This is a genomic window from Bradyrhizobium sp. AUGA SZCCT0431 (genome assembly GCF_018131065.1).
Classification (GTDB): domain Bacteria; phylum Pseudomonadota; class Alphaproteobacteria; order Rhizobiales; family Xanthobacteraceae; genus Bradyrhizobium.
Map to the genome: position 1 here is coordinate 1 of NZ_JAFCLR010000042.1, position 54,756 is coordinate 54,756.

Annotated in this window: 63 protein-coding genes; 25 read left to right on the forward strand and 38 right to left on the reverse strand. The window is 61.6% G+C overall.

Going from position 1 to position 54,756, the window contains the following annotated elements:
* The 4 genes from JQ567_RS30495 to JQ567_RS30510 all read right to left on the reverse strand — a co-directional run.
* Positions 1–812 (reverse strand): AraC family transcriptional regulator (locus JQ567_RS30495; RefSeq protein WP_212442259.1); only part of this gene is annotated, 812 nt, incomplete at its 3' end.
* 220 nt (positions 813–1,032) lie between these two features.
* The gene (locus tag JQ567_RS30500; RefSeq protein WP_249165827.1) at positions 1,033–2,775 is read right to left on the reverse strand and encodes an ATP-binding protein; all 1,743 of its coding nucleotides are present in this window, start codon (positions 2,773–2,775) and stop codon (positions 1,033–1,035) included.
* Positions 2,768–3,181 (reverse strand): response regulator transcription factor, encoded by a 414-nt coding sequence (locus tag JQ567_RS30505; RefSeq protein ID WP_212442260.1) that lies wholly within the window; start codon positions 3,179–3,181, stop codon positions 2,768–2,770. Before JQ567_RS30505 ends, JQ567_RS30500 begins: the two co-directional genes overlap by 8 nt.
* Before the next feature lie 81 nt (positions 3,182–3,262).
* On the reverse strand, positions 3,263–3,913 hold the full coding sequence (locus tag JQ567_RS30510) for a response regulator transcription factor (RefSeq protein ID WP_212442324.1): 651 nt from the start codon (positions 3,911–3,913) through the stop codon (positions 3,263–3,265).
* A gap of 441 nt (positions 3,914–4,354) precedes the next feature.
* On the opposite strand from JQ567_RS30510, the gene JQ567_RS30515 reads away from it, so the two are divergent.
* Positions 4,355–5,284 (forward strand): AraC family transcriptional regulator, encoded by a 930-nt coding sequence (locus JQ567_RS30515; RefSeq protein WP_212442261.1) that lies wholly within the window; start codon positions 4,355–4,357, stop codon positions 5,282–5,284.
* A gap of 26 nt (positions 5,285–5,310) precedes the next feature.
* On the opposite strand, the gene JQ567_RS30520 is transcribed toward JQ567_RS30515, so the two are convergent.
* The gene (locus tag JQ567_RS30520) at positions 5,311–6,246 is read right to left on the reverse strand and encodes a catalase (RefSeq protein WP_212442262.1); all 936 of its coding nucleotides are present in this window, start codon (positions 6,244–6,246) and stop codon (positions 5,311–5,313) included.
* Positions 6,247–6,637: 391 nt separating this feature from the next.
* Between JQ567_RS30520 and JQ567_RS30525 the strand changes: the two genes are divergently transcribed.
* Both JQ567_RS30525 and JQ567_RS30530 read left to right on the forward strand, forming a co-directional pair.
* Complete coding sequence (locus JQ567_RS30525; RefSeq protein WP_312017495.1) at positions 6,638–7,285, forward strand: sigma-70 family RNA polymerase sigma factor; 648 nt, start codon at positions 6,638–6,640, stop codon at positions 7,283–7,285.
* Positions 7,286–7,504: 219 nt separating this feature from the next.
* Positions 7,505–8,815 carry an ABC transporter substrate-binding protein gene (locus JQ567_RS30530; protein WP_212442264.1) on the forward strand — a complete coding sequence of 437 codons (1,311 nt, stop codon included), beginning with the start codon at positions 7,505–7,507 and terminating at the stop codon, positions 8,813–8,815.
* Positions 8,816–8,840: 25 nt separating this feature from the next.
* On the opposite strand, the gene JQ567_RS30535 is transcribed toward JQ567_RS30530, so the two are convergent.
* The 5 genes from JQ567_RS30535 to JQ567_RS30555 form a co-directional block, all read right to left on the reverse strand.
* Positions 8,841–9,302: a hypothetical protein gene (locus JQ567_RS30535; RefSeq protein ID WP_212442265.1), complete on the reverse strand. Its 462-nt coding sequence runs from the start codon at positions 9,300–9,302 to the stop codon at positions 8,841–8,843.
* Positions 9,303–9,348: 46 nt separating this feature from the next.
* The gene (locus JQ567_RS30540; protein WP_212442266.1) at positions 9,349–10,518 is read right to left on the reverse strand and encodes a Gfo/Idh/MocA family protein; all 1,170 of its coding nucleotides are present in this window, start codon (positions 10,516–10,518) and stop codon (positions 9,349–9,351) included.
* Positions 10,519–10,557: 39 nt separating this feature from the next.
* Complete coding sequence (locus JQ567_RS30545) at positions 10,558–11,064, reverse strand: hypothetical protein (protein WP_212442267.1); 507 nt, start codon at positions 11,062–11,064, stop codon at positions 10,558–10,560.
* Between the two features lie 86 nt (positions 11,065–11,150).
* Positions 11,151–14,330, reverse strand: a complete 3,180-nt coding sequence (locus tag JQ567_RS30550) for an AAA family ATPase (protein ID WP_283816596.1) — start codon at positions 14,328–14,330, stop codon at positions 11,151–11,153.
* A gap of 470 nt (positions 14,331–14,800) precedes the next feature.
* Positions 14,801–14,971 carry a hypothetical protein gene (locus JQ567_RS30555; RefSeq protein WP_212442269.1) on the reverse strand — a complete coding sequence of 57 codons (171 nt, stop codon included), beginning with the start codon at positions 14,969–14,971 and terminating at the stop codon, positions 14,801–14,803.
* Between the two features lie 396 nt (positions 14,972–15,367).
* Here JQ567_RS30555 and JQ567_RS30560 point away from each other — a divergent pair, with 396 nt between their 5' ends.
* The 6 genes from JQ567_RS30560 to JQ567_RS30585 all read left to right on the forward strand — a co-directional run bounded on the left by JQ567_RS30560 (position 15,368) and on the right by JQ567_RS30585 (position 21,569).
* Positions 15,368–16,624 (forward strand): amino acid ABC transporter substrate-binding protein, encoded by a 1,257-nt coding sequence (locus JQ567_RS30560; RefSeq protein ID WP_212442270.1) that lies wholly within the window; start codon positions 15,368–15,370, stop codon positions 16,622–16,624.
* A gap of 237 nt (positions 16,625–16,861) precedes the next feature.
* The gene (locus JQ567_RS30565; RefSeq protein WP_212442271.1) at positions 16,862–17,743 is read left to right on the forward strand and encodes a branched-chain amino acid ABC transporter permease; all 882 of its coding nucleotides are present in this window, start codon (positions 16,862–16,864) and stop codon (positions 17,741–17,743) included.
* Positions 17,740–18,699, forward strand: coding sequence for a branched-chain amino acid ABC transporter permease (locus JQ567_RS30570; RefSeq protein ID WP_212442272.1), 960 nt, complete (start codon positions 17,740–17,742; stop codon positions 18,697–18,699). The genes JQ567_RS30565 and JQ567_RS30570 overlap by 4 nt, the downstream gene beginning before the upstream one ends.
* The gene (locus JQ567_RS30575; RefSeq protein ID WP_212442273.1) at positions 18,696–19,442 is read left to right on the forward strand and encodes an ABC transporter ATP-binding protein; all 747 of its coding nucleotides are present in this window, start codon (positions 18,696–18,698) and stop codon (positions 19,440–19,442) included. The genes JQ567_RS30570 and JQ567_RS30575 overlap by 4 nt, the downstream gene beginning before the upstream one ends.
* Positions 19,432–20,169: an ABC transporter ATP-binding protein gene (locus JQ567_RS30580; protein WP_212442274.1), complete on the forward strand. Its 738-nt coding sequence runs from the start codon at positions 19,432–19,434 to the stop codon at positions 20,167–20,169. Before JQ567_RS30575 ends, JQ567_RS30580 begins: the two co-directional genes overlap by 11 nt.
* A 62-nt stretch (positions 20,170–20,231) precedes the next feature.
* The gene (locus JQ567_RS30585; RefSeq protein ID WP_212442275.1) at positions 20,232–21,569 is read left to right on the forward strand and encodes a cytochrome P450; all 1,338 of its coding nucleotides are present in this window, start codon (positions 20,232–20,234) and stop codon (positions 21,567–21,569) included.
* Here the strand turns inward: JQ567_RS30585 and JQ567_RS30590 are convergent.
* Complete coding sequence (locus tag JQ567_RS30590) at positions 21,547–23,250, reverse strand: NAD(P)/FAD-dependent oxidoreductase (RefSeq protein WP_212442276.1); 1,704 nt, start codon at positions 23,248–23,250, stop codon at positions 21,547–21,549. The two genes, JQ567_RS30585 and JQ567_RS30590, sit on opposite strands and share 23 nt — an antisense overlap.
* A 622-nt stretch (positions 23,251–23,872) precedes the next feature.
* On the opposite strand from JQ567_RS30590, the gene JQ567_RS30595 reads away from it, so the two are divergent.
* Complete coding sequence (locus tag JQ567_RS30595) at positions 23,873–25,462, forward strand: gamma-glutamyltransferase family protein (protein ID WP_212442277.1); 1,590 nt, start codon at positions 23,873–23,875, stop codon at positions 25,460–25,462.
* 125 nt (positions 25,463–25,587) lie between these two features.
* On the opposite strand, the gene JQ567_RS30600 is transcribed toward JQ567_RS30595, so the two are convergent.
* The 7 genes from JQ567_RS30600 to JQ567_RS30630 form a co-directional block, all read right to left on the reverse strand.
* A complete protein-coding gene (locus JQ567_RS30600; protein ID WP_212442278.1) occupies positions 25,588–26,361 on the reverse strand; it encodes a sensor histidine kinase in 774 nt (257 codons plus the stop codon).
* A gap of 109 nt (positions 26,362–26,470) precedes the next feature.
* The gene (locus JQ567_RS30605; protein ID WP_312017491.1) at positions 26,471–26,908 is read right to left on the reverse strand and encodes a response regulator; all 438 of its coding nucleotides are present in this window, start codon (positions 26,906–26,908) and stop codon (positions 26,471–26,473) included.
* Positions 26,865–27,116 carry a hypothetical protein gene (locus JQ567_RS30610; RefSeq protein ID WP_212442279.1) on the reverse strand — a complete coding sequence of 84 codons (252 nt, stop codon included), beginning with the start codon at positions 27,114–27,116 and terminating at the stop codon, positions 26,865–26,867. The genes JQ567_RS30605 and JQ567_RS30610 overlap by 44 nt, the downstream gene beginning before the upstream one ends.
* Before the next feature lie 189 nt (positions 27,117–27,305).
* Positions 27,306–27,584 carry a DUF1488 domain-containing protein gene (locus JQ567_RS30615; RefSeq protein ID WP_192740012.1) on the reverse strand — a complete coding sequence of 93 codons (279 nt, stop codon included), beginning with the start codon at positions 27,582–27,584 and terminating at the stop codon, positions 27,306–27,308.
* Positions 27,585–27,632: 48 nt separating this feature from the next.
* Positions 27,633–27,821, reverse strand: coding sequence for a hypothetical protein (locus JQ567_RS30620; RefSeq protein ID WP_212442280.1), 189 nt, complete (start codon positions 27,819–27,821; stop codon positions 27,633–27,635).
* Positions 27,822–27,906: 85 nt separating this feature from the next.
* On the reverse strand, positions 27,907–28,206 hold the full coding sequence (locus JQ567_RS30625) for a hypothetical protein (RefSeq protein ID WP_212442281.1): 300 nt from the start codon (positions 28,204–28,206) through the stop codon (positions 27,907–27,909).
* Positions 28,203–28,469, reverse strand: coding sequence for a hypothetical protein (locus JQ567_RS30630; RefSeq protein ID WP_192739933.1), 267 nt, complete (start codon positions 28,467–28,469; stop codon positions 28,203–28,205). The genes JQ567_RS30625 and JQ567_RS30630 overlap by 4 nt, the downstream gene beginning before the upstream one ends.
* A 191-nt stretch (positions 28,470–28,660) precedes the next feature.
* Between JQ567_RS30630 and JQ567_RS30635 the strand changes: the two genes are divergently transcribed.
* The 4 genes from JQ567_RS30635 to JQ567_RS30650 all read left to right on the forward strand — a co-directional run bounded on the left by JQ567_RS30635 (position 28,661) and on the right by JQ567_RS30650 (position 30,782).
* Entirely contained in the window at positions 28,661–29,470 is an 810-nt protein-coding gene (locus JQ567_RS30635) for a transglutaminase family protein (RefSeq protein ID WP_212442282.1), read from the forward strand.
* Complete coding sequence (locus tag JQ567_RS30640; protein ID WP_192739931.1) at positions 29,467–29,658, forward strand: hypothetical protein; 192 nt, start codon at positions 29,467–29,469, stop codon at positions 29,656–29,658. Before JQ567_RS30635 ends, JQ567_RS30640 begins: the two co-directional genes overlap by 4 nt.
* Positions 29,659–29,858: 200 nt before the next feature.
* Positions 29,859–30,263: a DUF4864 domain-containing protein gene (locus JQ567_RS30645; RefSeq protein ID WP_212442283.1), complete on the forward strand. Its 405-nt coding sequence runs from the start codon at positions 29,859–29,861 to the stop codon at positions 30,261–30,263.
* 141 nt (positions 30,264–30,404) lie between these two features.
* Positions 30,405–30,782 (forward strand): rhodanese-like domain-containing protein, encoded by a 378-nt coding sequence (locus JQ567_RS30650; protein ID WP_212442284.1) that lies wholly within the window; start codon positions 30,405–30,407, stop codon positions 30,780–30,782.
* Positions 30,783–30,934: 152 nt separating this feature from the next.
* Here JQ567_RS30650 and JQ567_RS30655 read toward each other — a convergent pair whose 3' ends face one another.
* Complete coding sequence (locus tag JQ567_RS30655; protein WP_312017492.1) at positions 30,935–32,170, reverse strand: MFS transporter; 1,236 nt, start codon at positions 32,168–32,170, stop codon at positions 30,935–30,937.
* A 210-nt stretch (positions 32,171–32,380) separates the two neighbouring features.
* Positions 32,381–33,964 carry an amidase family protein gene (locus tag JQ567_RS30660; RefSeq protein WP_212442285.1) on the reverse strand — a complete coding sequence of 528 codons (1,584 nt, stop codon included), beginning with the start codon at positions 33,962–33,964 and terminating at the stop codon, positions 32,381–32,383.
* Positions 33,965–34,013: 49 nt separating this feature from the next.
* Between JQ567_RS30660 and JQ567_RS30665 the strand changes: the two genes are divergently transcribed.
* Both JQ567_RS30665 and JQ567_RS30670 read left to right on the forward strand, forming a co-directional pair.
* Entirely contained in the window at positions 34,014–34,625 is a 612-nt protein-coding gene (locus tag JQ567_RS30665) for a hypothetical protein (protein ID WP_212442286.1), read from the forward strand.
* A gap of 224 nt (positions 34,626–34,849) precedes the next feature.
* Positions 34,850–36,076 (forward strand): SMP-30/gluconolactonase/LRE family protein, encoded by a 1,227-nt coding sequence (locus tag JQ567_RS30670; protein WP_212442287.1) that lies wholly within the window; start codon positions 34,850–34,852, stop codon positions 36,074–36,076.
* Between the two features lie 414 nt (positions 36,077–36,490).
* Here the strand turns inward: JQ567_RS30670 and JQ567_RS30675 are convergent, their stop codons facing one another.
* The 3 genes from JQ567_RS30675 to JQ567_RS30685 all read right to left on the reverse strand — a co-directional run bounded on the left by JQ567_RS30675 (position 36,491) and on the right by JQ567_RS30685 (position 37,323).
* A complete protein-coding gene (locus JQ567_RS30675; protein ID WP_212442288.1) occupies positions 36,491–36,748 on the reverse strand; it encodes a DUF3551 domain-containing protein in 258 nt (85 codons plus the stop codon).
* Between the two features lie 182 nt (positions 36,749–36,930).
* A complete protein-coding gene (locus JQ567_RS30680) occupies positions 36,931–37,113 on the reverse strand; it encodes a hypothetical protein (RefSeq protein WP_212442289.1) in 183 nt (60 codons plus the stop codon).
* A 42-nt stretch (positions 37,114–37,155) separates the two neighbouring features.
* A complete protein-coding gene (locus tag JQ567_RS30685; RefSeq protein WP_212442290.1) occupies positions 37,156–37,323 on the reverse strand; it encodes a hypothetical protein in 168 nt (55 codons plus the stop codon).
* A gap of 235 nt (positions 37,324–37,558) precedes the next feature.
* Here JQ567_RS30685 and JQ567_RS30690 point away from each other — a divergent pair, with 235 nt between their 5' ends.
* Positions 37,559–37,738 (forward strand): hypothetical protein, encoded by a 180-nt coding sequence (locus tag JQ567_RS30690; protein ID WP_212442291.1) that lies wholly within the window; start codon positions 37,559–37,561, stop codon positions 37,736–37,738.
* A gap of 234 nt (positions 37,739–37,972) precedes the next feature.
* On the opposite strand, the gene JQ567_RS30695 is transcribed toward JQ567_RS30690, so the two are convergent.
* Complete coding sequence (locus JQ567_RS30695) at positions 37,973–39,076, reverse strand: SecDF P1 head subdomain-containing protein (RefSeq protein ID WP_249165835.1); 1,104 nt, start codon at positions 39,074–39,076, stop codon at positions 37,973–37,975.
* A 138-nt stretch (positions 39,077–39,214) separates the two neighbouring features.
* Between JQ567_RS30695 and JQ567_RS30700 the strand changes: the two genes are divergently transcribed.
* Positions 39,215–40,432: an amidohydrolase family protein gene (locus JQ567_RS30700; protein ID WP_212442292.1), complete on the forward strand. Its 1,218-nt coding sequence runs from the start codon at positions 39,215–39,217 to the stop codon at positions 40,430–40,432.
* Positions 40,433–40,498: 66 nt separating this feature from the next.
* On the opposite strand, the gene tenA is transcribed toward JQ567_RS30700, so the two are convergent.
* Together tenA and JQ567_RS30710 are read right to left on the reverse strand one after the other, a co-directional pair.
* Entirely contained in the window at positions 40,499–41,167 is a 669-nt protein-coding gene (gene tenA / locus JQ567_RS30705) for a thiaminase II (RefSeq protein WP_212442293.1), read from the reverse strand.
* Positions 41,168–41,294: 127 nt separating this feature from the next.
* A complete protein-coding gene (locus JQ567_RS30710; RefSeq protein WP_212442294.1) occupies positions 41,295–42,329 on the reverse strand; it encodes a GlxA family transcriptional regulator in 1,035 nt (344 codons plus the stop codon).
* A 127-nt stretch (positions 42,330–42,456) separates the two neighbouring features.
* Between JQ567_RS30710 and JQ567_RS30715 the strand changes: the two genes are divergently transcribed.
* Entirely contained in the window at positions 42,457–43,503 is a 1,047-nt protein-coding gene (locus JQ567_RS30715) for a class I SAM-dependent methyltransferase (RefSeq protein ID WP_212442295.1), read from the forward strand.
* Positions 43,504–43,720: 217 nt separating this feature from the next.
* On the forward strand, positions 43,721–43,906 hold the full coding sequence (locus JQ567_RS30720) for a hypothetical protein (protein WP_212442296.1): 186 nt from the start codon (positions 43,721–43,723) through the stop codon (positions 43,904–43,906).
* Positions 43,907–44,087: 181 nt separating this feature from the next.
* Here the strand turns inward: JQ567_RS30720 and JQ567_RS30725 are convergent, their stop codons facing one another.
* Positions 44,088–44,273, reverse strand: coding sequence for a hypothetical protein (locus JQ567_RS30725; RefSeq protein ID WP_212266011.1), 186 nt, complete (start codon positions 44,271–44,273; stop codon positions 44,088–44,090).
* Between the two features lie 397 nt (positions 44,274–44,670).
* On the opposite strand from JQ567_RS30725, the gene JQ567_RS30730 reads away from it, so the two are divergent.
* Positions 44,671–45,981, forward strand: coding sequence for a TadE/TadG family type IV pilus assembly protein (locus JQ567_RS30730; protein ID WP_312017493.1), 1,311 nt, complete (start codon positions 44,671–44,673; stop codon positions 45,979–45,981).
* Between the two features lie 151 nt (positions 45,982–46,132).
* Here JQ567_RS30730 and JQ567_RS30735 read toward each other — a convergent pair whose 3' ends face one another.
* Positions 46,133–46,396 carry a DUF3551 domain-containing protein gene (locus tag JQ567_RS30735; RefSeq protein WP_212442298.1) on the reverse strand — a complete coding sequence of 88 codons (264 nt, stop codon included), beginning with the start codon at positions 46,394–46,396 and terminating at the stop codon, positions 46,133–46,135.
* Positions 46,397–46,715: 319 nt separating this feature from the next.
* On the opposite strand from JQ567_RS30735, the gene JQ567_RS30740 reads away from it, so the two are divergent.
* Positions 46,716–46,982 carry a DUF3551 domain-containing protein gene (locus JQ567_RS30740; protein WP_212442299.1) on the forward strand — a complete coding sequence of 89 codons (267 nt, stop codon included), beginning with the start codon at positions 46,716–46,718 and terminating at the stop codon, positions 46,980–46,982.
* Between the two features lie 31 nt (positions 46,983–47,013).
* On the opposite strand, the gene JQ567_RS30745 is transcribed toward JQ567_RS30740, so the two are convergent.
* The 5 genes from JQ567_RS30745 to JQ567_RS30765 all read right to left on the reverse strand — a co-directional run bounded on the left by JQ567_RS30745 (position 47,014) and on the right by JQ567_RS30765 (position 50,129).
* Complete coding sequence (locus JQ567_RS30745) at positions 47,014–47,193, reverse strand: hypothetical protein (RefSeq protein WP_212266008.1); 180 nt, start codon at positions 47,191–47,193, stop codon at positions 47,014–47,016.
* 260 nt (positions 47,194–47,453) lie between these two features.
* Entirely contained in the window at positions 47,454–47,693 is a 240-nt protein-coding gene (locus JQ567_RS30750) for a DUF6894 family protein (protein ID WP_212442300.1), read from the reverse strand.
* A 474-nt stretch (positions 47,694–48,167) separates the two neighbouring features.
* Positions 48,168–48,374 carry a hypothetical protein gene (locus JQ567_RS30755; RefSeq protein ID WP_212442301.1) on the reverse strand — a complete coding sequence of 69 codons (207 nt, stop codon included), beginning with the start codon at positions 48,372–48,374 and terminating at the stop codon, positions 48,168–48,170.
* 163 nt (positions 48,375–48,537) lie between these two features.
* A complete protein-coding gene (locus tag JQ567_RS30760) occupies positions 48,538–49,233 on the reverse strand; it encodes a Crp/Fnr family transcriptional regulator (RefSeq protein WP_212442302.1) in 696 nt (231 codons plus the stop codon).
* 689 nt (positions 49,234–49,922) lie between these two features.
* A complete protein-coding gene (locus JQ567_RS30765; protein ID WP_212442303.1) occupies positions 49,923–50,129 on the reverse strand; it encodes a hypothetical protein in 207 nt (68 codons plus the stop codon).
* A 109-nt stretch (positions 50,130–50,238) separates the two neighbouring features.
* On the opposite strand from JQ567_RS30765, the gene JQ567_RS30770 reads away from it, so the two are divergent.
* Both JQ567_RS30770 and JQ567_RS30775 read left to right on the forward strand, forming a co-directional pair.
* Positions 50,239–50,592 carry a hypothetical protein gene (locus JQ567_RS30770; RefSeq protein ID WP_212442304.1) on the forward strand — a complete coding sequence of 118 codons (354 nt, stop codon included), beginning with the start codon at positions 50,239–50,241 and terminating at the stop codon, positions 50,590–50,592.
* Positions 50,593–50,687: 95 nt separating this feature from the next.
* Positions 50,688–50,876, forward strand: coding sequence for a hypothetical protein (locus JQ567_RS30775; RefSeq protein ID WP_212002287.1), 189 nt, complete (start codon positions 50,688–50,690; stop codon positions 50,874–50,876).
* A 182-nt stretch (positions 50,877–51,058) separates the two neighbouring features.
* Here the strand turns inward: JQ567_RS30775 and JQ567_RS30780 are convergent, their stop codons facing one another.
* Both JQ567_RS30780 and JQ567_RS30785 read right to left on the reverse strand, forming a co-directional pair.
* On the reverse strand, positions 51,059–51,445 hold the full coding sequence (locus JQ567_RS30780) for a response regulator (protein ID WP_212442305.1): 387 nt from the start codon (positions 51,443–51,445) through the stop codon (positions 51,059–51,061).
* A 175-nt stretch (positions 51,446–51,620) separates the two neighbouring features.
* A complete protein-coding gene (locus tag JQ567_RS30785; protein WP_212442306.1) occupies positions 51,621–51,818 on the reverse strand; it encodes a hypothetical protein in 198 nt (65 codons plus the stop codon).
* A gap of 942 nt (positions 51,819–52,760) precedes the next feature.
* Here JQ567_RS30785 and JQ567_RS30790 point away from each other — a divergent pair.
* Positions 52,761–52,997, forward strand: a complete 237-nt coding sequence (locus tag JQ567_RS30790) for a DUF6894 family protein (RefSeq protein ID WP_212442307.1) — start codon at positions 52,761–52,763, stop codon at positions 52,995–52,997.
* A gap of 224 nt (positions 52,998–53,221) precedes the next feature.
* Here JQ567_RS30790 and JQ567_RS30795 read toward each other — a convergent pair whose 3' ends face one another.
* The 3 genes from JQ567_RS30795 to JQ567_RS30805 all read right to left on the reverse strand — a co-directional run bounded on the left by JQ567_RS30795 (position 53,222) and on the right by JQ567_RS30805 (position 54,327).
* Positions 53,222–53,431: a hypothetical protein gene (locus tag JQ567_RS30795; RefSeq protein WP_212442308.1), complete on the reverse strand. Its 210-nt coding sequence runs from the start codon at positions 53,429–53,431 to the stop codon at positions 53,222–53,224.
* The gene (locus JQ567_RS30800) at positions 53,431–53,631 is read right to left on the reverse strand and encodes a hypothetical protein (protein WP_212442309.1); all 201 of its coding nucleotides are present in this window, start codon (positions 53,629–53,631) and stop codon (positions 53,431–53,433) included. The genes JQ567_RS30795 and JQ567_RS30800 overlap by 1 nt, the downstream gene beginning before the upstream one ends.
* 546 nt (positions 53,632–54,177) lie before the next feature.
* Positions 54,178–54,327, reverse strand: a complete 150-nt coding sequence (locus tag JQ567_RS30805) for a hypothetical protein (protein WP_212442310.1) — start codon at positions 54,325–54,327, stop codon at positions 54,178–54,180.
* Between the last annotated feature and the right edge of the window lie 429 nt (positions 54,328–54,756).

The window sequence follows — 54,756 nt, forward strand, 5'->3', positions numbered from 1 at the left end:
ATGGCCTGCTCGAGCCGGTGCTGGCGCAGCCAGGCGTGAGGGGAAAGCCCGGTGCTTTCCTTGAAGGAACGGCAGAAGTGGAAGCGCGACAGCCCGGCATCCGAAGCCAGCGCCGCGAGCGAGACGTCCGTATCGCTGTCCGAGCGCAGGCGTTCGATGGCGCGGCGCAGCGCTGAGGGCGACAGCCCACCCAGGGTCGGCTGGAACGTGGTTGGCGAGCCGGTGTGCGCAGCCAACAGGCGCGTGGCCAGCAGGTCCGTCAGTTGATGCCTGAACAGCGTATCCAGGGGCCCATTGCCCTGCATGGCATCGGCCGCGGTCAGGAGCAATCGGGATGTAATGGGGTCGGGATGCGCCGTTCGCTCCAGCAGACCGGTTGGTGCGGCGGTGTCGGCTTCGCGGGCAACGCGCTCGAGCATTGTATGCGGAAGATAGAGCTGAACGACATCAACGGGTTTCGGAATATCCCATCGGGAGCTCGATCCTTCCGGAATGATGATCACGACCCCGGGACGAAACGTTCCAATCGCAACCGATCTTCCCGTCCGCCGCTCCATGCGCTGCATCATGCCGTTGTAAGCCATGATGACGTGATGGGTCATGGGCTCGACGACGTCGTGCAACGGTTCATGCTTCCAGTGGGCGATCCCGGCACCGGAGGAATCCAACGCCATGTGAAAGGGTGTGGTCCCGAGTACGCGTGCCATCTCCACATCGGCAGGACGCCCGTCGGCACTCGGCACGTCGCTCCGGTGCGCTTCAGACGCGGCCGGCAGATCATCCGAAGGTTCGCGCAAGATCGGCTTGCTCATGGTCTCGTGCTCACGTTAGCTATTGTCTCTTGTAGGCCTACAGGATGCTGGCAAACGCCGCGTGACGGTATCGTGCGGCGAGTCTGATCCCGCTGGCGCGGCGGATAGGTCAACCTGTACCTTGGGATAGGGTTGGCGGGACGTGTGTTAAGCCGCAGGCAATCGCGTCATGCGGCCGCCATGCGTGCTATTGATGAGGGTTTGGAGGCGCAATACGCGGTCAGTCCTCGCAATCCGAATTGATGGGAATTGTGAATTGAAACGCCGCACCTCTTGGGACGTTTGCTGCCGCCCACAACCGTCCTCCGTGATCCTCGACGATCGAACGGCAGATCGATAGTCCCATCCCCAGACCGCTCGACTTCGTCGTATAAAATGCCTCGAAGGCTCGTTCGATAGCCCCCTCTGACAGCCCCGGGCCAGAGTCTCGCACCGCAACGAGAATACCGTCAGCTTCAGCCTGGGTGCTGATCAGTAACTCCCGACGGTCGTCGCTCATCTGGCTCATCGCCTCGACTGCATTTACGATCAAGTTCAGCATCACCTGTTGAATCTGGACCCTACTGCCTTGAATGACAGGTAAACCCTCCGCAAATTGAGTCCGCAATTGAACGCTGTTTTTCGACACTTCACCGCGCGTCAATCCGATAACTTCCGAAATCGTTTCATTGATCTCCAAGCTGTCCTTTCGCGTCGGCTCCTTCCTGACCAACGCGTGCGTCCGGTCGACAACTTCAGTGACACGCATGCCGTTCAGCACGGCTCGGTCTATTGCCTTCTTCGCCCTCTCGACATCCGGCTGCTGGCGAGCGAGGAAGCGCTGGGCGGTTTGGGTATTCAACAGCGCTGCCGTGATCGGCTGCTTGACCTCATGCGTAATGGACGCCGTAAGCTGGCCCAGAGTTGCCAGCCGGTTCGCGTGGGCCAATTCCGTCTGCATATTGCGGAATCGCCGCTCGCTCTCACGCGCTTCCGCTTCTGCCCGTCGACGCTCGGTTAGATCGAGCACAAACGCGACACCCTGGCTGTCTGTCCCTTCAAGGGTCGCGATGCCGATCAACACTGGAATGCGGCGGCCATCCTTCCGGATATACTCCTTTTCAAAGGGCTGCACGGCTTTCTTGTTCTTTGCCTCGGACAGCATCAACGCATTCTGATCACGCCATTCGGGGGGCGTCATGTCGGCCCAGCTCACGCGACCGGACAGGAGATCGTGCTGATCATATCCAACGATGCGCAAAAACTCGCTATTGGCATCAAGAATCTGCCCCCCGTCATTCCAGATGACGATGCCGATGATGTTGGCATCGACGAGGCGGCGAATTTTCGCTTCACGTTGTTCAATCTCCCGCTGCGTGGTTGCAATGGATCTCAAATCCGCCTGCAGCACGTCGCGCCACTGCAACAGCAGTCTGAGATAGAGCTCGCTGTATCCGTTGCTTTTCCTGTCGAGAACACAAATCGTTCCAAATATCTCGCCATCGGGCCAACTGATCGGCACGCCGAGGTATGAAATCATGCCCAGTTTGATGTCAGGGTTTGATTTCCACGCCTCGTCCTGCAGGGCGTCCGGGACGATCAACGGTCGACGGGTGTTCATTACAGTCTCACAATAAAGCCCTGTATTGAGACACGCGGCCTCGTGCGGTTCGTAAGGATTCCCCTTGGACTCGCTGGAAACGAGGACTTTGATATTTGGCGGCTCTACCCTCATGATCAAGGCGGAGGGGACATTTACAATATCGGCCAGAAGATCTGCGATCTCCTGCCATTTTCGCATGATGTCCGCAGGTACCTGCATGTTGTGGAGCCTGTCCACCTCGACCCGCATGTTTGTTCCGCGCAAGTCCTCCGAACGCGATGCCACGCTTTCAGATGTGAAATCGGACAACGCCATCCCCGGCGGGGATGTGAATGATTGTTCGCGGCCACCCGCAACGGCCTTGTGGACAGGATTAACCATCAGAAGGCCCCTGCCCATCGCCGTCAGGGCCACAGCCGGCGTGCCTCAGGGCGGACTGCAGGTAACGAAAGAGGACATCGCTGCTTACCGGCTTGGTCAGGTATGCATAGGCCCCACCTCTCATGGCGCGAGATCGGGTCGCCGGATTGGTGTCAGCCGTGACGATGATGACCGGCATCGCGGAACGGAGACTCCGCAAATGCCGCAGCAGGTCAAGCCCGCTATGGCCCGGCATGCTCACGTCGGTAATCAGGCAATCGAACCGGTCAGGGACAAATTCCGCCATGAAGGCCTCCGCTCGATCGAAAGTGCGACACGATAGATCCAGCACCATAAGGAGGTCGGAAAGGGCCTCCCGAACAGCGTCGTCGTCATCTACGATTGCGACCAGGGGCGCTTTGGACAAGCCGATAACCTTCGCTAGCGTGGCCGGCTGACCACACCCTCGTCTCGCCCATTGCTGGCCGGGTCGTAACCATCCTTTGGTCTAGGGTGATTTTTGCTCCCGGATCTCCGCAGGCAGCAGTTCCCAGATGCGAATGAGCTGCCCGACGGACGCCGCCTGCATCTTCTTCGTCACGTTGCCACGGTGGAGCTTGACGGTGATCTCGCTGATGCCGAGATCGAACGCGATCTGTTTGTTGAGGCGGCCCCTTGCCACTTCGCGCATGACCTCGCGTTCGCGCGGCGTCAACTTGGCGTAGCGGTCGACGTGCAGCTTGACGTGCCGGGCGGCGGTCCGCAGCGAAATGTCCTTCTCGATTCCGGCTGTGACGGCGTCGAGCAGCGTCTGGTCTCGGACGGGCTTTGTAAGGAAGTCAATGGCTCCCGCCTTCATCGCCTGCACGGTCATCGCGATGTCGCCATGACCGGTGAGGAAAATGATCGGTCTCGTATGACCGTTCAAGGCGAGATGCTGCTGGAGATCGAGGCCGCTTGCGCCGGGCATGCGAACATCGAGGATCAGGCAGCCCGGCCGCTCCGGAAGATCGGCCTGCAACAATTCCTGTGTCGATCCGAAGCAACATGCGTCGATTCCCACCGACAGCAGAAGTTCTCGAATTGCGAACCGGACGTCCTCGTCATCGTCCACGATCAGGACGAGTGGGCGATCCGTATTGTCGGCAGCCATGCTCATGGGTAATCGGGGTAAGGTTGGTAGGGCGGATGAGCGGGCAAGTGCGGTGGTGGCAAGCATTGCTTAGTCTCCTAATCGCTACTGCCCCGTTGCCTGTCGCGGTCGTTCAACTTGAGTCGATCGTTCGGGGCGTGTTCTAAACTCCGTACAAGTACGGCGTCTTTCCTAAAGCCGCCGTACTTTGCCGGAACCTGCTCCAAGCGCGCAATCGTGATACTAATGGCTGAGACGCCGCGGACGCGTGACCAGGTGATCAAGCAGGAAAATCATTGAATTTGCTCTGAAAATCGCCTTCCCGCGATTGCGCCGGTTGATCTCGCAACAGCTTCGCGTTTTACGAGCAAGTCTAGACGATCGCTCGCTGATATCAGATAATCCGCCGCGACCTCGCGATACGATGATGACCTGCCTGGTCCAGTTCCGCGCATGAGACCGAACCAGATGATACAGACGGGCTTCGGGCAAAGGCTCGGGCAAATCCTGCATTTGAAGGATGCGCCGCCGTCGCTGATGACGCGGTCACTGCGCGGTGTGCAGCTCGCATTCACTGAAACCCGAAATGACAACCCCGTGCCGGGCCTTTCCGGCTCGTTCGCGCTCGAGGATGCTTTTCTCGTCAGCCTGAAACTTCACGATTTCCCGGACTGCGAACTCTGGGAGAATGGCAAGTGCGTGATGAAGGCGGATGTCCCGGCGGGGACGACATACCTGTACGATCTCAAGCGCGATCCCCGCTATGTGATCGACAAGCCATTCCACTCCCTGTTTTTCTACCTGCCGCGCTCCGCGCTCGACAGCCTCACCGAGCAGTCCCGCACGCCTCGCGTCGGTGAGCTCGCCTGTGATCTTGGTGTCGCCCATGATGACGCGGTCATCCGTCACATCGGCGCCTCGCTGCAGGAAGGCTTGCGCCGGCCGGGCGAGACCAATCAGCTTTTCGTCGATCACATGATGCTCGCCCTCGCCGCACACGTCGCGCAGGCGTATGGCGGACTGCGTCCCGACGCCAAACCGACCCGCGGCGGTCTGGCGCCGTGGCAGGCGAGGCGCGCCTGTGAAAGGATCGAGTCCGATCTTGGCGGGAAAATTTCATTGCAACAAATCGCGGCCGAGTTTGATCTGTCGGTCAGCCATTTTTCACGGGCTTTTCGCAGCTCCACCGGCCTGCCGCCGCACCAATGGCTGCTTCGCCAACGGGTGAAGGCCGCCAAGCAGTTGATGACCGTCCCCGACCTGTCGCTGTCCGAGATTGCGATATCGGCCGGGTTTGCCAATCAGAGCCACTTTACGCGGGTGTTTTCGGCCGCGGTCGGCGTCAGCCCGGGAGCGTGGCGCCGCGAAGCGCAAAATGCCCCGGAAAGCGAGAATTGATCCAGGCCAATGCCGGGCGCAGCGGATCAGCGACGCTTCCCCAGTGAGATGACGTAGGCGGCGCGGCGCGCCGCAAAGATCTCGTCGGGCGGATGAGCGATGCCTTCGGCGAGAGTTGCCGGATTGAAGATGGAGGCGTCGCACGCCTCGTTCGCTTCAACACCGGTGATGACGATCGTGCCCAGCCGCACCGTTTCGCGGGCATCCTCATCCGGCCATCGGCTGGTCACGTCCATGACGGGATCGCCGGGACGGTCGAGCAGCGCCATCACGTTGAGCCGGACATCGCCTTTGGCGATCCGGTTCTTGAGGTCGTCGTAAAGGAAATCGGCAGACTTCGCCCTCGCCTGATCCCCGGTCGGCGTGACGTCTGCGCCGACTGGCGCAACCTTGAACTTGATAAACCGCGTCTCGCCTTTCGAACTCGTCGCGGGAAAGGCGTGCACGCCCCAATAGGTCGTGCCGGCAAAACTCCCGGGCGGCGGAAGCGCGGCGATGTAGTTGGCCTGATGCAGCGTTTCGGGATTGGCGGCGGAGAATGCCTTGACTTTCTTCATGTTCGGCTTGCCGCTTGGTCCCGGCATGCGCGCCTTGACGTAAGCCAGCATCTGGTCGAGCGTCCTCGCAAAATGTACCGGAGCGCTTTGCAGGACCATGTCCGAGCGATGATCTTCGCCGCCGAGCCTGAAGCTGAAGCCGCGCAGCACGCCGCTGTCGATATCCACTACTTTGGGATCGCCGCCCACCGAGAATCGCGCCAGCACGCGTGATGGCTTCGTGAAGCTTTGCGATCTCGTTATTTCCGCCGCCCGGTCCGACGGAATATAGGTGCCGCGAACGCATCGGCCCTCGGCAAAGCTCGCGCGTACCCTTGAGCGTACCCTTGGAGGATGACCGGCTAGCGCGTTCAGGGCGTCGACGATGGACGCGGGTGTGGCCGCGCCGGCTGGGAACTGGACCACGGCGGGACCCTGGGTTCGAACACTCGGAGCGCATTTTAGGCACTGTGCAAATCGGGCGTCTTTCCTAAAGCGACCACGTATTGTCCGATCCTGCGCCCCATCCCTGCTGCACGGGCTAATTCACCCTAGACCAGGGGACTAGAAGCACGCACCCCTCGTAGGGTAGCGCAAACGACTCCATGCGACGCATCCTCAGCGCCATCGCGTCAAGAAAATGGAGAGGACGATGCAGGTGAGCGAGCGGCGGCAAGCAGCGGAGAAATTTGTTTCATTGCCGGATCGGTGTCGGGAAGAAGTCCCTTCTCACGGCTCGCTGCCGACTTCTCCGGCCGCGATCCTGCCTGACTTCATCGGCAAGAACCGTAAGTGCTTAGCCGGGCAGTCCGATGCGATCAGCGATGGCAAGCTGGCCTATGCCACCCGCCATGCGACGGAGGTGGAGGAAAGCATCTCCGACGAGATGCTTCTCAAGAGCGTTGCGGAGGGTAACAAGACCGCGATGCACATCATGTTCGCCCGTCACCGCGCCAGAGTCCTTCACTTCATCCAGCGGACGGTCCGTAATCCCGGCATTGCCGAGGATCTCGTCAGCCAGGTATTCCTCGATGTCTGGCGCTCCGCGAACAGGTTCGAATATCGCGCGCGGGTTTCCACATGGCTGCTCTCGATTGCCCGTTTCAAGGCGATCAACTCGCTGCGAGAGCGCATTCACGAGAGCATCGATCAGGATGATGTGCACGGAATCGCAGATGCCGGTGACACGCCGGAAATCGCGCTTGATCGAAAGGAAACCAACGGCATTTTGCGCGCATGCATCGCCAGGCTGTCTCCAGCCCATCGCGAAATCATCGACATGGTCTACGAGCGCGAGAATTCGCCCGCTGAAGTGAGCGAGATGCTGGATATTCCTCTTGCCACCGTGAAGAGCCGGATGTTTTACGCGCGCAAGCAACTTGCGAGCATGCTCGTGAACGCCGGTTTCGAGGTCCCAACATCAACACGGCGGGGAAAGCAAAGTCATCTCGCGGCTTGCATCTAACGTGCAGGCACAGCTATCGGCAATTGATGGGCCTTCCCCAGCCGGCCCCCATGCGACATGCTAAGGGCGGCAGCTTCGAGCGGCGAACATGACGCGGCGACGCAGCAATTGCGGCCGGGAACGCTGCTATCGCGATCAACCGCTCGGCAAGGCCGTTGACATTCCAGCGCATTGTCAAAATACTCGGCCATAACAAAGAAAAATCGATGGGAGGACACGATGCCCACTTCACGCAGAACACTGCTGAAGACTTCTGCGGCTGCGGCCGCCGCATTCAGCTTTGATTGGACACGTGCCCAGGCGCAGGCCGAAACGGTACGCATCGGCCTGATCTACGACTTGACCGGCCCCTTTGCTGCGGGCGGCTCGGTCGCCTCCTCGATCGGCGCGCAGATCGCCATGGATCTCGTCAACGAAAAAGGCGGCATCGGTGGCAAGTACAAGGTCGCCGCCGTCGCCGCCGATTCCCAGAGCAAGCCCGAGGTCGCGATCAATGAGGCGGTGCGCCTGATCGACCAGGAGAAGATCGACATCATCAACGGCGTCTATGCGAGCTCGCATGCGGTGCCGCTCGCGGCCAAGGTCGAGCAGCAGAAAAAGATCCTCTGGATCACGACCGCGGTCTCGACCGCCGTGTTCAAGGACAAGAACCTGCAATACGTCTTCCGCGCCCAGATTCACTCCGATCAGTACGGACAGGCCTTCGCCGGCTTCATCGCCGAGCATGCCAAGGCGAAACTCGGGATGGAGCCCAAGGACGTCAAGGTCGCGCTGATCCACGAGGATGGTCCCTATGGTGTCGGCGTCGCCGCCGCCGACGAGGCCTATTCCAAGGAAGCCGGCCTTCAGGTCGTGCTCCGCGAGGGTTATTCGGCGTCCGCACCCGACCTCTCGGTGCTGGTGACCAAGCTCAAGCGTGCGAGGCCCGACGTGATCTCTCACGCGGGATACAACCCTGATATCACGCTGTTCCTGCGTCAGGCGCGCGAGAACGGCCTCAAGTTCAAGATGCTGTTCGGCGCCGGTGCGGGCTACAGCCAGCTCGACAAGCTGCGCGCCACCTTCGCCGCGGACATCGACAATTTCTGCAATATCGATCCGGTGCCTGCGCAATTGCTCGATCCGACCAAACTGGCGCCCGGCATCGGCGATCTCACCAAGACAATGGTCACACGCTACAAGGAGAAGACCAACGCGACTGACGTGCCGCCGCACTGCTCGATGGGCTTCAACCAGACCTGGATCCTGCTCAACGCCGTGCTGCCCGTTGCCAAGGACAAATACGGCGGCTTCAATCCCGATGCCATTCGCAAGGCGGCGCTCGACGTCGACATCCCGCCGGGCGGCACGATCCAGGGCTACGGCGTCAAATTCTTTCCGCCGGGCACACCCATGGCCGGCCAGAACGAGCGCTCGACCCCGGTCGTCATGCAGAATGCCGGTGAGCACATCTCGGTGGTTTGGCCGACCAATATCAGGACGCAGGACCCGGTATTCCCGCTGCCGAAATCGTCGGTCTACGCGTCGTAGCGTATTCCATCGGGGGCTTGTCCGATCAAGGGCGCTCGGCGCGGGGTTGCTCTCCCGGGCCGTGCTCGCGAGCGATGAAATCCTCGAGCCATAGCGATTCACTGCCCTCGACGGGAACGCGCGTCGACTGCAGGGGTCTCGTCCAGTTGCAGGCTTGCGGGTGATAAAACACCTCTCGACCACCCTTCGCCAGGATGGCGAAGAAAACATAGCGCTGCCCAGGCTGAAAAAAGAACTCGCAGTCCAGCGTTGCGTAGACGTCCATCAACTTGATGGTGCGTGCGAGCCTTTCACCGCCTTTCCACGCGCGCTCGACCTCGATGAGCCATGCGTGCTGGTCTGCGCGGACGACCTTGCCGGCAAACACATATTGGGCGCGGTCAAAGCCGGCTTCGGGAGAGACGGGATCGCAGGAACATGCGTGCGCGGCACCTGCGCTCCACATCCAGCAGACAGCCAGGACCAGCAGCCTCGTCAGATTCGTCATCGGAACCTCCAGGCAGCCCGCAGGAAGCGGGGCGTAGGAGATCAGCTTACAGCGTGACGCGACGGCCCTCTTCGGCGGCCCAATAGCCGGCGTAGTTGACCTTGATCGTCTCAAAGGCCAGCGCGAGATCTGAGAGTGGCTGCCTCCCCGTCGCGACGCATTCCATGAAATCCTGGATTTCCTGCAAGTAGCCGCGCGTCCATTCTTCCTCGAGGCAGACATATTGCCAGCCGGTCTTGCGATCGACCTTTTCGGTGATGTAGACGCTCGCGAGTTTTTCCTCGCTGGTCTGGTAGCTCATCATGTGCGTGTTCGGCGTGATGTTGGCGAACAGCGCGCCACCGCTGGTGTAGGTTTCGATCAAATTGCGCACGCCGCCGGCGATCATGTCGCCGGAAAATATCGTCGCCTTGGTGCCGTCGGAGAAAGTAGTGGTGAGCGTACCCCAGTCTTCGACGTCGACCGGATTGGACTTGATGACGCCGCGCTCCTCCGGCCGCAGGCATGCCGCGACGTTACCGACGTCGCAGCTGACGCTGGCGACGCTGATCGCCTCACCCCGTGCTTTCGCCTCGACCTGCTTGAGATAAAGCACCGCCGAAAGCGGATGGCATCCCATCCGGATCAGCGAACCGCCGCCGGTCATCGCCCATTGCGCGGCATGCGCCGCATGCGAGCCGCTGTGGCTCTCCTCGCCTTTCATGAACAGGATCTTGTCTTTGGTGGCACGGAGGATCTCCACGGTCTTGGTCACCGCCGGCGCGTAGATCCAATCCTCCGCATACATGAACAGCTTGCCGGCCTTCTCGATCGCCGCGCGGGTGCGCTGCATTTCCTCCAATACGCGCTGGTACATCAGCGCCTTCGGCACCTGCTTGCCGATCGGCGCCTTGTCGCCGTCCTGCCCGAAATAGCCCGCGAACGGCTTTTCGCAGATTACGTGCTTGCCGGCCTGCATCGCCTCGACGATCATCGAGGCGTGCAGATTGGGCGGCGTGCAGATGTCGATGACATCGAGCTCACCATCGGTGATCAAATCGCGAAAACTGCGATACGCGTTCCGGATCTGGTGCCGGCGGGCAAAGTCGAGAACATGATCGCCGCGTGCCGCGACGGCCCTGACCTCGACATCCAGGCCGTAGACGCGCTTGTACGCATACATATGCAGCTCAGACACAAAGCCGCAGCCGGCCAGACCGACCCTGATCTTTGCCATGATACCTCCAGGAGTCTTGTCTAGCCGGCCGCAATTCGGCTAGCTACCCTTCTTTGGCTCTTCGAAAGGGCACACCATCGTAAATTTAAGGGTCGGCTCAGCGTTGAGTGTGGTCCATTCTATCTTGACGTCGTGGAGCGTCGGATCAAGATCAGCAGCCTTTTTCACCATCACATCGATGATGATTTGAATCGGTGGCTCCGAATTAAAGCACTTTCGAATCGCGGCATCGGCTAAGTCGCACTTTGTCGCGGGAACCGCGGCATCGCTCGGCGAAAGCGGCAGCTTGTTGGGTTGCTTCGAGAGACTGTCTCGGGCCGCCTGCATCGATTCCTGCCAAAGCTCGTGGGTTTTTCCGGGCCACTTATCTTTTGGCGTCAGGATAGGCTGATAGTCACCCCACTTCATGGTGGCCAGATTAAACCCTGCATGCTCTTTCAGTTTCTTGACGCTGTCCGGCATAGCCTTGGTCGTATAGTTGACGTTCATGGCGTAGATAAATTTCGGGTCCTGATAAAACCCGGCAAGAAAGCTCTGCTCACCCATTGTCACCTCCACTTTGTTTCACTGCCTCAAGAGGCCGTTTCACACCAGACGTAAATTGACGATGTATCAAAGTTGACGCGCAGCATTCAGTGCCGAACGGACTCGCCGTTCACCTTGACCAGTAACGCCTCAGCTCTTGCGACAAGAGGCTTATGCTCAAGCCGCTCGGCAATGGCGATACAGTTCCGCAAGCATTGGCCTATTTGTTCCGGATCGGCCTCCGGCCGCATCGCGAACATCCTCCCTTCCGACAACCATGTTTCCGCTTCAAGACCTTCATACCCTTGCTGGCGAGCTCCAGCGCGAACGGATCTGACATTTTCCAGCGCATCCGCAGACGTGTTCTGTGCAAGCGCCAGATAGTTGGGCGCCCGCAACATGACTGATGAATGACCGACCGCCTGTGCCTGGTCCCGTGCTTCCGTCAAAACGACTTTGGCCTCGTCGATCAGGCCGAGCTCCAGATTTGCCATACCGCAAAGGCAGGCAAGAATTGGGACGTATAGTTTTGTTTCGTGTTCCTTGGCCAGCTTCAGCGCCTTCTCAAGCTCGACTTTTGCGCCCGCGAAATCGCCGCGATTGAGCAGGATCGAGCCCGAGCAATAACCAACCGACACGCGATCGATGGGTCGGCCGGTGCGATCGGCAATCGCGCGCGCATGACCCTGAATGGCCTCTGCCTGGTCCCAGTCACCCCGCATACTCAGCACGACAGCCCACATCATGTAGCAAAGGATAGCCAAACCTTGCGGCGTGTTACCGAGCGGAGCCCTGGGATCCGGTCCCGTCAGTTGCTGGCACGCGCGTGCAAACATTTTCTCTGCGTCACGGCACCGGCCCGCAACAAAGTACGCCTGACCCAAGCCAAACTCCGCGTAGCTCAGCCATCCACGATCGCCGAGTTGCTCGGCCCTCCCGACAGCCTCCTCCCCCGCCTCGATCGCTTCGACGGGCGCGCCATAAAAATTGAGCGCCGCTGCGCGCACCGCCATAGTCGCGACCTTGCGCGCATGGTCCCCGATCGCCGCTGCGCGCGCATCGGCCTCCTTCGCCAGGCTCAGCCACTTGTCGACGACGCCGAAGGAAGAAAACGCCACGCGCGACTCAATCCGCAGATCGATGGCAAGTGCCTCGCGCTCGGCCGATAGCGGCGCCTTGTCGAGCGCATCGATCGCAATCCCGAAATATTGCGCGCCCTCGGCCAGTGCCGAACGATCAATGCATTTCCTGGCAATGTTGCGGGCGAACAGGGCGCTCTTTCGCCAGTCCTTTGCGCCTGTTGCGTGGTAGAGAAGAACGTCGGACTGGTCGTCCAGACGACCCGACGCTCCAGCCTCGATGCTGGCGAGAATTCGCCGATGCAGTTTTTCACGCGCCGCTTCCAGCATGGATTCGTACGCTTCCTGGCGGATCAGTTCGTGCGGAAATTCGTAGACGTGGCTCGGCAACAGGCTGACTTCGATCAGGAGTTCGGCGCGATCGAGCGCGGCCAGTTGAGACTGCAGCTGCTCGTCAGGCAGACCCGTCACCTCCTGCAAAATGCGGGCGGTTGCCTGTGTTCCGACCGCAGCCGCTGTTCGAAGCAGAATCTTTTCATCCCAACTCAAACGATCAATGCGCGCGGCAATCATGCCTTGAATGGTCGCGGGCATGCCCAATCTATCCGGAGAGATGTCAACGCTGGCGCTATCGTGGTGCCCGCCGAGAACGACCTGATCCGAAAGACCACGACACACCTCTTCGATGAAAAGCGGTACGTTGCCGGTGTGCCGGAGGATCCGGTCCTTCAAGTCCGTCACCGACGGCGAATGCCCAAGGATATCGTCCAGCATTTCGCGACCGGCGTCGTCGTCCAGTGGACGCAACCACAGACTGACCGAGCTTCGTCGGCTACGCAGCTCCGGCGTTCCGGTGGGCCTGCTGGTGGTCACGATCAGCAGGGGATGACGGGCGGTCAGTGATTCCAGGGATTCAATTGGCGCCGCACTCGCACTATCGATCCAGTGCAAATCCTCGATCAGAAGCATAACCCGCGAGTCCTGGGTAATGCGCTCAATGACGGCACGGCTTGCCTCTGCAATTGCCCGGCCACGTTGCCTCGGCTCAAGCTTGCTCCAATCCGGATCCGAAACCGGGAGGTCCAGCACGGCATCTATCGCCGCGTGCCAGATCGGTGGCAGACCGGCGAGCGGATCCTCGCCCGGGATCGGCTTGCCGGCCCGCAAATGTGGCGACAGGGCCGATTGCAGAACGTTCTTCAACACGGCAAAGGGCGAGGCTTGCAAGGGTGGGCTGCATTCGGCCTCGATCACGCGCCATCCGGCCGCCCGCAACTCCTCCACAAACTCGTACACCAGACGCGATTTGCCGATGCCCGGGTCGCCAAGCACGGAAACCATTTTCCCGTCTTTCGCGATTCCGTCCGCCACCTGTCGAAGAGACTTCATTTCAGAGTCTCTTCCGACAAACCTGCCGATGCTTCGAGCCTTGCGAACCTGCCAGGTTGAAAGCTGGTGAACCGCGACCACCCTGTACATCGGAATTGGGTTTGCGAAGCCCTTCAGATGCCTTGGCTCCATCGTCTCGAAGTCGATGAACCCTTCGGATAGCAGCCGGCACGCTTCCGAGGCCATGATCTGTCCCGGTGGGGCGACAGCCTGCAGTCGTTCCGCCAGATGCTGTGCTGATCCGCCGAATTCGTAGACGTGGGAGACGTCACTCAAAACGACATAGGCCAGGACGTAGGCGGAGTGCAGCCCCACGCGCACCTGGATGCTCGGGTCGCCAAGTTCTGCCACACGCCGGATCAGTTCGATCGCTGCGTGGCAGGCAAGGCGACTATGGTTATCGTCAGCGCTTGGGGCGCCAAACGCGGCCACCAATCCGTCCCCGAGCTCCTTGCTGACCGTGCCGCGAAATTGGCGAACCGCCGCTCGCATCGCCGACAGCGCGGGTTCGAGACGGGAGACGGCATGTTCGGGGTCGAGGTCCGCAACGATAGTCGTCGAGCCGACAATATCCGCGCGAAGAATCGTTACGAATTTGAGTTCGGCCTTGCGTTCGGTAGAGGCCTGGACATCCTCGGCAACAGCGCCGCCGCCGTTGATGGTTACGCGCAGTGAGTCCCCGCAATACGCGCAGAAACTGCTTTCCGGCCGATTGGATTTACCGCAGCTGTCGCATCGCTTTTGCAGCGCCCGAGCCCCGCAGGCCGCGCAGTACTTGTCCCGCTCATCCATTGCCGATCGGCACGCATCACAAAACATAATCGCGTCCTGACGGGATCAGTCGATTATTCGCGCAATTTCTTGTGTTTAGCCTTGTATTTAGCTTCCATTCGGAATGGTGACCCATTCCGCCCGCCTCTGCAAGGTTGTTATCCCCGATGAACCACCGGATTAAGACGGCCTTTTGTCTGCCCCCGCGTCTGGATGCGCCGATGGTAACTTTGCGGGGTCAAGCCTTAACCATGTCGGCTCATCGGAGCAGATCGGACGCTGGCAGCCCCGAACTCTCGGGGTACCCGCCGCCAAGCGGTCATACCGCCCGACGGAAAAAGCCTGCCCTTCGGTGGGCGGACTCGACATTCATCGCGGATGAGATGGTCACCGCCTTGCTTCACCACCTGAACAGCAGTTGCGCGGCGATGTAGCAATAGACGTTGAGGCTCGATTTTGTTGGCTGCCATCCAACGCTGACACCCAAGGTAGATGCAAACGATCAGTGAAGAGAAAGCCTACTCGCCCTTGAGGTCCGCATCACGGACCACCGCGCGCCGCTTGCGCGTCTCGTCGTCGATGAATTTGCCGAACTCCGCGGCCGTGCCGCTGCACGCTTCCAGCCCCTGGTCTAGCGGGTTTTGTTTCAGCTCGGGACCGGCAAGCGCGCGGCCAGCCTCTGCCTGCACCCAAAGGTCAGGCCCTCGGGCCGTGACTTGCCGTAAGCGTTCAGCTCCTGCAGGTCCTTGAACGGCGCCTGCGCATTGGCGATCAGAAATATCGGCGCAACGACCTTTCAACTCACCGACTGGCCTCGCGGCACCGGGCCCATCGGCGATCCCGGGCCGCCGTCCCGCGGCGGGAATGGGCGATCTCCCATGTCTGCGCCGGCGGCCGGCCAGCGCGGCCAACGGTCGCGGCAGCCTCACTTCGGATGATCCCCCGAACGTAGGGTGCCAAAGGTTGCATCCGCGTTCCATTCTGGCTTGTGGCCGGGCGCGCTTTAGTTCTAACCTTGCAGCAAAAGCGCCATAGAGCGCGGACAGGCGACAAGAACCAAACAGAACGAGATCTTGGGAGGATCAATGAAACGCAGGACGCTTCTCGGCGGAACGATCACCGCCGCCGTGCTTGGCCTAACTTTTGGGCTCACCTCAGCCGCACTCGCTCAGCAACCCCCGATCAAGATCGGAATGTCGATGGCACAGACCGGCGGTCTGGCGGGCGGCGGCAAGGCCTCGCAGCTCGGCATCGAGATCTGGCGCGACGACGTCAACGCCAGGGGTGGCCTGCTCGGCCGCAAGGTCGAACTCATCGTTTATGACGACAAGTCGAGCGCTTCGGAAACGCCGGCGATCTATTCCAAGCTTCTGGACGTCGACAAGGTCGATATCCTGTTCGCGCCCTACGCGACCGTGCCCACCGCGCCGCTGATGCCGCTGGTCAAGCAGCGCGGCATGTTGCTGATGGGCAACTTCTCGTTCCAGGTGAACAGCAAGGTTGGCCACGACATGTGGTTCAACAATGCGCCATGGGGACCGGCCGACAGCTGGGCCGCGTCCTTCCTCGAGCTCGGCCAGAAGGCCGGCGGCAAGACCATCGCGCTGCTGGCGGCCGACCAGGAATTCGCGCAGAATCTGGCGCTGACCGCACGCGACGTCGCCAGGAAGATGAACATGCAGATCGTGTTCGACCAGGCCTATCCGCCGAACACGGTGGAATTCTCCTCGATCCTGCGTGCGCTCAAGGCTGCCAAGCCCGACATCGTCTATGTCGCGTCCTATCCGCCGGACTCGGCCGGAATTTTGCGCGCCGTGAACGAAATCGGGATCGGCAACAACGTCAAGATCTTCGGCGGCGGCATGGTCGGGCTGCAGTTCGGCGCGGTCATGGAAAACCTGGGCTCCCTGCTCAATGGCGTCGTCAACTACAACACCTGGCTGCCAGAACCGAGCATGCAGAACGAGGGGACCAAAGCGTTCTTCGAGACCTATACCAAGCGCGCCATCGAAGCCAAGGTCGATCCGCTCGGCTACTATCTGGCGCCGTTCGGCTACGCCAGCGGCCAGATGATCGAGCAGGCGATCAAGGCCGTGGGATCGCTCGACCAGAAGGCGCTCGCAAAGTATCTGCGCGAGAACGAGCACAAGACCATCGTCGGTCCGATCGCGTTCGCCGCAGACGGCGAGCGCAAGGAATCCGCAACGCTGCAGGCGCAGTTCCGTGGCGTCGTGGACAAGAATATGGACCAGTTCCGCAAGCCCGGCACCCAGGTGATCCTGTTCCCGGCGAAAATGAAATCCGGCGATCTCATCAGCCCGTTCGAGGCTGCCCGGAAATAACCATCGCGGCTAGAGTCCCGTTTCGATTGAATCGAAACGGGACTCTAGATTCCTTATTTTGACGCGTTTTCTTGACGCGAACCGGCATCCACTTCGCTGGAAAACGCTATGATCTCCGGACCATGGTGCGCTGACCCCGGTCGGCGCACCAACGCCCCGAGCAATTTGAGTGGGAAAGGCAGCGCGTGCGCGAACCGGGTAAGCGGCGGCTCAGGAGCGGGTCAAGGGGGACCTTACGTGTTTTCATTTGAACTGCTGCTCGATGCAGTAGTGCTCGGGGTGCTGCTCGGCTGTTTCTACGCGGCGGTCAGCCTTGGGCTGTCAGTCGCGTTCGGCCTGCTCGACGTTCCCCACGTCGCGCACCCGGCCTTTCTGGTGCTCGCGTCCTACGCCGTCTATGTGCTCAACGAGTTCTATGGAATCGATCCGCTGCTGGCGGGACTGCTGATCACCCCGTTCCTCTTCGTATTCGGTCTCGCCGCCTATCGCCTGTACTACGAGACCTTCGAAAGGCGCGGCAGCGACGCCGGCGTGCGCGGCATCGCGTTCTTCTTCGGCATCGCCTTCATCATCGAAGTCCTGATCATCCTGCAGTTCGGCGTCGACCAGCGCTCGGTCACCGCGCCCTATATCGGCAAGGCCTGGCGGATCGGCGATATGCGGATTCCCTACCGGCTGGTAGTCGCGTTCGCCGTCGCCGCTTTGCTGACCACCCTGCTGGCGCTTTATCTGTCCAAGACCTTCATGGGACGCGCGATCCGCGCGGTCGCCCAGGACCAGGAGGCGCTGCGGCTGATGGGCGCCAATCCGATCCGGATCAAGCAATGGGCGTTCGGTATCGCAACGGCCGTGCTCGGCATTGCCGGCGCCCTGCTCATCATCGTCGCCCCCGTCGATCCGACGCTCGACCGCGCCTATATCGGGCGGACATTCTGCGTCGTCGTCATGGCGGGGCTCGGCAGCATGACCGGCACGCTGGTCGCCGCCATCATCCTCGGCGTCGCCGAATCGATCGTGCTGACGCTGTTCGGCGCCTCCTGGGCGCCGGCTATTTCGTTTGCGATGCTGCTCGGCGTTCTCGCCGTGCGGCCGCAGGGCCTGTTCGGCAGGCGATCATGAAGCGCAACGGCATCTTTTTCTGGGTTGGCGCGGCGGTCTTTCTGATCGCCATTGCGCTGATGACAAAGCTCATCACCAACGAATACCCCTTCTTCGCCGGCTATGTGATCCTGCAATTCATCGTGCTCGCGGTGGCCTGGAGCATCCTCGGTGGCCATGCCGGCTATGTGAATTTCGGCACCAGCGCGTTTTTCGGCATGGGCGTCTACACGGCGGTGTTCCTGTTCAAGGTGGCCGGCGCGCCGCTCCTGGTGCAGATCGCCGCCGCCGCCGGCGTCGGCGCGCTGATGGGCTTTGCGCTGGGCCTGTTGACCCTGCGCATGCAGGGCATTTTCTTCTCGATCGCCACAATCGCGCTGACCATCGTGATCGAGACCTCGATCACCAACTGGCGTTATGTCGGCGGCGCGGCCGGCATCCAGTTGCAACGGCCGCCGGTGACGTGGCCGTTCTCCGGCTATGTGCAGATGCTGTTCTTCGTCCAGGCGGTGCTCGTGGTGCTGGCGGTTGTGATTTCGCGCTACATCCAGAATTCGTGGATCGGCCGTGGCCTGCAGGCGCTGCGGGACGACGAGCTCGCCGCGGAATGCACGGGTGTGCCGACCTTGCGGCTGAAAGTGCTGGCCTGCGTCGTCTCCGGCGCGCTGATGTGCGCGGCCGGCGCGCCCGCGGCGATGTATCTGCAATATGCCGACCCCTCCTCCGCGTTCAACCTCAACTATTCGGTCTCGACGCTGGCGATGTCGCTGATCGGCGGCACCGCGCATTGGGCCGGCCCGATCGTCGGCGCCATCCTGCTGGGCACCACGCAGCAATTGCTGACCGTGACCATCTCCTCGGAAGTGAACGTGCTGGTGCTCGGCGTCATGCTGGTGCTGTTCGTGGTGGCCGCACCGGAGGGCCTGATCGGCCTGCTGCGCCGGGTTCGCCGCCATCGCAGGGAGGGCAAGCAATGACGCCCCCCGACACCAGCGCACCCCTGCTGCAGATATCAGGGCTTACAAAGCGCTTCGGCGGCTTCACCGCGCTCGACAATGTCAGCGTCGACATCCGCCCCGGCGAGCGGTTCGGCCTGATCGGCCCGAACGGCTCGGGCAAGACCACGCTGATCAACTGCATCTCCGGCGCGTTCCGCACCGAGGCCCGCACCGTGGTATTCCGCGGCGAGGACATCACGCAATTGCCGGCGCATGTCCGTACCCGCCGCGGCATCGCCCGCAGCTTCCAGATCCCGCGGCCGTTCAAGAGCATGACGGTGGTCGAGAACCTGATGGTGGCGCTTGATTTCGCGGTGGCCACGGATCCGCTCGTCTCGGCTGCGCACCGGCACGAGACCGCGATGTCGATCCTTGCCGGCATGGGTCTCGCGTCCAAGGCCGATGCATCCGCCACCACGCTGAGCCAGGTCGAACTGCGCAAGATGGAGCTCGCCCGCGCGATGGCGACGCGGCCAAAGCTGCTGATATCAGACGAGGCGATGGCCGGGCTTTCCTCTTCGGAAGTCGACGAGGTGCTTGATCTCTTGATGAGCCTTGCGGACCAGGACATCACCGTCATCATGATCGAGCACATCATGCAGGCGGTGATGCGTTTTTCGCAGCGCGTGATGTGCCTCGACGCCGGCAAGATCATCGCGATCGGCGCGCCGAACGAAGTCATGGCCAACCAGCGGGTGCAGGAGGCCTATCTTGGCACTTAGCCTCGCGATAACAGACCTCGATGCCGGTTACGGCGCCGTCAAGGCGCTGCGCGGCGTCTCGCTCGACGTCCAAGCGGGCGAAACCGTTGCCCTGCTCGGCACCAACGGCAACGGCAAGAGCACGCTGATGAAGTGCGTCGCCGGACTGGTGCGGCCACAACGCGGAACCATGCAGCTGACGATCGACGGCACCGCGCATGACCTGACCAAATTGTCGCCGGAAGCCATCGTCGATCTCGGCGTTGCGATGGTGCCGGAGGGGCGGCGGCTGTTTCCCAAACTGACGGTGCTGGAAAACCTGATGCTCGGCGCCTTTCGCAAGGCGGCCCGGCGCGACATCGACAAGAATCTGGCGCAAGCCTTCGAAACCTTTCCGGTGCTGAAGGACCTGCAGAAACAGCTCGCCGGCACCATGTCCGGCGGCCAGCAGCAGATGCTCGCGATCGCGCGCGCGCTGATGTCCTCGCCGCGCCTGCTCTTGGTCGACGAGCCGTCGGTCGGCCTGTCGCCGCTATTGGTATCGCAAACCATTTCCAAGATCGGCGACCTCAATCAGCGCCTCGGCCTCACCGTGCTGATGGCCGAGCAGAACTTCAACCAGGCGATCCGCATCGCCAACCGCGGCTACATTATCGTCCACGGCGAGATCGTTGTCGCGGCCAGTTCCGTCGACGAATTGAAGGGTAATGACATCGTCAAACGGCTCTATCTCGGCGGCATAGCCTGATGGCGCAAGACGGCGCGCACGCGTTCTCGTAAAGTCGGCCGCCTGACCGGAGAAAAGAGCCGATGCGTCTCCTCAGCGAAGACTTCCCCTTGGGCCTGCCCGCCGGACCCGTATTCCCCAGAGCCTATCCCGAGGTCGAGCCGGACGCGCTGTCCAATGTCGAACTGTTCCTGCAGGGACAGCCGTTCGACATTTATGCCCGGCTGCGCGCCGAAGCGCCGGTGGCGTGGCAGCGTGAGGGCAGTAACGGCCCGGGCTTCTGGGCACTGACCCAATATAACGACGTGATGCGCGTCGATGGCGATCCCAAAACCTTCTCGTCGCAGAAGGGCGGCATCCTGATGGCCTATGGTCCGCCCGAAACGCGGCATCCGCTGCTGTTCCGCGCCTCCGTCGACGCCATGATCAACATGGACGCGCCCTGGCACCTGCAGCTCCGCAAGGAGCACATGCCCTATTTCACGCCAGGCTATCTTGCGGGCATCCGGGAGAAAGTGGCTGCCGAGACCACGCGGCTGATCGACGGCATGGCCGGCCTTGGCGAATGCGACCTGGTCGAGACGCTGTCATCGCGCCTGCCGCTGTTCACGCTGTGCGAAATCCTCGGCGTGCCGGAAGCCGACCGGCCGAAATTCCTTGACTGGATGCATTATCTCGAAGTGGCCGGCCATGTCGCGGCGACGCAACGCAAAAATCCGCAGCCGACACCCGAGTTCATGGCGTTCGTCAAGGCGTTCAACGAAAACGTCGCCGAGATGTTCGCCTATGGCCAGCACATGCTGCAGAAGCGCCGCGCCGATCCAAAGCCCGATCTGATGAGCGCGATCGCGCGCGCCACCATCGACGGCGAGCTGCTGCGCGACGAATATCTCGACGGCTCGTGGCTGCTGATCGTGTTCGCGGGCAACGACACCACGCGCAACTCGATCTCCGGCTCGATGAAGCTCTTGACCGAATTTCCCGATCAGAAGCGCGCGCTGATGTCCGACCTATCGCTGCTGCCCAACGCTGTGGATGAGCTGATCCGCATGATCAGCCCGGTGATCTACATGCGCCGCACGGCAACGGAAGGTACCGAGATCGGGGCACAGAAGATCGCGGCCGGCGAGAAGGTCATCATGTATTACGGCGCCGCCAACCGCGATCCCGCGATCTTCCCGGATCCTGATCGCCTCGACATCCGCCGCGCCAATGCGTCCAGGAACATCGCCTTCGGCTTCGGCCCGCATGTCTGCATCGGCAAGCGCGTGGCGCAGCTGCAGCTCGAGGAAGTCTATCGCCAGCTGCTGACGCGGCTGCCGGATATCGAATACGCCGGCGGCATCGAAATGGCGCCGAACAATTTCGTCCACGCCATCCGCAAACTGCCGGTGCGGTTTACTCCGCAGCGCTCGATCTGACCGCTGGCCGTACCGAAGGCCGCGCGCCCGACGCAAACACGATGTCTTCATAGCCCTTGGCGACGGCGTCGTTGATGGCGGCGACGTATTTCGGCGTGCCGCCGTTGTAGACGAAGTAGCGGTACTTGCCGTGCTCGTGGCCCGGAACATTGGAATTGTAGCCGGTGAACCACGATTTGGCGTTTCGCATCAGCATGATGGCGTACATCTTTTTCACATGCGCGCTCCAGCGCTCCTGCGCCGCCAAAGTTGGATCGGCGCTGGTGTAGCCGCGATCCCAGATGTGCTTGAGCAAGCCCATGCACCAGTTGACGCCGGTCTCGATGCCGCGCGGAAAATTGGTCGAGGCCGAGCCGCTTTGCGGGCCGGTCGGCATCAACAGGTTCGGAAAACCGTGGACGAGCATGCCGAGGAAGGTCGACGGACCGTCCTTCCATTTGTCGTATAGTTTCTCGCCATTGATTCCGGTGATGTCGATCTGGTCGTACGCGCCGGTGATGGCGTCGAAGCCGGTGGAATAGATGATGATGTCGAAATCATAATCGCGCGCCGACGTGCGCAGGCCGGTTTCGGTCACGCGTTGAAGCGGCGTCTCGCTGATATCAACGAGATGTACATTGTCGCGGTTATAGGCCTCGAAATAATTCGTCTCGAGCGGCACGCGCTGCACGCCAAAACCATGGTCCTTCGGGATCAGTTTCTCCGCAGTGACAGGATCCTTCACGCGCCGGCGGATGCGGTCGGCGATGTAGGCGGAGAACTCGGCGTTCGCCACTTCGTCGGTAAAGATCTCGCGGAAATTGCTGAGCCAAATGCCAAAGCCGGGCTCGTCGTAGAGTTTGTCCCACAGCGCCAGCCGCTCCTCGCGCGTCACCTCATAGAAGCCGCGCCGGTCGGGCTCGTGTTCGAAGCCGCCGGGGCTGCGGGCGCAAGCCGCGAAGATGTCGTCATAGCGCGCGCGGATATCGGCCATCTCCTCGTTCGAGATCGGTCCGTTGTTGAGGGGGGCCGCCCAGTTCGGCCGGCGTTGGAACACGGTCAACTCGCCGACCTTGTCGGCGATTTCGCCGATGACCTGGATCGCGGTGGCGCCGGTGCCGATGATCGCGACCTTCTTGCCCGCCATCTCGACCGGCTCATGCGGCCAGTAGAAGGTGTGGAACGAACGGCCCTTGAAGGATTCCACGCCTTCCAGCCGTGGCAAGGTCGGCGTCGAGAGCAGGCCGATCGCCAGGATGACGAACCGGCAGGTCAGCTCGCGGCCATCGTCGATCCTGAGCCGCCAGATGTGCTGCGCTTCGTCGAACTGCGCAGCCTCCACCTTGGCGTTGAACTGCATGTATTTGCGCAGATCGAATTTGTCGGCGACATGGTTGAGGTAGCGGAGGTTTTCAGGCTGACCCGAGAAGCGTTCCTTCCAGTGCCACTCGTTGAGCAATTCCCGCGAGAAGGAATAACCATAGGTGTAGCTCTCCGAGTCGAAGCGTGCGCCCGGATAGCGGTTCCGGTACCAGGTCCCGCCGAGGTCGGGGGAGCCGTCGAGCACCGTGGCATCCACCCCGAGATCGGCCAGACGCTTGATCTGATAGATGCCGGCCACACCAGCGCCAATCACGATCACTTCGTAATGCGACTTGTCGCGGGGAGCCTTGTCGTGGGGAGCGTTGGTCCCTTCGGTCATTTTCCACCCGGTCTTTGTTGTTCTTGCAACGACGGCGCTTTTGTCCGTCACTATAGCAATAATCCGCGGCATATACTTGCGTCAGGATGCCGGTGTTGCGCCGCGGAATTCTGCCGTGAAACATTGTTTGAAATCGAACCGTTATCGCGCTTGCTGCGATTTCCCGTGCCCTGCAGTTTCGCCCTGCAATCAATTTCCACCCATGCACGAACCCTGATTGCACAACCAAAATGCATCTGGGATGGTTGCCTCAGGCGGGAACAGTCGAGGGGGCCCATGAGCTACCAGCACATCACATGCGACCTCGACGGTCCCTTGATGATCGTCACCCTCAACCGTCCGGAAAAGCTGAACGCCTATACCGGCCAGATGGGCGCCGAAATCGCCGATGCCTTTGAACGCGCCGACACCGACGACGATGTTCGCCCATCATCGTCACGGGCGCCGGTCGCGCCTTCTGCGCCGGCGCCGACGTGCGCGAGGGCGTCAAGGCCTTCCTCGAAAAGCGACCGCCGGAATTTCCCGGGAAAGTATCGCAGGATATGCCGAGCCAGTATCCCTGGTGGAAATAGAAGCCGCGATCGTGTGACAATCAACGCAGACAAGCAACAAAGGCAGCAGCATGCGCGACCAGTTCACCAACACCCAGCAGATCCGAAAGCCCGCGGTGACTTCCAAAGGCGGCATCGTCGCCGCGCAATCCGGCAAGGCGGCCAAGGTCGGCGCCGATGTGCTGGCGGCGGGCGGCGATTGCGTCGACGCGGTGATCGCGACCACCTTTGCGCTGGGCGTGCTGGAACCCTGGATGAGCGGGCTCGGCGGCGGCGGCGCGATGGTGCTCTACCGCGCCCGCGAGGACCGTTACGAAGTGATCGACTACGGCATGCGGGCGCCACTCAGCCTTCGCCTGGAGGATTATCCGCTGAGCGGCGGAGCGGCATCCGATTTGTTTCCGTGGGCGCGGGTCAAGGACGACCGCAACATCCATGGCCCCGGCGCGATCGCGGTGCCCGGCGTGGTTGCCGGCATGGAGGAAGCGCATCGCCGCCACGCCAAAATGCCGTGGCAGGAATTGCTCGCGCCCAGCGTCGCCCTCGCCGGGGAGGGCCTCGCGGTGGACTGGTGGACCACGCTGATGATTGCGAGTGCGGCCGCGGACCTGCGGCGCTATCCCGCCAGCGCCGCCGCCTATCTCGTTGATGGATTACCGCCGAATGCGCCATGGGGGATCAAGACCAGGATCCGCCTGCCGCAAGACAAGCTCAAGGCCACGATGGCGCATCTCGCCGAACAAGGCCCGCGCGATTTCTACGAAGGCGATCTGGCGCGCAGCCTCGCCGCCGATGTGCGAAGCGCCGGCGGCGCGCTGTCGGTCGAAGATCTCATCCCGTTCAAGGCTTTTCTGCGCGAACCGCTGGCGATCCCCTATCGCAGCGGCAAGGTGTTTGCGACGCCGGAACTGACCGCCGGGCCGACACTGGCGCGTACGCTGCACCTGCTGCAGCAAAACCTGAAACCGGCGCAAGGCGGACCAGATGCCGCGGCCTACACCGCCTATGCCCAGGCACTGCAAACGGCCTACCGCGAACGCCTGAAGGACATGGGTGACGCCGACGGCCGCCGCGCGCTCGGCGCCGAAACGCTGGCGCCGGCCTGCACCACGCATTTCTCGGCCGTCGACCGCGACGGCAACATGGCGGCGGTGACGCAAACCCTGCTGTCATCGTTCGGCTCCAAATTCGTCTGCCCGCAAACCGGCATCACCATGAACAACGGCATCATGTGGTTCGACCCGACGCCGGGCACGCCGAATTCGCTGGCGCCCGGCAAGCGCTGCCTCACCAATTACACGCCGGTGCTGGCGCAGGCGTCTGACGGCCGCCGCACCGCCATCGGCGCCTCCGGCGGTCGGCGCATCCTGCCCGCGGTGACGCAGCTTCTGTCGTTCGTGATGGATTACGGCATGGATCTGGACGCGGCGATCCATCAGCCGCGCATCGACGCCAGCGAAGGCGCCATCGTGATCGGCGACGTGCGCTTGCCGAAATCAACGCGGGAGAGCCTGCGTGCGCAGTTCGATTACGAGGAAGCGCGGATCCAGACCACGCCGATGAAGTTCGCTTGTCCGAGCGTCGTGCTGCGCGACGGCGCCACCAACAGCGGCGCCACCGAGGTGTTCCAGCCATGGAGTGAGGCGGTCGCGGAAGGGTAACGCGACAATCGAGGGAAACGCCGTCGTGCGAAAAAGTCTGGATCGACCGCGCGGCTCTTTCCCGCCCGCCCCTCACCCGAAATCGGCAACATGAGCAGCTCGATCCGATGAGCTAATTCCGTCGCTCACGATTCGAGCGAGAGCAACGGAATATCGAGGAAATAGACGAACCCGCTCGGCTCATAGGTCAATCTGACATTGCCTTTGAGTTGCCGGCCCAGCGTCTCGATCAGGCGCGTGCCAAAACTCTGACGCGTCGGGGCCGCAACCGCCGGGCCATCCTGTTCTTTCCAGGTGAAATGCAGCCGCGATGCCGGCGCATCCATCGCCCAGCTGATTGCCACGTGACCGGCGGGCACCGACAATGCGCCAAATTTCGTGGTGTTGGTGCAGAGCTCGTTGAGCGTCATCGCGATCGCAATAACCGCGCCTGATGCGATCTGCACATCGGGTCCGGCAATCGAAAACCGGGGCTTGTCCGGATTGTCGAACGGCTCGGTCGCCCCCTGAACGATCTTTCGCAGCTCCGCACCGGTCCAGCGCGCCTGCAACAGCAGATCATGGGCCCGGCCGAGCGCCAGCAAACGGCCTTCGATCGCTTGCTGCGCATGCTGCGTGCTCGGCGCGTTGCGAAGACTTTGCGACGCGATGGCGCCCACCGTTGCCAGCGTGTTCTTGATGCGGTGATGAAGCTCTTCGAGGATCAGTTTTTGCAGCTTGTCGGCGGCTTCGCGCTCCTTGGCGTCGATGCCGGCCTGCTCAAGCAGCGTCTCGGCGCTGAGCTTGGCCTGTGTCAGCAGCAGCCGGAGGCTGACGTTTTCTGCCGCCAGTTCCTCCTGCGGTGACGTCGGATCGGACGCATCGAGGGAGGCATACGGATCAGGAACTGTTCTGAACATCGACAACGAATACCACCATCTGTCCGGTTCCGGACATTTCTTTATGCCAATGATTCAGCCGTCTGACCGTTACGGTGCAAAGCCATCGGATTTCCGTCTCCTGCCGATTTCAGGCCGGGCCAAGCATTACGCGCATTTCCGCAATGATTTCGTCGGATTGCAGCGGCTTCCCGAAAAACCGGCTGTCCAACGGAATCTCGCTGCCGGACAATTTCAGCTGTCCGGACGCCAGGATGATCTTGATGGGCGGCCAATTCTCGCGGACCGCGTGTGCCAGTTGCAGCCCGTTCATGCTACCGGGCATCTGAACGTCGGTAAGCATCAGCGCGATATCGGATCGGGAACGGAGGATGGCCATGGCTTCGTCCGCGTCCACGGCCTCGACCGGGACATAGCCGGCATCTTCCACCATATCGACCACGCGCATGCGCAGCATCATCTCGTCTTCAACGACGAGCACGACGAGCGGAAGGAGGGAATGATTCAACGGCATCATGTACGGCTCATCTGGGCGCAGTGACCAGGCGGGCTTCGTGAACGGCCGCACCCGATCCGGTATCGCGCAGGCAGGATGATGCGATGTTGGGCCATACTTGGTTGACGCAGTTTCCGGCAACCGGAGGGCTGGCCAGCTGGCCTGTCTCGGCAAACCCAACGGCTTCGTCTGCTTTGACGACGGGCGCGAATCCGGGCAGCGCAATCACCGACGCTTCTAGCAGCGCGAATATCGCGAACGCCGAGATAGATTTGATCATTTTGGGCTGCTGACTGTGGCGGATCGCCAATCCCACTGCGCTTGGGGATCGGTTGGCAACGGCGCTGCAGACGCGGAGTTCCGCAACGGCCACTTATATTTGTCATCTCCGCTTGCCAATTAAGGCAAGTGTCGATGCCGGCTCACGCAGCGGCGTTGTCAATTATAGTCCGCGCCGCGGCCTCGACCATCAGCCGCGAAAGTCGATGCTGCGCAGGATGATGCCGGGAGGCGTGCCCTCGAACTCCCGCGCCTGGAACTTGCGCGAGGCGCATTGTTCGATCCGGTCGCGCAGCCGGACGAACTGTTCTTCACGTCGTTCCGGCGCCGTCCGCGACACACGCTCAAGGTCGTCCATCGCCGACGCGCTGACGGCGCAGGGGACTTCCCTGCCGTCGTCCATCATGGAAAACTTCAGCACCATGCGATCATATTCGTAGCCCCCGATGCTGCCACGCGCGAGCGTCATCGGGCGGTTCTCAAAGGTCGGAACAACCGTACCATCGATTTCTCCCACTCAACCCACCATCATCTTCTTCTTGACCGGCGGCGGATTGATTTCGGCAATCCTGCGCAGGCAGTCGGCTTCGGAATCATGCGGGCCCGAAACGAAGGTGCCGCTGACCTTGGTCGAGTACCAGCCGGACACGACACCGAGGCGAAGCGATTCTTCTGTCTTGACGTGACGGGGCGAGAGATTTTTCATCAGATACTTTCAGTTTGGCCGTTCGATCTTGCGTCGAACACGCTGGATAAAGTCTTGGTTGGTCGAAGCCGCTTGTTCGTTTTGTTCAGGCCTCATCGCCGGCGAGCCGGGCGAGATCCGCAAGCACCACGCTCACGAGGTCGCGGTGATGCGTGTCTGATGGCGCGAGGCTGGCCGAATAGAGGTTGAGCACGTAACGCGCCTTGGCCACCGCCTCGGACCACGAGGCGGCCGGTACGGCCAGGAGCTGGATCTCGACCACGCCCTGCTTGTCGCGCAGCAGCTTGGCGTTGGCCTCGACGTCGGCGAGCACGCGGCGGATGTCGGTTGCCTTCTGCGCCGCCATGCCGCGATGCTTGTCGAGCTCGATCGGGATCTCGGTCACTTGGGCGCGCTCGCGTCGATCCGCTGCGCATCGGACAGATCGACCGAACTGATCGAAATCATTTCCATCGAAGATCGGTGCGGCGCCGCTGCAGGGACCATGATCATGGTGGCGACACGCCGGAAGCACGGGAACGACAGCCCTTCGATCATCTCCTCATCGGTGACGACTTCGTAAGCGCCGGGCGCGAGCTGGCGATCAATTCCCTTGATGCGGAACGGGTGCCTGAAATGAATCGTTTCCCGTCGCGAGCGCATCGTCATGGCAACAGACCTCGTCTGCGCACGGAACCATCGGATTGTTCGGACATCGGCGCAGCGTGCGCGCTTTTGCGGCAATTAGCTATCGTTTTCTCTGTCGAGAGGCGCATTTGGTCGAATAAAGCAGCAAAAGCCTTGTATTCGGTGGTTTCGTTGCCATTTCAAGCAGGTATTCAGCCAAGAAAGTATTTCGAATGAAGCTGCGCGTCGGATTCGAAATGCTCTACGATTTCCCGCAGCCGACACCCATAATCATGGTGCTGGGCACACATTTCACGCGCGCCTCCGACGTCATCGTGCCGGACTTCCTGACCACCACCCCCGCGGTCGAGATCACGCCCTATCGCGACATGTTCGGCAATTGGTGCAGCCGTATGGTGGCGCCGGCCGGCCGCCTCCGTCTTGCCGCCGATGGCGTCGTTCGCGACTCCGGCCTGCCCGATCCGGTGTTCAACTCGGCGGTCCAGCACGCGGTCGAGGATCTGCCCGCGGACACATTGGTGTATCTGCTCGGCAGCCGTTATTGCGAGACCGACCGCCTTTCGGACATCGCCTGGCAATTGTTCGAGATGACGCCGCCGGGCTGGGCGCGGGTGCAGGCGATCTGCGACTTCGTGCATCGCCATATTGCGTTCGGCTACGAGCACGCCCGCGCCACCAAGACGGCGTGGGAAGCCTATAACGAAGGCAAGGGCGTCTGCCGCGACTATGCTCATCTCGCCATCACGTTCTGCCGCTGCATGAACATTCCGGCGCGCTATTGCACCGGCTATCTCAGCGACATCGGCACGCCGAAACCCTGGGCGGTGGGGGATTTCGCCGGCTGGTTCGAAGCCTATATCGGCGGGCGCTGGCACATGTTCGATCCGCGCAACAACGTGCCGCGGATCGGCCGAGTTCTGATTGCGCAGGGGCGCGATGCCTCCGACGTGCCGATCACCCAGACCTTCGGCCCGAACACGCTGGCAAGCTTCAAGGTGTGGACCGATGAGGTCGCCGCATGAGCGAACCACACCCTGCCCTCAGCGCCGACGAATTCGCCTCCTTGCGCGAAGTCAGCAAGGGCGATGCGCAGCGTGAAATTCCCCAGTTGCACTGGGAACGGCTGGTCGGCCTCGGCTACGCGGTGCGCCGGCTCGGCGAACTCGGTTTGACCGCGTCCGGCCTGCGGCGCCTGGCGAGCGGCCAATAGCCACCTCAATCCCTGGAGCCGCTTGCACCGCTGGCGAGATGGATGCAACTTTCGGCCGACTTGGCCGTAACTCGCTGCATCACAGCGTTTTCAAGCGAAGTGGAGACCGGTTCGCGTTAAGAAAACGCGTCAAATCAAGAATCTAGAGCCCCGTTTCGATTCCATCGAAACGGAAGAGGCTCTAGCCAGGGAACATCCGCATGCGCGCTCTTGTTCTGCTTGTCGTCTTCCTGATCGACCTGGGATCGCCGGCCTTCGCCGACGACGTCGCGGCCGCGCAAAGCGTGATCCGCGCGCAGGAGCAGGCTTTTGGCCGCGACGATTCCGCGGCCGCCTATTCCCACGCGGCGCCGTCGATCCAGCAGATTTTTCCGGAAGCCGATATCTTCATGCAGATGGTCCGGCAGGCCTATCCGCCGGTCTACCGCCACAAGAGTTTTGAATTCGGCGAAGCCCGCGCGGCGGGTGGCCGGATCGCCCAGCGCGTCCACATCGTCGATGCCAATGGCGAGGCGTGGGAGGCGTTGTATACGCTGGAGCAGCAGCCCGACGGCAGCTTCAAGATCACGGGCTGCTCGTTGTTGAAGGCGGGCCAGGCGGTGTGAGACATACGTTGCGACAGAGGGCCGCACCAAGCCTCGACATCAGAATTCGCACGCAGTCCTTTGCCATTGCAACCACCCGAGGTTTACGCCTTACTCGCCCCAATGGACGCAACCGCGTCTTGATCCCCGGAGGAAACAAAAATGAAAACAGTACAGACGATGCTGGCCGAGGCCGAAGCCGAGGTGCCGCGTATCAGCCCTGACGAAGCGAAGAAACTGGTCGGCCGGGCCGACGTGCTGTTTCTCGACGTCCGTGAACCGGCCGAGGTCGCAACATCCGGCAAGGTCCCGGGCGCGCTCGCCATCCCGCGGGGACTCGTGGAATTTCGCGCCGATCCAGCTTCCGCGCTCCACGACGCGGCGTTCGATCGGTCCAAGACGGTGGTCGCCTACTGCGCATCCGGCGGGCGCTCGGCGCTGGTCGGCAAGACCCTGAAAGACATGGGATACAATAACGTCCGCAACCTTGGCGGCTTCAAGGGCTGGCTGGAGGCCGGCGGCGAAGTCGAGAAGGGATAATTGGCGCGAGCATGATCCGGACCCGCAGGGCCGCGTTAGCGCAAAGCGGCACCGGTTTTCCCTCGCGACAAACGCGGAAAGCGTTTGCGCGGAGATCATGCTCACACAATAAGATGGAGCGGGATGACGGTTCGAAGAAACGTCATCCCGATCTAGGCCATCGCCATCCGCTGCCGCGCGCGCATCAACAGCAGCACCATGATGGCGATGTTGACCAGGTTCCAGGCGACGCCGTTGGTGAACGCGGCCGCGTAGGAGCCGGTGGCGTCGAAGATCACGCCCGAAATCCAGCCGCCGAACGACATGCCGAACACCGAAGCCAGGATCACGAACCCGACGCGCGTCGCTGCCTCCGAAGCCGGCATCGTCTCGCGGACGATGATGGCGTAGCTCGGCACGATGCCGCCCTGGAACAGCCCGAACATCGCGGAGATCAAATAGAGCGAGGTCAGGCCGTCGAAGAACAGATAGAACAGCAGCGCGGTGCCTTGCGCCACAGAGCCGATCAGGAGCGTCGGGATGCCACCGATCTTGTCGGCCAGGAAACCAGAGCCGATCCGGCTGATGATGCCAAGGCCCAGCATCAGTGACAGCATTTCGGCGCCGCGCGCCACGCCATAGCCGAGATCGTTGCAATAGGCGACGATGTGAACCTGCGGCATCGACATCGCCACGCAGCAGGAGATGCTGGCGAGCCCCAGGATCACGGTGAGCGCATTGGTTGACAGCTTCAGGTCGAGACGCGGCGGCGGCGCGTTGGCGTGGCTGCGGCGCACCCCTGCGCCCATCAGCACGCGCAAGCCGATCAGCGCCAGCGTCATCGCCACGGCGGTGAAGATACCGACGGCGATATGGGTGGTGCGCCAGTCATAGGTCTGCATGCCCCAGTTCACCAGCGACGGCCAGACCGCGCCGCCGATGTAGTTGCCGCTGGCGGCGATCGCGACCGCCAGCCCGCGATAGCGCTCGAACCAGTGCGAGGCTTCCGCCATCAGCGGGCCGAAGGTTGCCGCCGAAGAAAGCCCGATGGCAAAATGCACGAGAATGTACGGCCAGATCGACCATGACATGCCGGCGATGATATAGCCGAGGCCCAGAATACTGATGCCAAGCCCGATCGCGGTGACGATACCGTAGCGGTCGGATATTTTGCCGGTTATCACCTGGCCCAAACCGAAACCGAGCATCATCATGGTGAAGGCCAGTGACGCCGTTCCCCTGGTGGCGCCAAAATCCTGCTGCACCACCGGCAGCGCGACCACCACCGACCACATGCCGACGCTGCCGAGCGAGCCGATCAGCACGGCCACGGCAAGCCGGGCCCAGGCTCGGCGCGAGTCGGGAACGAACAGTTCGGAATCTCGAATGAATTCAGAAGAAATGACCACGGCGGGCGCAACTTCTAGCGCAATTGCCTAGAGGTCAAGCCACAATGGCGCGATATTGGGCATGCAGATGTGGAGGGGGTGGTGAAAAGCGCCACCCCCAACACGCGCGCCAGAGCCCGTTCCGATGGAATCGGCACGGGCTCTGGATTCTCGTCTTGACGCGTTTTCGTGACGCGAACCGGTGTCCACTTCACTGGAAAACGCTCTACCTCACGCCATCTGCTGCCACAACTTTTGCACCAGCACGCCGGCGCGTTTCTCGATCGACGCCGCGGCATCCAGCGCAAGGTCCTCGCGATAGCGTCCCGCTATCAATTGCACGCCGATCGGTTTGCCCTCGTGCAGCGCGACGGGCACCACCGCGGACGGCAGGCCCAGTACGTTGATCGCGGAAATGAACCGCAAATCGTTCCAGAACATTTCGGCCACGCGTTCCAGGCTGGTCGTATCCGCGCGCGGCCCGGGCGTCGGCATGACCGTGGTCGGCGCCAGCACGACCGGATAATCCTCAAAGAAGGCTTGCCAGGCGCGAATATGACCGCTGCGCGCGGCCGTCGCACGCATCCAGCCCGCCAGGTCGAGCGTGTTCGCCTTGAGCTTGATGCCGCCCCAGGCGGTGTGGAAATGCTCCGAGGCCACCGCCAGCATTCCGGCTTCCTGCAGCACGGCGACTTCATTGACGATGATGTCGCACCAGGTCTGCCAGACACCGTTGATATCGGGGACCTCGACTTCGCTGACGCGATAGCCCCCGCGCTCCAGATGGTCGGCGGCCTGCTTCAGCGCCGCGCGCACCGATGGATCGACGTTCATGTCGGCGGGCAGTTTCGCCAGCGCGACCTTGATCGGTCCTTTCGGTTTCGGACCCGCCAGCGGTGCCGGCACCCACCAGGGATCGCGCGGATCGCGCTGGCACATCACTTCAAGGCCGAGCCTGACATCGCCGACGCTGCGCGCCAGCGGTCCCTGCGCCGACATCAGATGCGCGAGCATCGGCCGCTCGGCTGTGGCGCTTTGATTGAAGGCGGGGATACGGCCCTGCGTCGGCTTGATGGTGGCGACGCCGTTGCAATGCGCCGGCCAGCGCAGCGAGCCGCCGATGTCGTTGCCATGCGCGATCGTGCCGATGCCGGCCGCGACCGCCGAGCCGGCGCCGCCCGATGACCCGCCGCAGGTGGTATCAGGATCCCAGGGGTTGAGCGTCAGCCCGTGCAGCGGATTATCCGTGAAGCCGCGGAACGAGAATTCGGGCGTGTTGGTCAGCCCCAACACAACAGCGCCGGCCTTCCTGAGATTGCGCACCACCGGCGCGTCTGATGGAGCGATGATGTTCATTTGCGAAGGCACGCCATTGGGATTGGGCCTGCCCTCGTAATCGACGTTTTCCTTGATCGTGATCGGCACGCCATGCAGCAGGCCGAGTTCGCCGCCTTTCGCCCGCGCCTGGTCCGCCGCCTTGGCAGCCTTGAGCGCTTCGTCGGAGAGATCGACCACAATTGCGTTGAGCTTTGGATTGACCGCGCGCATCCGCGCGACGTGAGCTTCCGTAACCTCGACCGAAGAAATCGCGCCGGACCGGATGGCGGCCGCGGTCTCCAGCGCCGACCATTGCCACACCGGCCCCTTGGGCGTGGCCGGCTTGCGCGAACGAGCGCTCTTGGCCTTTGCTTTCCCGGTCTTCTTGGCGGCCTTCGCGGCCTTGCTGGCGCGGACAGAAGTTTTTTTGGTCGATTTCTTCGCGGGCGTCTTTTTCGAAGCGCGCTTCACAACTCTCTTCACAACTCTCTTGGCCAATTCGGTTCTCCTCCAATTGCGCGGCGGAGGTTATGGGCCGAGAGGCCGCGTGTCGAGGCTTGCGCGGCCGACCAACGAGCTTCGCCAATCGATTGAGTCAAAAGCGATCGATGCGAGCAGGCGCGGTGCAATCGCAAAATGCGCCGGGAGGCTGAACGGCGATCGAACGGGAAAGGCGCATTTCCATCGGCATTTCCGTGATCCGGATCACTTTTTCGAAGGCGCGGATCGTTCAGGCTGCGCGCGGGCTCGGGGCCACCGCCCGGCCACCCCTAACGGATTTGTGAGCGCCAATAGTGAAGCAGCTCACGATTGCCGCCGCGCGTCTCGACTTACAAAAACCAATGCAACGTGGGAGCTGAACATGCCAAGAGACTTAACGAGAGTCCTGCGCCATGATGTCACTCAGCGTACACATAATGATTGGGCGATCGCTATCCCTGTTGGATTAGTGATCGCGGGCCTGCTGGGCTTCGTCGCCTTTTATCCGAAGCCAGCACATGTATCCAAAGCCGGACAGGCCGACACCGTGGGTTTGGCGGCCGCGAAGCCGGAGCCAGCCCCCGCTGCGAAGAAGCCGGTCCGCTACGAAGCGACCATCGAAAACTGGAAGCGCTACCGCGCGGCAACCAAACCTGCCGAGAATCCTCCGGCGGATTGAGCCCTCCTGATCTGCGAGCGGACCAGCGGCGCGCCACATCCCGGCGAACCGCTCGGCGCGCCGCCGCCTTCCGACGGACGGAGATCAACGGGGTAAAGCCATCTTGCACTGCATCCTTCAGCCCCGGGCTGCATCGAAAGGTGCTCGCAACCGAGGCCGGGCCGGCATAGCCTTGCACCCGCTTGGCCGGATCAACCGGCCGGCGCATATCCTGGGAGGAAGTGATGAGACGCGACGTGCAGCGCGATCCGCAATCCATGATTTCACGACGAACGCTCGTCCACGGCCTGGCGCTCGCCGCCGGGGCCACCGTGGCGGGGGCCGGCACCGCGCTGGCCCAGCAGGGCGGCGCATTGGGCCCGCCATCCGTGGTCACCACCCCGCCGCGCGATTTCAGCCCCAGAGGCGCGCCGACCACCTATTTCTGGGACCCTGATATCATCGCGGTCGATCCGTCGTTCAATGACCTCGCCCAACCCAACGCGCCAATCCAGCGTCTCCATACCGGACTGCTGTGGGCCGAAGGCCCGGCCTGGAGCTCGCAGGGCCGCTATCTCCTGTGGAGCGACATTCCCAATAATCGCCAGATGCGATGGACCGAGGATGACGGCCGCGTCAGCGTATTCCGCACCCCGTCCAACAATTCCAACGGCAACTCGTTCGACTTCCAGGGCCGGCAGCTGTCCTGCGAGCATCTCACCCGCCGGGTGGTGCGCTACGAGCACGACGGCACCGCGACCGTGCTCGCCGATAATTTCGGCGGCAAGAAACTCAACTCGCCGAACGACGTCGTCGCCCATCCCGATGGCAGCTACTGGTTCACCGACCCGCCCTATGGCGGCCAGCTCTATGAGGGCGAACCGGACGTTGCGGGAGGCCCCAGCAATCCTGCCGGCAAGCTCAACCCGCGGATCGGACAGCCGGCCGGCTTCGTGCCGGGCAAGCGCGAGCTGCCTACCAATTGCTATCGCATCGACCCCTCAGGCCGCATCGACCTGGTCGTGACCGAGGAGCAGGTGCCCGATCCCAACGGCCTCTGTTTCTCGCCCGATTACAAGAAGCTCTACGTCGCCAGCACCGGCAAGGGGCCCGGCGATACCGGGCCGGGCGGCAAGGGCGACATGTTCGTGTTCGATGTCGGCACCGACAACAAACTGTCGAACCACAAGCGGTTCAGCGACTTCATGGTCGACGGCGTGAAGTGCGGACCGGACGGCGTGCGCTGCGACGTCAACGGCAATGTCTGGGCTTCCAGCAATGCCGGCCGCGCCGTCGGCTATAGCGGCGTGACGATATGGTCACCGGACGGCAAGCTGATCGGCCGGATCCGCCTGCCCGAAGTGTGCGGCAACGTCTGTTTCGGCGGGCCGAAGCGGAACCGCCTGTTCATGGCCGCCAGCCAGTCGCTCTACGCCGTGTACACCGCAACCCAGGGCGCCGGCCCGGGCTGAGCCGTTCGGCGCCGCGCCAAACAGCGAAAGAGGAAGCCGGCGCAACCCGCCGGCTTCTTCATGCCGCACAGCCCTCGATACGGTTTGGTCTCGAGAAGTCTTGTCTCGAAAAATTTCGGGCATGCTCACGCTTGTGCGCGACCATGCGCATGCGTGGGATCTCCGCAGTCATACGGGGGCAAATTGCGGCTTCGTTGTGCTATAGTGTACAGACGCACCAGCGTATTTCGCTATCAATGTCTGAGTTTCATCACGAAAGAATTTTCAAACTAGGGCCCGGCCGGTGTGCCGGGCTTTTGCATATTCGCCTTCGTTCCGCTGGTGGGCTGGGCGCTACGCCCTGACCGTCGCCCGGTCAGATGCCGCGCCCCAATAGCCGCACCAGCGCGCAGGGCGGACCGAACGCAACGGTTCTCAATAGTCGCGGCGAGGCTTCTGGCCGCGCCGCTTGCCGCCCTCGTAATAGGGATTGACGACGCATTGTGCGGCGCGGCCGGATGCCGACATATTGCATTGTGGGATCGAGGTGTAGCCGCATTCGAAGTAAAAATCGTTCCGGCCTGTGTAGACCTGAAGGCAGACGGGATATTTCGGATCATAGGTCTGGGCGTGCGCCGACGGGGCTGCCACAGCCGCCGCAATCGCCAATGCAGCCAACGTCAGAATGCGCATCAGAACTCCTTCGACGGCAAAATTATCCTCTGCAGGGATAACCCCGCGCGGGTGCCGGTAGTTCCCCTAAGGAAGGGCGCAATGCCCGATCCCGAAACCCCGACGCTACACCGCACCGTCGATGGAGGCCAGCCTGCAGCCGGTTGAGCCCAACGGCTGCAGGCAAAGCTTACTTGCCGAAACTACTTGCCAATATTTCCAATGATTGTGCGCATCGTATCGTTCATGGCGCGGAGCATGGTGGTGGTCAGCTGTACGGCCATATGCCGCTGAGCCATCATGCTTTGCAGACTGATCATATCCAGCTCGCCGCCGCACACCCGGTCGAGCTCCGTTTCTGACAATTCGTGCACAGGATTGGTCATGTTGTTTTCCCCCAACTGGATGTCTCGGTACTAAACGTTCGATCAGCGGATCGGGAAGATGTCCTTCCACGGGGTCGGCTGCAGCGGCTTCGGGAACAGCACTTTCAGGATGTCGGGAAAACGGATGCAGCCACCTTCGATCACGCCGCCGGCCACGATCTCCAGTTCCTCGATCGCCAGTTCACGGTTTTCGGTATTGCGGTTGGTCATGACATGTCTCCATCGGTTGAGAATGAGGTGAAGAGCGCTATTGCTCGTCATGACGCAACACTACGCTTGCCGATCGCGGATCACCGTGACGATCGTCACATGAGCCGGAATGACCGGTGCGAATGAGGCCGATGCTTCAAACCGTGACTTACCTCACGGCACGTCGCTCGCGCGAACCTAGCCTGCCCGGTCTGACGATGCGGATGGTCCCTTCGTCCCACGACAGGAGACAGATATGGAATCCGGGCGAATCGAAACCAACCCGCTCAGGCAAACCGAACTCGATACCATCTCGGGCGGCCGGACTTGTAACCACGCTCCGCCCAGGATGGAAGTGAGCATACCGTTCGGCGGCCAGGTGCTGGTGATCTGGGCGACCTCCACTTGCTCCGGCACCTACTGGTACGTGAAATGACGCACAGGCTGCCACCCTTGGCGGCCTCACGTCCCACCAGATTGTCCGCTTCGCGATGATGATCGCGCATCAGCAGAGCCATTCTTTCGAGGGACGCATGGCCGCGTTGTTGATCGCGACTGGTTCGCGTCTCCCGGCCGTGATAGTTATTGCGAAACGGCCAAGCTTGAAAAAAACGTGACGGGAGATCGCCATGCCCACTTCGCGGCGCGAGGCTGCCTGACGTGGTCTCGCTTACTGTTTGCCGGCGGTTGCGACCGGCTCGACCACCTGCTGATCGACGACGCTCAGGCGCCCCGGCAGCGCCCCTGAACGTACCAGCATCGCGACGTTGTTGGCGTCTTCGATCGTAAAGTTGCCCGATATGATCGCCGATCCGCCCGTGATCGGCTCGCTGATAATCGACTCCGACAGCACCTGGTCGTCAACGACGATCGCGAACGGCTTTGTGATATTTTCTTGCGTGATGGTGGCGAAGCGCCGGGCGCCGCGCGCATTCAAGCGGAGCGACGCGATCGGCTGCTGGGTTCGCGGGTCGATCAAGGGCGACGCGTCGATGATATCGTCGCCCTCCATTGCGATCTCCTTCAGGACCACGGAAGGCTCCCTGGTCTTGAAGTGGTAAAGAACTTCGGATGTCGGTGGCAGCGGACCTTTCTGAGCCAGCGCGGCGATCACGGACACATCGACCAGGCGAAACGTCACCCGCCCTCGCTTGCTGAGCAGCGCGCTCACGCGTTCGGGATCCCTGACGCCCGGCAGCAGCACGCGAAGCCGGTCGGCCCCGTCGGGCTGCTGGCTGGCGTCCCGGATGCCGGCGTTGCGCAGGCGTTGATCGATCATCTCGCCGGATTGCGTGACCAGTTCGCGCAGGCGCTCGGCGAACCCGGCCTCCGTCGGCATCAGCCGGATCAGCCCGTCATCGCTGTCGGTGACGCTGATCGTCCGTGCGCCGGAAGGCGATTCTTTCGCGGATGGCACCAGCTTGGCCAGCACGCGCTGCCGGTCCTTGGGTTCGGCAATCCGGACCTCGACGCCGCCGTCGCGCATCGCCAGACCGGAGAACGGAATGCGCCCTTCCCGCACGGTCCGATACACATCATCGCGCAGCTCCGTCACGACGGCTTCGCGCAACGCGGCGCTATCGACCTTGAACAGAATTTTGGAGCCGCCTTGTTTCGCCAGCGCCTTCTCGGCATTGGCTGCGATCGCCGCGCGCGCCTTGTCGACCGCCTGCGCGTCATCGGACGTCGCGCGCGGGGCGGCTATGGCCGAACACGCAGCGGACGCCAGCATGAAGGCGACGATAAACCCTGCCGTCTTGCCCCGCACGTTCATGGTCACAGCGTCCTCTCATCCGGCGGCACTGATGTGCCAGTCCTTTAGTGCCGGAGGGGCGTGCCGAGGTTCAAAGCCCTTGCCAAAGGCCCAGGGCCAATATGAACTCCCGTGGCTACTCAGGCTGGGAGACGTCGCGTGAGCCCGATCGATACACTGTTTACCAACGCAAAATTCGCTGACGGTTCGCTCAATGATGTCGCCGTCGCGAACGGACGCATCAGCTCCGTTTCGAGGGCGGGAACCCATATCTCCGCCGGTACGCCGACACGCGATCTCGGCGGCGCGCTGATCGTTCCCGGATTTGTCGAAGGACACATCCACCTCGACACCAGCTTCTATGGCGACAACTGGAAGCCCCACAAGCCCTATACCAACGGCTTCAATGTCCATGAACGCGTCGCCTTTCAGGCGCAAAATTTCGCCGAAGCGGCTCCCGTGGAAGTCCGCGCCCGAAATCAGCTCGAGCTTTGTATCGGCCATGGATCGACGCATATGCGCAGCCATGTCACGGTGGACGGCACCATCGGGCTCCAATCGCTGGAGAAGATTCTGGCGGTGCGCGAGGCCTACCGGGGTATCATCGATATCCAGCTCGTCGCGTTTCCGCAGAGCGGTATCCTGCAAAGACCCGGGACAGCTGAACTGCTCGATGCAGCGGTGGCGATGGGCGCTGATCTCGTCGGCGGCATCGATCCCGCGAGCTTTGATCGCGATGTCGAAAAACATCTCGACATCGTATTCGGCGTTGCCGAGAAGCGCGGGGTCGGTGTCGACATTCATCTGCACGATAACGGAACGCTCGGAATCTTCGAGATCGAACAGATTGCGGCGCGGTCGCGCGCGCTCGGCATGGGCGGCCTTGTCGCGATCAGCCACGCCTATGCGCTCGGCGATGTCGCCACGGACATCGCCAAACGCACGGCCGACGTTCTGGCGGAAAGCGACGTTGCGATCATGACCAACGCGCCCGGACGCCGGCCCTTTCCGCCTGTCACCCTTCTGCGTGAGGCCGGCGTCACCGTATTCGGCGGCAGCGACAATATCCGGGACTCCTGGTGGCCTTACGGCGATGGCGACATGCTGGGCCGCGCCAACATGATCGGCTACCGCTCCGGCTTCAACACCGACGACGAATTGGGGATCGCCCTTGACGTCGTGACCAGGGCCGGCGCGAAAGCGCTGCGGCTTGAAGGCTATGGGCTTGAGGTCGGCGACAGGGCCGATTTCGTGACCTTGAATGCGCAACATGTGCCGGAGGCGGTGGTGGCGATACCTCGCGGGCGATCGGTCTACAAGAATGGAAAACCCGTGGCCCGCGATGGCCAGCTGGTAGCAATGCGTAGGGCGGATTAGCGACAGCGTAATCCGCCTTCCGAGCCATGGACAGAATGGCGGATTACGCTTTCGGCTCAATCCGCCCTACGCCCTGTTCAGGCGCCAGCCCATTTCCCAGAAGTCGGCTTCGAGCCGGGTCGCTTCCTTGAAGGTCGCGATCAGCTCGGCCTCGCGGGCCGGCGTCGCGTAGCGATCGGCCAGGGATTCCAGATGCGCCCGCGCGTTCGCCGCGACCTCCTGATAGGCCGCACCGGCATATTCGGCGATCCAGACGCGATATGGGTTGGTTGCGAGCAGCGCGTTCGGGTGCGCGGCGAGCCTTGTCGCGATCTCGGCGTAGCCGATCACGCAAGGCGCCAGCGCCACCTTGAGCGACAGCAGGTCGCCGCGCATTCCGGCGTCGAGCACGTAGCGGGTATAGGCCAGCATCTCGACCGCCGGAGGGGCTTTTTCGAGATCGCCGGGCGACAGTCCCCAGCCGGCGCAGAGTTTGACGTGCAGGTCCATCTCGACGTCGAGAATCGCCGAAAGGCCGGCCGCCGCCTCGCGCATGTCCGCCAGTTGAGGCGACTTGTAGACCGCGAGCGCGTAAGCGCGCGCAAACTCGATCAGGAACAGATAGTCCTGAACGAGATAGTGACGAAACGCCGCCTCGGCGAGCGAGCCGTCCGCCATGGCGTTCGTAAAGGGATGCTCGGTATAGGCCCGCCATTCGGCGGATGCTGCGGTCTTCAATCGCTCGAAGAAACTCATGGTGTTTTTTGTGGCTCTCAATGGATGGCTTACCGGGTAATAGCAAACCACGCAGGCCAGGGCCAATGCTTGCTCCGCCAGCCGCGTGAGCGTGGGGTTTGACGGAACAGCTCCGAGAGTCGGCAACTCATCCCTGCGCGACCGACTTGCCGGCATTCCGGACCACGCCCGGAGGGGTCAGTTTCCGGCGATATTCCTGAGGACCAATTCCGGCCAGGCGCCGGAACAGACGGCGGAACGAACTTGCGTCTTCATAGCCGACTTGCCGGCCGATTTCCTCGACGGTGCCATCACCGGTTTCGAGCGCCTGTTTTGCCTCCTCAATGCGAAGCGCCTGAATATAGGCCAGCGGCGCATACCCGGTCGCTGCCTTGAAGCGACGGTCAAAACTGCGCTTGGGCACGCCTGACTGTTTCACCAGCCCTGCAACGACATCGGGGCGATCGTAGTGCTGCGCAATCCATTCCTGGCACTTGAGAATAATCGCATCGCCATGATTGACGTTTTGAATCATGCTGGCATAGGGAAGCTGTCCGTCGCGATGCCATTGATAGAGAAACAGCTTCGACATCCTGATCGCTTCGGCCGTGCCGCCATGTTTGGCGACGAGCAGTAGCGCGAGATCCTGCCAGGACGATGCCCCGCCGGCGCATGCGATGCTGTGGCCATCGCCGGTTTGCACCAGCAGGCGCTCGACATGCAGCGTCGTGCCGGGAAACTGCTGCCGGAACAGCGGCGCATAGGTCCAGTGCGTCGTCGCCTGCTGGCCTTCCAGCAGGCCCGCTTCCGCCAGCACCAGCGAACCACCGCACGCCGCATATACCTGCGAACCGTTCAGGTGCATTTGCTTGATCCAGGCCAGCAGCTTGCGATCGAGCGCCCGAAGGTGTTCCGGCTTCGTGACCATCACGTTCGGCACGAACACCACGTCGGTTCGATCGAGATCATCGACGTTGTCCTGCGGAAGAATGCTGACGCCGGTGACCAGCTTGATCGGACCATTTTCGCTGCTCACGATCCGGGGCTCGAACAGCGGGGTCGCATCCGAAAGCTCGTCGAAGTCGCGACCCGCGGCCCACAGCGTGTCGAACACGCCGTACACAATCGACGGATCGCACTCGGGAAACACCACCAGGCTGACGTGAATGGGCTTTTTGTTCATTGACCTTTGCCGATGGCTCGATTGCCCCGGAAGTGGCCATTCTGCCCCTTATCCGCAGGCGCCCAAAACCCTATTCCGACGCTGCGATGAAGTATCGCAGCAAATCCATTTCAGAAAAGATCACATCATGACCCTCGATATGACCAAACTCGAACCTTTATTGGGTACCGTCGTCAACGAACTCGGCGCGGCCTCCAACGCGGCCCTCGTCGTTATCGGCGACAAGCTCGGCCTTTTTCGCGCCCTCGCCACCGGCGAGATGACGCCCGCCGAACTCGCCGGCAAGACCGGCACGCATGAGCGTTACGTACGCGAATGGCTGTCGTCGCAGGCGGCGACCGGATTCGTGACCTACGATGCCGTGAGCGGCAATTTCTCGCTTTCGCCGGAGCAAGCTGCGGTGTTCGCGCTGGAAGACAGCCCCGTGAACATGGCCGGCGGATTTTATTCACTGGGCGCGATCTACGCCGACGAACCAAAGCTCACCGAGGCGTTCAAATCCGGCAAAGGGCTTGGCTGGGGAGAGCACTGCAATTGCCTGTTTTGCGGGGTCGAGCGCTTTTTTCGCCCGGGCTACAAGGCGCATCTTGTCGGCGAATGGCTGCCTGCGCTTGACGGGGTTGTTGCAAAGCTGGAGCGCGGTGCCACAGTTGCCGACGTTGGTTGCGGCCATGGTGTATCGACTGTTCTGATGGCAAAGGCCTTTCCGAAGTCGAAGTTCATCGGATTCGACTTTCACGATGCGTCGATTGCGCATGCCAGAAAGCACGCGGAAGGCCTGAGCAATCTCCGTTTCGAAATGGCGCGCGCGCAGGACTTCGACGGCGCGGACTACGACCTCGTTACGATGTTCGACGCACTGCACGATATGGGCGATCCCGTCGCTGCGGTTGCGCACGCGCGAAAGGCGCTGAAGCCGGATGGAACGTTGATGCTGATCGAACCGATGGCCGGCGATTCACTTGCGGATAATCTCAATCCGATCGGGCGGGTCTACTATGCGTCGTCGACCCATATCTGCGTGCCGACATCGCTCAATCAGGAAGTGGGCGAAGCGCTTGGCGCCCAGGCGGGCCCGAAGCGCCTCGGTGAGGTGATCCGCAAGGGCGGCTTCTCGCAATGCCGTAAAGTGGCCGGCACACCGTTCAACATGATCCTCGAAGCAAGGCCCTGATGGCCCACACGCGTGACGTCCTGCCCGGGGCTCGAGCCATTCGGAAAATTGCTTCACGGCAAGCTTCCGGCATGGCCAGTCCGGGCCGGGCGACCAACGCTGCCCATGCGGCAGGCGGTTGACGAACGCCCTCTCGCTTGAATGCTGCTGCGACGTTTCGTGGATCAGCCAGCGCTGCCGGCGCTGGAACCCCGCGGCCTGGACGGCGTTGATTTGTATGGCAACCGTTCTGCGAAAACCCGTGATCATTGCCGCGATTGTCGCGGCCGTCTCGATTACCACCATCATCCTGGTAGATCACACCAACCTGATCGTTGACCGACGGGCTCCCCAGACGCCTCCCGGCACGACATTCAACACGGTGAATGACGCCGGCGCGACGGTCAATCCGACCCGGGCCTGAATCGGCGATCAAGCCGACGCCGCCCGGCCCGGCACCGGTTCAGCCGGCCATTCCGGCCAAGTAGCCGACGGCCCCCGTTGGTGCGCAAAAAAACCGATGGTGGTTGCCGGCAATCGCCTGCGAGTCGATGAATCTCGGATATCGGGCCGCGCCTTGCGCGGGACCGGCCGGCCCTACCGGGTCACTTGGCGTAGCCCTGGGATCGGAGCCACGCGACCTTGCGGTTTCCGTTCATCCAGTCATCGGCATCTGCCTTGCTGGTCAGCCCGGTGATCTCGCGTTGTTCGCTGCCCGGATAATCTGCCTGGATAGTCCAGTCGTCATCTGCGATCCGGACGGTCTTGAAGGTCACTTTTGCTTTTGCCATGAGACATTATGCACCATCCGGAGGGGACTGTGTGAGGTTTCTCACGATTGAAACCAGCGCGCAGGCAATGAAAAAGGGCGCCAACCGAGGCCGCCTTATCGTTCCAGCACATAGACCGTCTGGTTCGGCGGAATTTCTAGCCAAGACACTCCCGAAATCAACTTGGGGCACCCGGGGGGCAGATACTGACATCGCCCAGGACGGACGAGCGACAGCTTGATCCGCCTGCCCAAATTGAAAGCATGACGGCAACAATTCCGTAGAAGTACGCAAATCGCGTACCGCCAAAGCAGCGCCTCCGGGAAATCGCGGGGATCGTTCAATGGAACTTTACTGTTTGCCGTCTAACAAGCACCGACCATTACCGGCTGACATAGATCCGAGGGCGAGCCCAACCGTGCATCTTCAATTTTTTCGGGCTCTGGCCAACATTGCCAATTCGACGAGGATCGGCGCGATCGAGTGCGTCGCCCGCTTTGGAAAAAACAGCTCGGGAAATATCGCGGTGCTGTTCGGGATTGTGCTGGTGCCCCTGCTGATCGCCGTCGGCTGCGCCATCGACTATTCGGTGGCGAACAATCAGCGCACCAAAATGCAGTCGGCGCTCGATGCCGCGATCCTGGCTGGCTCGATCGCCGGCAAACAAGCGCTCGATTCCGGTGCCGGCAGCACCGCGGCGATTGCGGCAGCCAATGCCGCTGCCGCCAATTTCTTCTCTTCCAATATGACATCGGGCATCTCGGCCAGCATCACTACCAACTTCACGATGACCGGCCTCACGCTTGCGGGAAAGGGCACGGCGACCGGCACCGTTTCCAACTCCTTCCTGAAGGTGGCCGGCCATCCGACCACCCAATTGTCGACGGCCTCGCAGTCGAGCTCGACGGCCCAACCTTACCTTAACGTTTATCTCCTGATCGATATCTCCGCATCGATGCTGTTGCCATCGACCAGTGCGGGCATCACGCAGATGATAAACGGCCAGGGCGGCTGCGCGCTGGCCTGTCACGACAAGGCCAACGGCACCGATTCATATGCCTGGGCGCAGAAGAAGGGAATCGAACTGCGCTACCAGGTCGTCAATCAGGGCGTCCAGAATCTGCTGACACACCTCAACAGCAATTCCAGCCTGAAATCCCACGTCAAGGTCGGGCTGTGGTCGTTCGACGACAACCTGACGCAACTGACGGCTCCGACCTACACCTATTCGATGGTATCAAGCAATTTTCCGGCGCCTGCGCTTGCCAACACCGACGCATCGGCGGCAACGCCTTTCAACAGCCTGATATCGAAATTCATCACCGATGTCGGCCCCGCCGGTGACGGCAGCTCAGCGTCGAGTCCGCAGAAAATGGTGATCATTGCCACCGACGGCGTCAACGATCCGACACGCGCCTGGGTCTCGGAGCCATCGCTTCGGTCGCAGGTCAAGGTCTTCGACACCGCCTTCTGCAGCACGTTCAAGAGCAAGGGCGTCACCGTTGCGATCATCAATACGCCCTATTATCCGATGACCTGGGACTGGGGTTACAACGTGACGCTCGGCCAGCCCGGCAGCCTCGGCGGAGCGACCCGCGTCGACGATATTCCGATCGCCTTGTCGGCGTGCGCAGGCAAATATTTTACGGTGGCGTCAGACGTCGCCTCGATCCAATCGGCGTTCACAAAGCTTTTTGTGGCGGCATCGCCGATACGGCTGACGAACTAGCGCGCCGGGCGGATGAGCCGGAGCGCCATCGCCGTTCGAACTCAAGACAGGATGGCGGACTGCGCCGCCGCCTGTTCATCGGACCGCGCCTTGCGCGTCCCGTCGGGCTCACTCCGTCCTGCGGCCCTGGCCGAAACAGGCCGCCCGCAGATCAGTACCGGTCGTAGTACCGGCCGCGCGGATAGTAGGCGTACGAATGCATGGGGTTGATGCCACAATAGGCATCGGTCCCGTACGCGGTCGCCATGCACTGCTGGTAGCTGGAGAACTGGCAATTGCCGGGATAGCCCCACTGGCGGCCCTGCAGGCAATAACGATCCTGGATGCGCTCGGCTGCCGGAGCCGGCGTCATCGATCCGACGACGGTCAAAGCGGATACGGCTGCCAGGATGGCAAGGGAAACATTGCGGCGCATGATCGAAACTCCTTGAAATTGCTGTGAAGTGGGAATTGCTGAGAATTGCTTTCGGTAGATAGACGGGCCAGCCCCTCGAAAAGTTCAATCCGGAGCGGATTAATATGACGCGGCCGGTTGCCGGCGGATGACCTGAAGCGCCCCATTTCTTTTGAGGCGCAGGCCTAAGAACGATGCCCTGGTCGCCCGGAACCTTCCGAGCTTGTCAGGGATTTTCACAGCATCGTGTTGCAAGTCCGTTTGGCAGCAGACGCTACTCTCCAGCAGGCGGCCTCAGCAAAAAAGGCGGAGGCGGGCTGGTGACTTCGAGGACAATCCGATGCGCATTCTGGCTTTGATGTTTCTGACGATTGGTCTGGTTGCGGCCGCCGAACGAGCTCCGGCCCAGACCTATGACCCCGCGTTTCCAGTTTGTGCGCATGTCGTTCCATCGAGAGGCGGTTCTTTCGAAGATTGCATGTACTATACGATGGCCCAATGCGCGGCATCGGCTTCCGGCCGCGCTGCGCAGTGCTACCCCAACCCGTTTTACGCTCGTGCGGCAGCGCCAAGACAAAGCGAGCGGCGTTATCGCCGGGGCTACTGAGCCGGTCTAGCAGGCCCGTTGGCGGCCCTGTTCACCGGCTGCCCGATTTTGAAAGGGCCCGGTCGACGGCCAGTACCACCTGCGTGATGGCCTCGCTGCGCGTTTTCGTTTCGCCGGTTTTGGTGGTGTGGTCGTCAAGCGTCACCGCCCATCGCCACGAATTGGGCTGGTCGCCTTCGAAAACCAGGTAATTCTTGCCGCGGTATTCCATCGGAAAAAATTCGATACTTGTCTGCAATCAATGCCGGTCGCGCTAATCTCCCAACCTACCACGGTTCTGCATCCTGCTGCACGATGAAATTCGTGCGCCGCAGCCGAACGTGGCCGCGCCGGCAGGCGCGAAGCTTTCGAGGCGATCAGGCCAGCCCCTGCCCTCCCTGGCAATCTGGCCACCGCCTCCGCACATGGCGGACGCCGGTGAAAGACCGAACAGCAGCGCAAGGCCGTCGGTGCGAGGAGCAGGCGCTGGTTCTATTTCTCCTTCAGCGCACCCGGCAGCGCGTCGCGCAGATGGACGATAGCCAGCACGTTTCCTGCCTCGTCCGCGATCAGAATCCTCATCGGCATGCCGTCGGCAGCGAGGACGATCCACTCGGCAAGCATTTCGCGCGCCGCCAGCAGCGCTTCCCGTCGCGCGGCTTCGAGGTCGGGCAGTTCGGTGCCGTCGGGATCGGTGTCCAGCTCATCGATGTGGAAATAATATCGCGGCATGCCGGTTCTCAACCACCAAGGCTAACACGCTACTCAACATACACATTTGCAATAAGTTGCTCTGTCGGTCGGCGAACAAGGGCGCCAGGACTCTTGCAAGTTTCCGTCCCAGCGTCGCTTAGCGAGCAAGACCAACGGCGAAGGGGCGGTTAGCGTGGGGACATCATCGCCCGATTCCCCAGGACGGCGCCGGGCGAACAATCCTCACCGTAGAACTCACGATCGGGTAACGTCGCGTCGCACCGCGCGGGAGGCTTGCCGGGCACGGCCGGCCGAGCCGCTCGTTGCCTGCTAATCCGAGTCGCCGGGGCGCTCCAGCTTGATCACCAGTCGGGTGCCACTCCAAAGCTCGATATCGTGGCCGTCGAGCAGTTTGCCTGGCCCGGACGATGGCGTCGGCATCGCTGGGAGACGTAAATTTGCGTGAGCCCGTAACATGGCCGTCCTGGCCGACCGTATACGCACGGTACTCGATCACTTGCGCGATGCCAGCCCTGGCGACGACAGCCACCGGTTCATGCGTGAAGCTGCTTCAGCCTGTTGCGCCCGGCGCAAAAGCAGCTCCCGGGCCATGCTGCCGGCAGGTTGATCTTCAGCTGCTTCCTTGAACCGTAGGGCTTCTTCCGCCAACCGCTCCTCAAACGTGGCCGTGTGCTTGATCCGCCTTCTCGTCTGGACCATGGCCTTGTCCTCACACAAAACGCCCTTGGCCGATTTTAATCCGCGGTCGTCCGGATCGTCTGTCCGGTGCCCGACATTTCAGGCATTCGTTCGCCCGCGCGCGAGGCTTGCGACGTGTTGCTCCGGCTGGCATCGGGAAAATCGCACGCCCGGGCGGCAGCTTTCAGCTGTCGAAGATGCGCGCGTAGTGAGAATTGACGGCTGCATCGCACTCGCAAGCGCGCTGCTGAATCTTGGCAATGTCGATGATGTGAACCCGGCCTCGCGAATAGGAGATCAAGCCGGCGTCCTGTAATTTTCCCGCCACTGCCGTGACGCTGGTTCGGCGGACGCCGATCATTTGGGCGAGAAATTCCTGCGTCAGCGGCATGTCGTCGCCGACGAGTTGTTGCATCCGCAGCAGCCATTTGCAGGTGCGGGAATAGACGTCATGAACCGCGTTGCACGCACAGGTCTGTTGCACCTGCGCGAGGAAGAACTGTTCATAGTGCATCAGCGTCTGCCGCAGTTTCGGATTTTCCTGGGTGAGTTCGCGAAGCCGGTTGGCATCGACAACCGAAGCGGACCCTGCAACCAGCATCGCGACATGGTTCAGGGAGATCTTGTGATCCATCGCGGGGCCTGCGCCGTACTGACCGTCCCTGCCGATCATGCCGGTTTCGATCCGGCCTCCGTTGGATAGCTCGACGACGCAGGAAATGATGCCGCCATGCGGGAAGTATACCCTCTGGACATGCGCATGGGTTTCCGCGATCGCAAAACCTTGACGCAGTTCTGCGATGGTGAGGTGCGGCTCGAGCTGCGCGAACATGGCGCGATCGAGCCGGGACAAGAGTTGATTTTCGCGATGACCGCGCATGGTGCTCCCTCCGGAACAGGCGGGAGCGCGACAAACTCTCAGTCACCGAAAGATGCCCAGGACGGCGCGGTGATAATGTCATCTAGCAGACATTTGCGGCCTTCGTCTGTCTCGTAGGCAACTTATAAATTCGACCGAGGTTCGAAACAGGCCAGCGGTTCCGGCGTGGCCCGATTGGGGTTGTGGAGGGTACAAGGGAGAAAAGGCGGCCAACCGAGGCGGCCTAGATCAACGCAAGCGCAATACCAAAGCACGCGATCAGCGTCGCGGTGCTCAGTGACATCACGACGAGGGCCTCTTCCTTGCGCTTTTCCAAATCGTCCATCCGGATTTTACGCCGACGGCGCGGCTTTGTTCCGCTGCTCGTCGATCTCGCGGAGTTTCATTTCGGGAACTCTTGGGGCGGATGGACGAAAGCGCAATTCGCCGTCCGACCTGAAGACCAAAGGGCGGATGAGCCGGAGCTAGGACGAACTTCGCAGGACCTGAGGCGGCCTAGCCGGACGATCTTGCCATGTGAGAAATGACGGCCTTCGCACTGCGGGAATAGTGCGAGCCATGGAAATGCTCGTCCACAAATTGGAGCACAAGGAGAGCAACGATCGTGGCCGCCAACACCCTCATTCGAATATCGTCGCGCCAGTGACTTAACGGCAAGTAAACAGGCCGCCAACTGCGGCGGCCTTCACCTACGATTTCGTCGGGCGGGGTTTGGCCGGGAAAAGCCAGTCATAAATCCCGCCACAGATCTCGATCAAGCAAACAAGAAGGAAGGCGATTCCGGGCCCCAGCAAGAAGATGGCAAGGCCCAGGAACAGCAGCACGCCACAAACGATGATCGCCGCCACTTTGACGTCGCTCGCGATTCCGTCCTGTCTCGTCAGCAGCGCAATCATCACGACCTCTCGTCTGTTGCACCCAATCTAGGTCGGCCGCTGCTGTTTTCAAACCCGCGTGCGGGGCGGACGGGCGACAGCGTATTCCGCCGTCCGGACCCGAAACAAAATGGCGGATTGCGCCTTCGATTATTGGCCGGGCGCTTTCTGGGCGGGCGCCGGTGGAGCGCTCAATCGTCTGATCAGCAACGCCAGCAATCCGGGGATTAGCGAGATGAGAAATCCGCAGGCGAGGATGGCGTTAAACGGTCCACCCAAGCCAACGATCGCAGGATACATCATCAGCAAGAACCCGTTGATCAAAACCACCGGGATTGCAAACGCAAATCCGATCACCCAATTCATTTCATCGACCTGTGCCGTTGACGCGGGAGGCATCGTATCGAACAGACCGGTGGTTGCAAGGCAAGGTCTCGGCGTGCAGTGCGCTGCGCTGGAAGCGCGACCGTGGGGAAAGCCGTAGCGCGCATCCGGGCGGATTAGCGACAGGCCAGACCTCGGTAACGAAAAATTAACCCTGCTCGCGCCACCCTTTCATCAGATGGAGGGGCGCCGAGAATGCAGGTTTTCAGAATGACGCTGAGTGATGGCGCGAGGAAATTCCACATCGCCATTCAGGCACCGGATGCCGCCGCCGCGGAGACGAAGGCCGCCGATTGTTTCGATACTTCGAAGTGGCAGATTCTCAATATCAGGCGCGCCGGCGTGGTGGCCGCCAGGCCGGAACCGCAATCCGTCGCGGCTTGATCCCTAGGGAATGTGATCCGGCCCCTGCCCGCCGCGTTCGCTTAACCTCCGCTGCCTTGTCTTCCTTGTCGGCTCCGCGCGCTCAATCCGTCCTGCTGCCCTGAAGCAATCCTGCAGCAACGTAATCGCGCGCGCGAACGCCCCCGTAACAAGCGGGTCGAAGAAATCCTGCGGCACATCGCCTACGTCGGCGGCGCGCCGATATTGAGCAAGTTGGAAATGGCGGTCACAAGCTGCGCCGGGGCAAAGGGTTTGGCGAGCAGGACACTGTTGGGGACGCCCTTGGATGCCCACTCGCCTTCGTGAGTGCCGGTCATATAGATAACGGGCATCGCCGGATCGGCCTCTCTTGCCGCGCGAGCGACTTCCCATCCGTTCAGTCTTCCGAGCAGATTGACGTCGGTCACGACCGCCCGGTATTGCGTTTCATCACCCTGGAGAAGCGCAATGGCTTCCTCACCGGATGTTGTGATGGCTGATTTAAACCCGCCGTCCGAAAGCGCATCTTCGACCATGGCCTGAATGAGCTGGTCGTCCTCGACGACCAGTATGGTAACCGCATGATCCACTTCAGCCGCTCCCTGCTGCAGTATTGCAGTCCTCCGGCAGGGCAAGTGACGCTGGAATGATTGGTTCCGAAATAATGTTCAAATGTGAACATTGGGCGCAGGATGCTGCGTTAGGTGCGCAGGATCGGCGTTGGCTTCAAGCCAGGCCGTGGCTTGATCGACGCAGGCTTTGGCGTCACCGTGGGGCCTGCAGGCCCGGTGACGCCAGCCATTCCTGCATGTGCGAAGCTGTCTCGGCCTGTCGGGCCCGGCGAATGAGCTTGTCGCGCGCGGCGCCCGGCGGGGTGCCTCGCGCTTCCTTGCGCAGGCGTTCTGCCTCTTCTGCAAAACGTTGATCTAGCGGGGCGGTCTGTTTGAAACTGCGTCGCTGCATGGCGCTGCTCCATTCCTGAGGGGGCGGGAGCGCAACCGGCGATCTCATCACCGATGGAAGCCACTGGCCGGGCGGTGATGCCACGATAATACGCTGCTGGCACTGCCAGTCTGTCCACTTGTGCACACAGCGGAAATCAGGCGGCGGCAGCGTCATCCTCCGTCCGAAGACAAAAATGGCGATGACGCCTTCCGCCCTCTCCCTGAGGTACGGCGGACAACCCGGCTGGGCGCTTGAATTCCCTTTCTTGATGTGGCCACAAATTTCTTATCGTCTACCCTATTGCCTGTTGCTTCTTCGGGAGGCTTGGGAAAATGAAGGCTGGAGAACCGGCGCATTGCCCTACCTGTCAAAGCGACATGACCCTCGTTCGTACGCAGCCAGATCAACCCGGATTTGAGTTGCAAACCTTGCACTGCCCGAAGTGCGATATCACGCATCGCTGGATGGTCAGGAAGCAAGCCTCGCCGCCAAGCGGGTCCAGACTTGTCAGCAAGCGACCCAGGCCCAAAATCCTCGCGCGTTTCTGGAAGAAAAAATAGAGGCTCGCAGGACGGATTAGCGACAGCGTAATTAGCCGACCTACGGTCCCGGGATGATGGCTCTTAAAGCCTGATCGCCTGCCGGCGTTATGCAGTACGTTCGGCCGTCCGGTTGTTTTTCAATCCAGCCTTTCGCGAACATTCCCGCAATAATTTTCTTCCCTGCTGGATGCATCTGTTCTGGCCGAAGCCCGCGCGTGCGGTTCATCTTTTGTAACGCGGTGCGCTCCGTGGCGTGCGGAATGTGACTGGGCCGCGCTGGCATTCATTTCCCTTCGGCTTCACCCCTCGCGCGATGACATGGAACCAACGCTTTCAGTGGTGGGGCGTTCCCCTGGACCGGGCGGCCCGATATCGGAACAATGCTGTCTGCAGCAGCTTGGCAATCTGGAGGTTACCAATGCCCCGCTACTTTTTCGATGTTAAGAACGGCCACAGGCTTTTTGATTCATCAGGCTTTGTTTGCGACGACGATACCGCTGCCATCATCAGGGCGACGGTGATCGCCGTAGGCGTTTCACTCGATAAGCCCGAAGACGATCCTGAACGCCGCATCGCTATCATCAATGATGCGGGACGGGAGATTGGCACCGTGCCTGTATATTCCAGGCCTTCATACGAAAACCCGGCCCAATAACACCAGGCTTCGATTTGCGGCGGCGTTAACTGGCGAAAGGCATCCTGAGCTTTCGGGCCTTCGCTCGAACGACCGTGACCGGGCGCGTAGCGCGGATCAGCGACAGCGTCATCCGCCGTTCGGTCGTTGCTTCCATTCGACTATGAGCCGGAAAAGACGGCGGCAAGGGTCTCCAGCCACAGAGGCGCCAACTGCGGCGGCCTGCGGCTGTTGTCGTTTGAGGTTCAAGCCTCCGCGCTGACGAAAATATCGAACAACTCGTAAGCCTGTTGCGGCGACTTTCCTTCCTTGAATGCGTTTGGGAAACTGAAGATCGCATCCGCTAGAAGGAATTCATCCTGGACAGGAAACAGGGCGCGAAGTTCGGCGAGCCAGTTCGCGTATGAGGGAGGGTTGAACTTGCCCAAGGTGTAGTTATCGCTGAATGCGTGCATTAGTTCGGAACCTTCAGACCGGGAGATCGCAGCCAGTCAATCAAGTGCGATCCGGTTTCGGCTTGTCGTGCCTTGCGGATCGTGGCCTCACGAACCGCGCCAGGTGGAAGCAATTTGGCTTGCTCGCGCAGGCAGTGTGCTTCTTCGGCAAGACGTTGCACGAGGATTTCAGGTGGCGTGTAGTGCTGTCTTTGCTGCATAGGGCTGCTCCGTTCCATAGAGGAAGGCGGGAGCGCAACCGCGCGTTCTCATCACCGATAGGGGCCAACAGGGGCGGTGCGGTGACCTCGGCAATCTGTCATGTCCGGCAGCCGACATACTGGTCAATACAGCTCACATCGCGAAATAGTTAACAACTCAAATCAACGCGTAGCGCGGATTAGCGACAGCGTCATCCGCCGTTCGGCTCGAAGCAACATGGCCCGGCGCTAGTTCTTCAGGACATCGTCGCGTCTCGCTGCGTCAACGGAGTCGATAGCGGCTATTGCTTCTTCACTTTGAACCTGCCGGAAGAGAGTCGTAAAGCTCTCGGCGATCCGTCGCCAAGCAGCCCTGTCCGTCTCATTCGTGGCCCGTCGCGCCTGGTCGTGGGCCGCTAGCGCCCGCCGCCAATATTCGGCGCTGTTATCCATGTCAGTATCTGCAATCGGGAAAAATACGTTTCGCACCGGCGACCGCCGGTCAATCCGGCTCTCGGGCAATTCCGAGGTAGGCCAGGACCAAGCGTCCGGGGCCGGCCGAGGACATCAGTCAATCTGAATCAGGACAGTTTTTTTTGCAGCGACTTGCGGGACGCTCGGCTTGCCCGGTCTTGGTTTGAGCGGTGGCAGACCGGAGCCGAGTTCGAACAGCGCCGCGAGAAGGTGGCAGATTGCTTCCAGGACGACTTCGGCCATCTAACCCTCGCAGAGGGGAATTCGGACGCCTCTGAATGGGTCGGAGGGTTGGGGAAGCAAGTTCAGTCACTTTTGGAGACGGTCCTGATCACGGAATCAGGAAGCGCGACGTGACCCGCACGGAGCGGGCTCCGTCAGAAATGGAACTTGATCAAACGAGCGGGCACGACAGGTGTATTAACAACGGGCGGCTTGGGTTCCTTGTGGGGCACCGTCTGCCCCTTGGCGTTGGTCCCGCTCCGTGTTTTGGCGATATGTCGCCGTTGATCCGGAGCGAGTATGCGGTGGCGCTATCCCGCAGATTGTGACCGCGGTCACGCAGCGTCGCGATCTCGGACGCGCCGCTCTGAGTGAGCGGGCCGCTACGCTTCGCCAGCGCGCGGGGCGGATTAGCAACGGTAATCCGCCGCTCGAACCGAATAAAAAATG

Bases quoted from the DNA above. Each gene is read 5' to 3' on its own strand.
- JQ567_RS30510 (WP_212442324.1), bottom strand. From the start codon at position 3,913: ATGAGCATGGCTGCCGACAATACGGATCGCCCACTCGTCCTGATCGTG.
- JQ567_RS30590 (WP_212442276.1), bottom strand. From the start codon at position 23,250: ATGACCGAAGGGACCAACGCTCCCCACGACAAGGCTCCCCGCGACAAG.
- JQ567_RS30640 (WP_192739931.1), top strand. From the start codon at position 29,467: ATGAGCGAACCACACCCTGCCCTCAGCGCCGACGAATTCGCCTCCTTG.
- JQ567_RS30570 (WP_212442272.1), top strand. From the start codon at position 17,740: ATGAAGCGCAACGGCATCTTTTTCTGGGTTGGCGCGGCGGTCTTTCTG.
- JQ567_RS30690 (WP_212442291.1), top strand. From the start codon at position 37,559: ATGGAATCCGGGCGAATCGAAACCAACCCGCTCAGGCAAACCGAACTC.
- tenA (WP_212442293.1), bottom strand. From the start codon at position 41,167: ATGAGTTTCTTCGAGCGATTGAAGACCGCAGCATCCGCCGAATGGCGG.
- JQ567_RS30685 (WP_212442290.1), bottom strand. From the start codon at position 37,323: ATGACCAACCGCAATACCGAAAACCGTGAACTGGCGATCGAGGAACTG.
- JQ567_RS30695 (WP_249165835.1), bottom strand. From the start codon at position 39,076: ATGAACGTGCGGGGCAAGACGGCAGGGTTTATCGTCGCCTTCATGCTG.
- JQ567_RS30770 (WP_212442304.1), top strand. From the start codon at position 50,239: ATGGCGGATTGCGCCTTCGATTATTGGCCGGGCGCTTTCTGGGCGGGC.
- JQ567_RS30630 (WP_192739933.1), bottom strand. From the start codon at position 28,469: ATGACGATGCGCTCGCGACGGGAAACGATTCATTTCAGGCACCCGTTC.
- JQ567_RS30535 (WP_212442265.1), bottom strand. From the start codon at position 9,302: ATGACGAATCTGACGAGGCTGCTGGTCCTGGCTGTCTGCTGGATGTGG.
- JQ567_RS30620 (WP_212442280.1), bottom strand. From the start codon at position 27,821: ATGAAAAATCTCTCGCCCCGTCACGTCAAGACAGAAGAATCGCTTCGC.
- JQ567_RS30735 (WP_212442298.1), bottom strand. From the start codon at position 46,396: ATGCGCCGCAATGTTTCCCTTGCCATCCTGGCAGCCGTATCCGCTTTG.
- JQ567_RS30750 (WP_212442300.1), bottom strand. From the start codon at position 47,693: ATGCCGCGATATTATTTCCACATCGATGAGCTGGACACCGATCCCGAC.
- JQ567_RS30740 (WP_212442299.1), top strand. From the start codon at position 46,716: ATGCGCATTCTGGCTTTGATGTTTCTGACGATTGGTCTGGTTGCGGCC.
- JQ567_RS30720 (WP_212442296.1), top strand. From the start codon at position 43,721: ATGGCAACCGTTCTGCGAAAACCCGTGATCATTGCCGCGATTGTCGCG.
- JQ567_RS30560 (WP_212442270.1), top strand. From the start codon at position 15,368: ATGAAACGCAGGACGCTTCTCGGCGGAACGATCACCGCCGCCGTGCTT.
- JQ567_RS30800 (WP_212442309.1), bottom strand. From the start codon at position 53,631: ATGCAGCAAAGACAGCACTACACGCCACCTGAAATCCTCGTGCAACGT.
- JQ567_RS30635 (WP_212442282.1), top strand. From the start codon at position 28,661: ATGAAGCTGCGCGTCGGATTCGAAATGCTCTACGATTTCCCGCAGCCG.
- JQ567_RS30610 (WP_212442279.1), bottom strand. From the start codon at position 27,116: ATGATCAAATCTATCTCGGCGTTCGCGATATTCGCGCTGCTAGAAGCG.
- JQ567_RS30745 (WP_212266008.1), bottom strand. From the start codon at position 47,193: ATGGAATACCGCGGCAAGAATTACCTGGTTTTCGAAGGCGACCAGCCC.
- JQ567_RS30545 (WP_212442267.1), bottom strand. From the start codon at position 11,064: ATGGGTGAGCAGAGCTTTCTTGCCGGGTTTTATCAGGACCCGAAATTT.
- JQ567_RS30795 (WP_212442308.1), bottom strand. From the start codon at position 53,431: ATGCACGCATTCAGCGATAACTACACCTTGGGCAAGTTCAACCCTCCC.
- JQ567_RS30715 (WP_212442295.1), top strand. From the start codon at position 42,457: ATGACCCTCGATATGACCAAACTCGAACCTTTATTGGGTACCGTCGTC.
- JQ567_RS30500 (WP_249165827.1), bottom strand. From the start codon at position 2,775: ATGGTTAATCCTGTCCACAAGGCCGTTGCGGGTGGCCGCGAACAATCA.
- JQ567_RS30595 (WP_212442277.1), top strand. From the start codon at position 23,873: ATGCGCGACCAGTTCACCAACACCCAGCAGATCCGAAAGCCCGCGGTG.
- JQ567_RS30710 (WP_212442294.1), bottom strand. From the start codon at position 42,329: ATGAACAAAAAGCCCATTCACGTCAGCCTGGTGGTGTTTCCCGAGTGC.
- JQ567_RS30805 (WP_212442310.1), bottom strand. From the start codon at position 54,327: ATGGCCGAAGTCGTCCTGGAAGCAATCTGCCACCTTCTCGCGGCGCTG.
- JQ567_RS30530 (WP_212442264.1), top strand. From the start codon at position 7,505: ATGCCCACTTCACGCAGAACACTGCTGAAGACTTCTGCGGCTGCGGCC.
- JQ567_RS30615 (WP_192740012.1), bottom strand. From the start codon at position 27,584: ATGACGCTCGCGCGTGGCAGCATCGGGGGCTACGAATATGATCGCATG.
- JQ567_RS30785 (WP_212442306.1), bottom strand. From the start codon at position 51,818: ATGCAGCGACGCAGTTTCAAACAGACCGCCCCGCTAGATCAACGTTTT.
- JQ567_RS30670 (WP_212442287.1), top strand. From the start codon at position 34,850: ATGAGACGCGACGTGCAGCGCGATCCGCAATCCATGATTTCACGACGA.
- JQ567_RS30645 (WP_212442283.1), top strand. From the start codon at position 29,859: ATGCGCGCTCTTGTTCTGCTTGTCGTCTTCCTGATCGACCTGGGATCG.
- JQ567_RS30765 (WP_212442303.1), bottom strand. From the start codon at position 50,129: ATGATTGCGCTGCTGACGAGACAGGACGGAATCGCGAGCGACGTCAAA.
- JQ567_RS30760 (WP_212442302.1), bottom strand. From the start codon at position 49,233: ATGCGCGGTCATCGCGAAAATCAACTCTTGTCCCGGCTCGATCGCGCC.
- JQ567_RS30680 (WP_212442289.1), bottom strand. From the start codon at position 37,113: ATGACCAATCCTGTGCACGAATTGTCAGAAACGGAGCTCGACCGGGTG.
- JQ567_RS30775 (WP_212002287.1), top strand. From the start codon at position 50,688: ATGCAGGTTTTCAGAATGACGCTGAGTGATGGCGCGAGGAAATTCCAC.
- JQ567_RS30515 (WP_212442261.1), top strand. From the start codon at position 4,355: ATGATACAGACGGGCTTCGGGCAAAGGCTCGGGCAAATCCTGCATTTG.
- JQ567_RS30790 (WP_212442307.1), top strand. From the start codon at position 52,761: ATGCCCCGCTACTTTTTCGATGTTAAGAACGGCCACAGGCTTTTTGAT.
- JQ567_RS30585 (WP_212442275.1), top strand. From the start codon at position 20,232: ATGCGTCTCCTCAGCGAAGACTTCCCCTTGGGCCTGCCCGCCGGACCC.
- JQ567_RS30600 (WP_212442278.1), bottom strand. From the start codon at position 26,361: ATGTTCAGAACAGTTCCTGATCCGTATGCCTCCCTCGATGCGTCCGAT.
- JQ567_RS30675 (WP_212442288.1), bottom strand. From the start codon at position 36,748: ATGCGCATTCTGACGTTGGCTGCATTGGCGATTGCGGCGGCTGTGGCA.
- JQ567_RS30575 (WP_212442273.1), top strand. From the start codon at position 18,696: ATGACGCCCCCCGACACCAGCGCACCCCTGCTGCAGATATCAGGGCTT.
- JQ567_RS30650 (WP_212442284.1), top strand. From the start codon at position 30,405: ATGAAAACAGTACAGACGATGCTGGCCGAGGCCGAAGCCGAGGTGCCG.
- JQ567_RS30550 (WP_283816596.1), bottom strand. From the start codon at position 14,330: ATGTTTTGTGATGCGTGCCGATCGGCAATGGATGAGCGGGACAAGTAC.
- JQ567_RS30755 (WP_212442301.1), bottom strand. From the start codon at position 48,374: ATGGTCCAGACGAGAAGGCGGATCAAGCACACGGCCACGTTTGAGGAG.
- JQ567_RS30725 (WP_212266011.1), bottom strand. From the start codon at position 44,273: ATGGCAAAAGCAAAAGTGACCTTCAAGACCGTCCGGATCGCAGATGAC.
- JQ567_RS30540 (WP_212442266.1), bottom strand. From the start codon at position 10,518: ATGGCAAAGATCAGGGTCGGTCTGGCCGGCTGCGGCTTTGTGTCTGAG.